General features: G+C 71.2%; 49 protein-coding genes, 1 tRNA gene and 1 pseudogene (1 of these 51 running past the window's edge). 22 read left to right on the forward strand and 29 right to left on the reverse strand.

Translation table 11 applies throughout. From position 1 onward, the window contains the following. The 7 genes from H293_RS0126595 to rsmI form a co-directional block, all read right to left on the reverse strand. Positions 1-1440, reverse strand: partial view of an ABC-F family ATP-binding cassette domain-containing protein gene (locus tag H293_RS0126595; protein WP_020120883.1) — the 5' portion only. Its footprint begins 363 nt before the window's first position; 1440 of the gene's 1803 nt are visible here — the first part of the coding sequence; it begins with the start codon at positions 1438-1440; its stop codon lies beyond the left edge, outside the window. Between the two features lie 49 nt (positions 1441-1489). Then, positions 1490-2389 (reverse strand): 4-(cytidine 5'-diphospho)-2-C-methyl-D-erythritol kinase, encoded by a 900-nt coding sequence (locus H293_RS0126600; RefSeq protein ID WP_020120884.1) that lies wholly within the window; start codon positions 2387-2389, stop codon positions 1490-1492. Further along, positions 2386-3291, reverse strand: coding sequence for a 16S rRNA (adenine(1518)-N(6)/adenine(1519)-N(6))-dimethyltransferase RsmA (rsmA, locus tag H293_RS50045; RefSeq protein WP_020120885.1), 906 nt, complete (start codon positions 3289-3291; stop codon positions 2386-2388). The genes H293_RS0126600 and rsmA overlap by 4 nt, the downstream gene beginning before the upstream one ends. 45 nt (positions 3292-3336) lie before the next feature. After that, positions 3337-4713: a resuscitation-promoting factor gene (locus H293_RS0126610; RefSeq protein WP_020120886.1), complete on the reverse strand. Its 1377-nt coding sequence runs from the start codon at positions 4711-4713 to the stop codon at positions 3337-3339. 100 nt (positions 4714-4813) lie between these two features. After that, positions 4814-5698, reverse strand: coding sequence for a TatD family hydrolase (locus H293_RS0126615; protein WP_020120887.1), 885 nt, complete (start codon positions 5696-5698; stop codon positions 4814-4816). 46 nt (positions 5699-5744) lie between these two features. Next, positions 5745-6143: a hypothetical protein gene (locus H293_RS0126620; RefSeq protein ID WP_020120888.1), complete on the reverse strand. Its 399-nt coding sequence runs from the start codon at positions 6141-6143 to the stop codon at positions 5745-5747. 246 nt (positions 6144-6389) lie between these two features. Then, positions 6390-7238 (reverse strand): 16S rRNA (cytidine(1402)-2'-O)-methyltransferase, encoded by an 849-nt coding sequence (gene rsmI / locus H293_RS0126625; protein ID WP_028808223.1) that lies wholly within the window; start codon positions 7236-7238, stop codon positions 6390-6392. An 86-nt stretch (positions 7239-7324) separates the two neighbouring features. Between rsmI and H293_RS0126630 the strand changes: the two genes are divergently transcribed. The 3 genes from H293_RS0126630 (at position 7325) to H293_RS0126640 (ending at position 12756) form a co-directional block, all read left to right on the forward strand. Beyond that, positions 7325-9064, forward strand: coding sequence for a dolichyl-phosphate-mannose--protein mannosyltransferase (locus tag H293_RS0126630; RefSeq protein WP_020120890.1), 1740 nt, complete (start codon positions 7325-7327; stop codon positions 9062-9064). 125 nt (positions 9065-9189) lie between these two features. Further along, positions 9190-10812 (forward strand): penicillin-binding transpeptidase domain-containing protein, encoded by a 1623-nt coding sequence (locus H293_RS0126635; protein WP_020120891.1) that lies wholly within the window; start codon positions 9190-9192, stop codon positions 10810-10812. A 273-nt stretch (positions 10813-11085) separates the two neighbouring features. After that, positions 11086-12756, forward strand: coding sequence for a penicillin-binding transpeptidase domain-containing protein (locus H293_RS0126640; RefSeq protein ID WP_020120892.1), 1671 nt, complete (start codon positions 11086-11088; stop codon positions 12754-12756). Here H293_RS0126640 and H293_RS0126645 read toward each other — a convergent pair. Continuing rightward, on the reverse strand, positions 12753-13100 hold the full coding sequence (locus H293_RS0126645; protein ID WP_028808224.1) for an SsgA family sporulation/cell division regulator: 348 nt from the start codon (positions 13098-13100) through the stop codon (positions 12753-12755). The genes H293_RS0126640 and H293_RS0126645 overlap by 4 nt on opposite strands. 168 nt (positions 13101-13268) lie before the next feature. Here H293_RS0126645 and H293_RS0126650 point away from each other — a divergent pair, with 168 nt between their 5' ends. The 6 genes from H293_RS0126650 to H293_RS0126675 all read left to right on the forward strand — a co-directional run bounded on the left by H293_RS0126650 (position 13269) and on the right by H293_RS0126675 (position 18048). Further along, positions 13269-14309: an energy-coupling factor ABC transporter permease gene (locus H293_RS0126650; protein ID WP_028808225.1), complete on the forward strand. Its 1041-nt coding sequence runs from the start codon at positions 13269-13271 to the stop codon at positions 14307-14309. A 1-nt stretch (position 14310) separates the two neighbouring features. Next, positions 14311-15072, forward strand: a complete 762-nt coding sequence (gene cbiQ, locus H293_RS0126655; RefSeq protein ID WP_020120895.1) for a cobalt ECF transporter T component CbiQ — start codon at positions 14311-14313, stop codon at positions 15070-15072. Beyond that, complete coding sequence (locus H293_RS0126660) at positions 15060-15818, forward strand: energy-coupling factor ABC transporter ATP-binding protein (RefSeq protein ID WP_199790199.1); 759 nt, start codon at positions 15060-15062, stop codon at positions 15816-15818. The genes cbiQ and H293_RS0126660 overlap by 13 nt, the downstream gene beginning before the upstream one ends. Next, positions 15815-16276 (forward strand): MarR family winged helix-turn-helix transcriptional regulator, encoded by a 462-nt coding sequence (locus H293_RS0126665; protein ID WP_020120897.1) that lies wholly within the window; start codon positions 15815-15817, stop codon positions 16274-16276. Before H293_RS0126660 ends, H293_RS0126665 begins: the two co-directional genes overlap by 4 nt. 131 nt (positions 16277-16407) lie before the next feature. After that, complete coding sequence (locus tag H293_RS0126670; protein ID WP_020120898.1) at positions 16408-16854, forward strand: organic hydroperoxide resistance protein; 447 nt, start codon at positions 16408-16410, stop codon at positions 16852-16854. A 33-nt stretch (positions 16855-16887) separates the two neighbouring features. Beyond that, the gene (locus H293_RS0126675) at positions 16888-18048 is read left to right on the forward strand and encodes a serine hydrolase domain-containing protein (RefSeq protein WP_020120899.1); all 1161 of its coding nucleotides are present in this window, start codon (positions 16888-16890) and stop codon (positions 18046-18048) included. 13 nt (positions 18049-18061) lie between these two features. Here H293_RS0126675 and H293_RS0126680 read toward each other — a convergent pair whose 3' ends face one another. The 6 genes from H293_RS0126680 to H293_RS0126705 all read right to left on the reverse strand — a co-directional run bounded on the left by H293_RS0126680 (position 18062) and on the right by H293_RS0126705 (position 24963). Next, positions 18062-18337, reverse strand: a complete 276-nt coding sequence (locus H293_RS0126680; RefSeq protein ID WP_020120900.1) for a DUF1876 domain-containing protein — start codon at positions 18335-18337, stop codon at positions 18062-18064. 62 nt (positions 18338-18399) lie between these two features. Then, positions 18400-21138 (reverse strand): bifunctional YncE family protein/alkaline phosphatase family protein, encoded by a 2739-nt coding sequence (locus H293_RS0126685; RefSeq protein WP_028808226.1) that lies wholly within the window; start codon positions 21136-21138, stop codon positions 18400-18402. Positions 21139-21142: 4 nt separating this feature from the next. Further along, positions 21143-22498 carry an ABC transporter permease gene (locus H293_RS0126690; RefSeq protein ID WP_020120902.1) on the reverse strand — a complete coding sequence of 452 codons (1356 nt, stop codon included), beginning with the start codon at positions 22496-22498 and terminating at the stop codon, positions 21143-21145. Beyond that, positions 22495-23436 carry an ABC transporter ATP-binding protein gene (locus H293_RS0126695; protein ID WP_020120903.1) on the reverse strand — a complete coding sequence of 314 codons (942 nt, stop codon included), beginning with the start codon at positions 23434-23436 and terminating at the stop codon, positions 22495-22497. The genes H293_RS0126690 and H293_RS0126695 overlap by 4 nt, the downstream gene beginning before the upstream one ends. Positions 23437-23611: 175 nt before the next feature. Further along, complete coding sequence (locus H293_RS0126700) at positions 23612-24457, reverse strand: DMT family transporter (RefSeq protein WP_020120904.1); 846 nt, start codon at positions 24455-24457, stop codon at positions 23612-23614. Further along, entirely contained in the window at positions 24454-24963 is a 510-nt protein-coding gene (locus H293_RS0126705) for a YbaK/EbsC family protein (RefSeq protein ID WP_020120905.1), read from the reverse strand. The genes H293_RS0126700 and H293_RS0126705 overlap by 4 nt, the downstream gene beginning before the upstream one ends. Before the next feature lie 101 nt (positions 24964-25064). Here H293_RS0126705 and H293_RS52880 point away from each other — a divergent pair. Beyond that, positions 25065-25694: pseudogene (locus tag H293_RS52880) on the forward strand (GNAT family N-acetyltransferase). A gap of 168 nt (positions 25695-25862) precedes the next feature. Here H293_RS52880 and H293_RS0126715 read toward each other — a convergent pair. Continuing rightward, positions 25863-26468: a TetR/AcrR family transcriptional regulator gene (locus H293_RS0126715; RefSeq protein WP_020120908.1), complete on the reverse strand. Its 606-nt coding sequence runs from the start codon at positions 26466-26468 to the stop codon at positions 25863-25865. A gap of 195 nt (positions 26469-26663) precedes the next feature. Between H293_RS0126715 and H293_RS0126720 the strand changes: the two genes are divergently transcribed. Continuing rightward, on the forward strand, positions 26664-29915 hold the full coding sequence (locus H293_RS0126720; RefSeq protein WP_020120909.1) for a S41 family peptidase: 3252 nt from the start codon (positions 26664-26666) through the stop codon (positions 29913-29915). A gap of 105 nt (positions 29916-30020) precedes the next feature. Here H293_RS0126720 and H293_RS0126725 read toward each other — a convergent pair whose 3' ends face one another. The 4 genes from H293_RS0126725 to H293_RS0126740 all read right to left on the reverse strand — a co-directional run bounded on the left by H293_RS0126725 (position 30021) and on the right by H293_RS0126740 (position 33625). Further along, positions 30021-30224, reverse strand: a complete 204-nt coding sequence (locus tag H293_RS0126725; RefSeq protein ID WP_020120910.1) for a hypothetical protein — start codon at positions 30222-30224, stop codon at positions 30021-30023. Positions 30225-30312: 88 nt separating this feature from the next. Beyond that, the gene (locus H293_RS0126730; protein WP_020120911.1) at positions 30313-31197 is read right to left on the reverse strand and encodes an SDR family oxidoreductase; all 885 of its coding nucleotides are present in this window, start codon (positions 31195-31197) and stop codon (positions 30313-30315) included. Then, the gene (locus H293_RS0126735) at positions 31194-32111 is read right to left on the reverse strand and encodes an alpha/beta fold hydrolase (RefSeq protein ID WP_020120912.1); all 918 of its coding nucleotides are present in this window, start codon (positions 32109-32111) and stop codon (positions 31194-31196) included. Before H293_RS0126735 ends, H293_RS0126730 begins: the two co-directional genes overlap by 4 nt. After that, positions 32108-33625, reverse strand: a complete 1518-nt coding sequence (locus tag H293_RS0126740; protein ID WP_020120913.1) for a flavin-containing monooxygenase — start codon at positions 33623-33625, stop codon at positions 32108-32110. The genes H293_RS0126735 and H293_RS0126740 overlap by 4 nt, the downstream gene beginning before the upstream one ends. A gap of 158 nt (positions 33626-33783) precedes the next feature. Between H293_RS0126740 and H293_RS0126745 the strand changes: the two genes are divergently transcribed. Continuing rightward, positions 33784-34404, forward strand: coding sequence for a MerR family transcriptional regulator (locus H293_RS0126745; RefSeq protein WP_020120914.1), 621 nt, complete (start codon positions 33784-33786; stop codon positions 34402-34404). A gap of 21 nt (positions 34405-34425) precedes the next feature. On the opposite strand, the gene H293_RS0126750 is transcribed toward H293_RS0126745, so the two are convergent. Next, positions 34426-35229, reverse strand: a complete 804-nt coding sequence (locus H293_RS0126750) for an exodeoxyribonuclease III (RefSeq protein WP_028808227.1) — start codon at positions 35227-35229, stop codon at positions 34426-34428. Between the two features lie 29 nt (positions 35230-35258). Between H293_RS0126750 and H293_RS0126755 the strand changes: the two genes are divergently transcribed. Then, on the forward strand, positions 35259-35735 hold the full coding sequence (locus H293_RS0126755; RefSeq protein WP_020120916.1) for a GNAT family N-acetyltransferase: 477 nt from the start codon (positions 35259-35261) through the stop codon (positions 35733-35735). 60 nt (positions 35736-35795) lie between these two features. Here the strand turns inward: H293_RS0126755 and H293_RS0126760 are convergent. From H293_RS0126760 to galU, 7 genes are all read right to left on the reverse strand, one after another. Further along, positions 35796-35869: transfer RNA gene (locus tag H293_RS0126760), tRNA-Ala, on the reverse strand. Between the two features lie 101 nt (positions 35870-35970). Next, positions 35971-37233, reverse strand: a complete 1263-nt coding sequence (sepX, locus tag H293_RS0126765; RefSeq protein ID WP_020120917.1) for a divisome protein SepX/GlpR — start codon at positions 37231-37233, stop codon at positions 35971-35973. 206 nt (positions 37234-37439) lie between these two features. Continuing rightward, positions 37440-38078, reverse strand: coding sequence for a GNAT family N-acetyltransferase (locus H293_RS0126770; RefSeq protein ID WP_007382660.1), 639 nt, complete (start codon positions 38076-38078; stop codon positions 37440-37442). Beyond that, positions 38075-38581 (reverse strand): MogA/MoaB family molybdenum cofactor biosynthesis protein, encoded by a 507-nt coding sequence (locus H293_RS0126775; protein ID WP_020120919.1) that lies wholly within the window; start codon positions 38579-38581, stop codon positions 38075-38077. Before H293_RS0126775 ends, H293_RS0126770 begins: the two co-directional genes overlap by 4 nt. Then, complete coding sequence (gene moaC, locus H293_RS0126780) at positions 38578-39057, reverse strand: cyclic pyranopterin monophosphate synthase MoaC (protein WP_020120920.1); 480 nt, start codon at positions 39055-39057, stop codon at positions 38578-38580. Before moaC ends, H293_RS0126775 begins: the two co-directional genes overlap by 4 nt. A gap of 62 nt (positions 39058-39119) precedes the next feature. After that, on the reverse strand, positions 39120-40442 hold the full coding sequence (glp, locus tag H293_RS0126785) for a molybdotransferase-like divisome protein Glp (protein ID WP_020120921.1): 1323 nt from the start codon (positions 40440-40442) through the stop codon (positions 39120-39122). Positions 40443-40446: 4 nt separating this feature from the next. Beyond that, entirely contained in the window at positions 40447-41349 is a 903-nt protein-coding gene (gene galU, locus H293_RS0126790) for a UTP--glucose-1-phosphate uridylyltransferase GalU (RefSeq protein ID WP_020120922.1), read from the reverse strand. 92 nt (positions 41350-41441) lie between these two features. On the opposite strand from galU, the gene H293_RS0126795 reads away from it, so the two are divergent. Then, positions 41442-42068 (forward strand): 5-formyltetrahydrofolate cyclo-ligase, encoded by a 627-nt coding sequence (locus H293_RS0126795; RefSeq protein ID WP_028808228.1) that lies wholly within the window; start codon positions 41442-41444, stop codon positions 42066-42068. A 41-nt stretch (positions 42069-42109) separates the two neighbouring features. Here the strand turns inward: H293_RS0126795 and H293_RS0126800 are convergent, their stop codons facing one another. Continuing rightward, entirely contained in the window at positions 42110-44926 is a 2817-nt protein-coding gene (locus H293_RS0126800; protein ID WP_020120924.1) for a penicillin acylase family protein, read from the reverse strand. A 263-nt stretch (positions 44927-45189) separates the two neighbouring features. Between H293_RS0126800 and H293_RS0126805 the strand changes: the two genes are divergently transcribed. From H293_RS0126805 to mscL, 6 genes are all read left to right on the forward strand, one after another. Next, on the forward strand, positions 45190-46725 hold the full coding sequence (locus H293_RS0126805; RefSeq protein ID WP_028808229.1) for a potassium/proton antiporter: 1536 nt from the start codon (positions 45190-45192) through the stop codon (positions 46723-46725). 198 nt (positions 46726-46923) lie between these two features. Further along, positions 46924-48192, forward strand: a complete 1269-nt coding sequence (locus H293_RS0126810; protein ID WP_020120926.1) for an MFS transporter — start codon at positions 46924-46926, stop codon at positions 48190-48192. A 67-nt stretch (positions 48193-48259) separates the two neighbouring features. Continuing rightward, positions 48260-48580, forward strand: coding sequence for an FmdB family zinc ribbon protein (locus tag H293_RS0126815; protein WP_020120927.1), 321 nt, complete (start codon positions 48260-48262; stop codon positions 48578-48580). Between the two features lie 99 nt (positions 48581-48679). Further along, positions 48680-49513, forward strand: a complete 834-nt coding sequence (locus H293_RS0126820) for an S-methyl-5'-thioadenosine phosphorylase (RefSeq protein WP_028808230.1) — start codon at positions 48680-48682, stop codon at positions 49511-49513. Between the two features lie 196 nt (positions 49514-49709). Next, positions 49710-50258 (forward strand): RcpC/CpaB family pilus assembly protein, encoded by a 549-nt coding sequence (locus H293_RS0126825; RefSeq protein ID WP_028808231.1) that lies wholly within the window; start codon positions 49710-49712, stop codon positions 50256-50258. A gap of 138 nt (positions 50259-50396) precedes the next feature. Further along, a complete protein-coding gene (gene mscL / locus H293_RS0126830) occupies positions 50397-50870 on the forward strand; it encodes a large conductance mechanosensitive channel protein MscL (RefSeq protein ID WP_020120930.1) in 474 nt (157 codons plus the stop codon). A gap of 7 nt (positions 50871-50877) precedes the next feature. Here the strand turns inward: mscL and H293_RS0126835 are convergent, their stop codons facing one another. Further along, a complete protein-coding gene (locus H293_RS0126835; RefSeq protein ID WP_020120931.1) occupies positions 50878-51060 on the reverse strand; it encodes a hypothetical protein in 183 nt (60 codons plus the stop codon). A gap of 137 nt (positions 51061-51197) precedes the next feature. Here H293_RS0126835 and H293_RS0126840 point away from each other — a divergent pair, with 137 nt between their 5' ends. After that, positions 51198-52418, forward strand: a complete 1221-nt coding sequence (locus H293_RS0126840; protein WP_020120932.1) for a low temperature requirement protein A — start codon at positions 51198-51200, stop codon at positions 52416-52418. An 83-nt stretch (positions 52419-52501) separates the two neighbouring features. After that, a partial coding sequence (locus H293_RS0126845) for a P1 family peptidase (protein WP_033415704.1) occupies positions 52502-53483 on the forward strand: 982 nt, incomplete at its 3' end.

Consider the following 53483-nt stretch of genomic DNA (forward strand, 5'->3'; position numbering starts at 1 on the left):
CCGCTCGAGGAAGAACCGGTCGTGGGAGATGACGACCATCGAGCCGGGCCACCCGTCGAGGACGTCCTCCAGCTGGGTCAGCGTCTCGATGTCCAGGTCGTTCGTCGGCTCGTCCAGGAACAGCACGTTCGGCTCGTCCATCAGCAGCCGCAGCAGCTGGAGCCGCCGCCGCTCACCGCCGGACAGATCCCCGACCGGCGTCCACTGCTTCTCCTTGTTGAAGCCAAAGGTCTCGCACAGTTGCCCGGCGGTCATCTCGCGCCCCTTGCCGAGGTCCACGCGCTCCCGTACCTGCTGGACGGCCTCCAGCACCCGCAGCGCGGGGTTGAGTTCGGCGACCTCCTGCGACAGGTAGGCGAGCTTGACGGTCCTGCCGACCACGACCCGCCCGGCCGCGGGCTGCTTCTCGCCCTCGGTCCGCGCGGACTCGGCCATGGCCCGCAGCAAGGACGTCTTCCCGGCGCCGTTGACCCCGACGAGACCGATCCGGTCGCCCGGGCCGAGCTGCCACGTCACGTGCTTGAGCAGGACCTTGGGCCCGGCCTGCACGGTGACGTCCTCCAGCTCGAAGACGGTCTTGCCCAGCCGCGAGGAGGCGAACTTCATCAGCTCGCTGCTGTCCCGCGGCGGCGGCACGTCCTTGATGAGCTCGTTGGCGGCCTCGACGCGGAAACGCGGCTTGGACGTACGGGCCGGAGCCCCCCGTCGCAGCCAGGCCAGCTCCTTGCGGACGAGGTTCTGCCGCTTGGTCTCCTCGGTGGCGGCGATCCGTTCGCGCTCGGCACGTGCGAAGACGTAGTCGGAGTAGCCGCCCTCGTACTCGAAGACATCGCCCTTCTGCACGTCCCACATGCGGGTGCAGACCTGGTCGAGGAACCACCGGTCGTGGGTGACGCAGACGAGCGCCGAGCGCCGCTCGCGCAGGTGCTTGGCCAGCCAGGAGATGCCCTCGACGTCGAGGTGGTTGGTGGGCTCGTCGAGGACGATCAGGTCCTGTTCCTCGATGAGCAGCTTGGCCAGGGCGATACGGCGGCGCTCGCCACCGGAGAGCGGCGCGATGACGGTGTCGAGGCCCTGCGGGAAGCCGGGCAGGTCGAGCCCGCCGAACAGTCCGGTCAGCACGTCGCGGATCTTGGCGTTGCCTGCCCACTCGTGGTCGGCCATGTCCCGGATGACCTCGTGCCGGACGGTGGCCGTGGGGTCCAGGGAGTCGTGCTGGGTGAGAACGCCCAGGCGCAGGCCGCCGGAGTGCGTGACGCGTCCGGTGTCGGCGTCCTCCAGCTTGGCGAGCATGCGGATCAAGGTGGTCTTGCCGTCGCCGTTGCGGCCCACGACGCCGATGCGATCGCCCTCGGAGACGCCGAGCGAGACACCGTCCAGCAGCGCACGGGTGCCGTACACCTTGCTGACGTTCTCGACATTGACCAGATTGACGGCCATTTCTCTCCTGCCCAGGGGGATCGATCGACCCTCCAGGGTAGTCCGACCGCTACGCCCCCATCACCGTCGCACCCGGCACGGGCCCCGACGCCGTGCGCACCGACCGGCACGTCCCCGAGGCCCGCAGTGCGTCCGCGATCTTCGCCGCCGACCCGGGATCGCGGGCGAGGAACGCCGTGGTCGGGCCCGAGCCCGAGACGAGCCCGGCGAGGGCGCCCGCGGCGCTGCCGGCCGCGAGGGTGTCGGCGAGTTCCGGGAAGAGCGAGAGGGCGGCGGGCTGGAGGTCGTTGGAGACGGCGGCGGCGAGCGCGTCCGGGTCGCCCTCGGCCAGCGCGTCGAGCAGTGCCTCGGAGGCGACGGGCTCGGGGACGTCGAGGCCCGCGGTGAGCCGGTCGAACTCCCGGAAGACGGCCGGCGTCGACAGCCCGCGCTCCGCCATCGCGAACACCCACGAGAAGGTGCCGCCGACGTCGAGGGGGCGCAGCTTCTCCCCGCGTCCGGTTCCGAGCGCGGCCCCGCCCACCAGGCTGAACGGCACGTCACTGCCCAACTCGGCGCAGATGTCGAGCAGTTCGGCACGGGAGGTGCCCGTCCCCCACAGCGCGTCGCAGGCCAGCAGCGCACCGGCGCCGTCCGCGCTGCCGCCCGCCATGCCGCCGGCGACGGGAATGTCCTTGGCGATGTGGAGATGGACGTCGGGCCGCAGACCGTGGCGCTTGGCGAGGGCGATCGCCGCCCGCGCGGCCAGGTTCGTACGGTCCAGGGGCACCTGGCCGACGTCCGGACCGGCGCAGCTGACCTGGAGCCCGTCGGCGGGTGTCACGGTCACCTCGTCGTGGAGGCCGACCGCGAGGAAGACGTTGGCCAGGTCGTGGAAGCCGTCGGGGCGGGCGGCGCCCACCGCGAGCTGGACGTTGACCTTGGCGGGGACGCGGACGGTGACGCTCACTGCTGAACCGGCTCCTTCGGGGGTTCGGGGGTCGTCCCCCGGGATGACGCAGCCTCGGCGATCCGCGCGAACTCCTCGACGGTGAGCGACTCGCCGCGGGCCTGGGGCGAGACCCCGGCCGCCACGAGGGCCGTCTCGGCGGCCGCGGCCGAGCCCGCCCACCCGGCGAGCGCGGCCCGCAGGGTCTTGCGGCGCTGGGCGAAGGCCGCGTCGACGACGGCGAACACCTCGCGCTTCGACGCGGTGGTCCTGATCGGCTCGGTCCTGCGGGTGAGCGCGACGAGCCCGCTGTCGACGTTCGGTGCGGGCCAGAAGACGTTGCGGCCGATCGAGCCGGCCCGCTTGACCTCGGCGTACCAGTTGGCCTTCACGGACGGGACGCCGTACACCTTCGAACCGGGGGGCGCGGCGAGCCGGTCGGCGACCTCCGCCTGGACCATGACGAGGGTGCGTTCGATGCTCGGGAAGGTGTCGAGCATGTGCAGCAGCACGGGGACGGCGACGTTGTACGGGAGGTTCGCGACGAGTGCGGTGGGCGCGGGGCCCGGCAGCTCGGTGACGTGCATGGCGTCGGAGTGCACGAGCGCGAACCGGTCCGCGCGGTCGGGCATGCGGGCCGCGACGGTGGCGGGCAGTGCTCCCGCGAGGACGTCGTCGATCTCGACGGCGACGACACGGTCGGCCGCCTCCAGCAGCGCGAGCGTGAGCGAGCCGAGCCCCGGGCCGACCTCGACGACCACGTCGTCGTCCCGGACGCCTGCGGTGCGCACGATCCGGCGGACCGTGTTCGCGTCGATCACGAAGTTCTGGCCGCGCTGTTTGGTGGGGCGTACGCCGAGGGCGGCCGCGAGTTCGCGGATGTCGGCGGGGCCGAGGAGGGTGTCTGGGGAGGGGCTGCTCACGTGGACAGCCTAGCCGCGGGCCGGTGGGGGGCCGGTCGCGGCCGCTCATCCGTGCAGACGGCCACCGCAGTGCGGCCAGGGGCTCGCCCCCCGCCGTACGTACAGCTTCTTCGCCCGGAACGTCTGCTCCGCCGCGGTCGCGTCCTGGGGGCGGCCGGAGCCCCCGAGGCCCTGCCAGGTCCTCGTGTCGAACTGGTAGAGGCCGCCGTACGTCCCCGAGGGGTCCACCGCGTTCGGGCGGCCGCCGGACTCGCAGTGCGCGAGTCCCTGCCAGTTCAGGTGGTCCGCGCCCTGCACGGAGGTGGGCCTCGGCTTCGTGCCCACTCTCACGATCTGGGTGCGGGGTTCGCGGACCGTCTCGACCCTGATCCGCCGCGGCCTCTGCCTGACCCCGTTGACGGTTCTGAGGGAGTACGTGACCCGTCGCACCCCCGGTGTCCCCGCCTGGTCCACGACCTCCGTGCCTTTGAAGAGGGAGGCGTCCTCGCTCCGCTCCTCCCGGAAGGGGATCTGCTCCTCGCGCACTTCCTTCGACGCGGTGATCCGCAGCACCGTGACGGTCTGCCCCTCGCGGGGAAAACTCCCCGGCGCTACCGAGGTGGTGTCCATCCCGCTCAGCGTGACCCCGGCCTCCTCGACGGCCTCGGCCACGGTCGCCGCGTTCGTCCGGATCGTCCGCGCCCGGCCGTCGGCCATGACCGTCACGGACCGCTCGGTCCGTACGTCCAGCGCGAGCCCTTCCCGCCCGATCGGCCGGGAGCGCGAGGTGGACACGTACGCGCCCTGCGCACGCACCCCGAGCTGTTCGAGGGCCCCGTCCACCGTCCGTGCCGTGGTCCACACCTCACGCCGGTGGCCGTCGAGCGTGAGCCGCAGGGGACGCCCGTACCGCACCGCGACCTCGTCCCCGCTGGCGAGCTGTTCGCCGGGGGCGGGCGCGACCACGTCGTGCGCCCCCACCGCGACTCCCTCCTCGGCGAGCAGTTCGGTCACGTCGTCGGCGAAGGTGTGCAGCGTCCTGGGCTTGCCGTCGACGGTGAGCTCGATCGCCTTGTCCTTGGCGACGAACGCGGTGGTACCGCCGGCGAGGAACGCGACGACCAGCGCCTGCGGAAGCAGCCGGCGCATCGCGCTGTCCGGCCGCTGCGCGTAGCGGGTCCTGCGCCGGCGGGCCGCCCGGCCGCCCACCGCGGCCTGGCGCGGGAGCGGTGCGTCCGGCATCTCGTAGGCGGGCCGGTAGGTGTCCTCGTAGGGCCGCGTGCGTGACATGTCCGGCACCCCGTACACCCCGTGGGCGAGCGTCTCGGTGGTGTCCGGATCCGTGGGCGGCACCTCGGGACCGCCGTACGCCGACGGTTCGTACGGCGCGGTCGGGCCGTACGCCTCGTAGGCCTCGTACGTCTCGTACTGCGAGTTGCTCACGACGACACGCTCCAGGGGTCCGGATCGGGCCCACAGAACCTAGCGGAGCGGTCGTCACTCTCCAAAGCGACGCGACTACCCGGAGTTACGTTCGAGCGGGTCAGTATCCGAAGGCGCGTGCGGTGTTGGCGGCGAGTGCCGTGGCCAACACGTCCTCGTCGATGCCGCGCACGGCGGCCATGGCGCGCACCGTGACCGGAATGAGATAGGGGGCGTTGGGCCGTCCGCGGTACGGCACCGGCGTCAGGAACGGCGCGTCGGTCTCCACGAGGAGGAGTTCGAGGGGCGCCACGGCCACGGCGTCCCGCAGGTTCTGGGCGTTCTTGAAGGTGACGTTGCCGGCGAAGGACATGAAGTATCCGGCGCCGGCGCAGATCTCCGCCATCTCGGCGTCGCCGGAGTAGCAGTGGAAGACGGTGCGCTCGGGGGCGCCCTCCTCCTTGAGCACGCGCAGGACGTCCGCGTGGGCGTCGCGGTCGTGGATGACGAGCGCCTTGCCGTGCCGCTTGGCCATCTCGATGTGGGCGCGGAAGGACGCCTCCTGCGCCTCCTTGCCCTCGGGCCCGGTGCGGAAGTGGTCGAGGCCGGTCTCGCCGACGCCCTTGACCTGCGGGAGTGCGGCCAGCCGGTCGATCTCCGCGAGCGCCTCGTCGAGGGCCCCGGTGCCGCCGGCCCGGCGGGCCCCCTGCCGGGACCAGCCGTCGGGGTCGCCGTGGACGATCCGGGGCGCCTCGTTGGGGTGCAGCGCGACGGTGGCGTGGACGGCGTCGTACCGGCCCGCCGTCTCGGCCGCCCACCGGGAGCCCCGTACGTCGCAGCCGACCTGGACGACCGTGGTCACCCCGACCGACGCGGCTTTCGCGAGCCCCTCCTCCACGGTCCCGTCCTGCATGTCCAGGTGGGTGTGGGAGTCGGCGACCGGTACCCGCAGGGGCTCCGGGAGCGGCGGGGCCGCGTTCTTCTCGCGGGGGCTGTTCGAAGGCATGCCCCGATCCTACGAAAGGGGCATGCCCACCCGGATGGCGGAGCGGTCAGCTCGCCTTGCGCTGGAAGACGTGCAGCAGGTCGGCCAGGTGCCAGTGGTGCTCCCCGCCCGGCCCCTGCGCGGTGTCCCCGGCCGCCGGTGCCTCCAGGGGTCCGGCAGGGGGCGTGCTGTGCTGACGGTGTGCCGCGTCACGGGCGGAGGCGACCCGGCCGGGCCGCATGATCCGTACGACGTGGTGGTCGCAGTTCGCGCACGCGGGCTTGGAGAGCGGCGAGGGCACGATCCGCCCGTCCACCATGTACTGCACGAACTCCCGGCCGTCGCCGTCGATGTGGTGCTCTATCTCGTACGACTGCTCCCACCCATGCCCGCAGCGCATACAGGCGAAGGAGTAGGACTCGTTGACGACGGCTGTCGCACCGGGGTGCCCTGCGATCTCGCTCATGCCAGCTCCTGTGTGTCCGCTGGTTCGAAGGACGGGTACGTCCCTCACCCCAGTGGACGCCTCCCGGGACACGATGGCGACAGGCCTGTCGACTGTTGGAGCCGATTTGGACCTTCCTTGCCAAAACGGCCCGTCCGGCCCCGCGGAGCTTTGCATTCCGAGACACCGCTTTGCCCGCACATGGGGCGCACGCTCAGAAGTCATGCGCCCTGCTCAGAGGGGGTGTGACCCACCTCATGGAGCACTTCACCCAGTGGCGTTCTTCGCGGCGACGACGGCATCGAAAACGACCCTCTTCGGGACCCCCGCCTCGACGGCCACCGCGGCGATCGCCTCCTTGCGCCGCTCCCCCGCCTCCTCCCGCACCCGCACCCTGCGCACCAGTTCCTCGTCGTCGATCTCCCCGGCCCCCTTCTCGGGCGCCCCCTCGACGACGACGGTGATCTCGCCCCGTACGCCGTCCGCGGCCCATTCGGCGAGCGCGCCGAGCTCCCCCCGCTTGACCTCCTCGTACGTCTTCGTCAGCTCCCGGCACACCGCCGCCCGCCGCTCCGCCCCGAACACCTCGGCCATGGCGGCGAGCGTGTCGTCGAGCCGGTGGGGAGCCTCGAAGTACACGAGGGTGCGCCGCTCGTCGGCGACCTCCCGCAGCCGGGAGAGCCGCTCGCCGCCCTTGCGGGGCAGGAAGCCCTCGAAGCAGAACCGGTCGACGGGCAGCCCGGACAGCGCGAGCGCGGTGAGCACCGCGGACGGTCCCGGTACGGCGGTGACCCGGACGTCCTTCTCCACGGCCGCGGCGACCAGCCGGTACCCGGGGTCGGACACCGACGGCATCCCGGCGTCGGTGACGAGCAGCACACGCGCGCCGCCGAGGAGTTCCTCGACGAGTTCGGGGGTGCGGGCGGCCTCGTTGCCCTCGAAGTACGACACGATCCGCCCCTTGGGCGTCACGCCGAGGCCCTGGGTGAGCCGCTTCAGCCGCCGGGTGTCCTCGGCCGCGACCACGTCGGCCCCGGCCAGTTCCGCCGCGAGCCGGGGCGGAGCGTCCGCGATGTCGCCAATGGGGGTGCCCGCCAGCACAAGGGTTCCAGTCACGTCCCCCATCCTCCCAGCCGCGCCCCGAACCGGACGCATCCGCCCATGCACGGGACTCACACAGCGCCGTTCCTTACGATGGCGCCGTGACCAGTACCGCGTCCTCCACGGACACCCGGCAGGACCAGGCCCCCCAGGACCGGCGGCCGTCGTGGCAGCAGAGGCTGCGCCGTTTCGGCTACACGGCCGAGGCCAGAAGCGACGTGCGCGAGCGCCTGGTGCCGTCCTTCGTCGTCCCCTCTCCGCGGATGTGGCAGGTCCTGGGCGTGCCCGGGGCGCTCGCCGAGCGGGTCACCCGCTGGTCGGGCTGGCTGGGACCGCTGCTGGTGACGCTGGTGGCGGGGCTGATGCGGTTCTGGAACCTGGGCAGCCCCAAGAAGGTGATATTCGACGAGACGTACTACGCCAAGGACGCGTGGGCGCTCGTCCACCGCGGCTTCGAGCTCAGCTGGGGCAAGAACGTCGACAGCCAGATCCTGTCCTCGAACGGGCACGTGGCACTGCCGGCGGACGCCGCCTATGTGGTGCATCCGCCGGTCGGCAAGTACGTCATCGGGCTCGGCGAGCTGATGTTCGGGTTCGACCCGTTCGGCTGGCGGTTCATGACGGCCCTGCTCGGCACGCTGTCGGTGCTGATCGTGTGCCGGGTGGGCCGCCGGATCTTCCGCTCCACCTTCCTCGGCTGTCTTGCGGGCGCGCTGATGACCGTGGACGGTCTGGCGTTCGTGATGGCGCGGACCGCGCTGCTCGACGGTGTGCTGATGTTCTTCGTGCTGGCCGCGTTCGGCTGTCTGGTCATCGACCGCGACCGGGCCCGGGAGAAACTCGCGGCCGCCCTGCCGGTCGACTCCTACGGTCTCGCGCGCCCCGACGCGCACATCGCGGACACCCTGCGCCTGGGGTGGCGCCCCTACCGGTGGCTGGCGGGCCTGCTCCTGGGCCTCGCCATGGGCACCAAGTGGAACGGCCTGTTCTTCCTGATCGCCTTCGGCATCATGACCGTCCTGTGGGATGTCGGCTCCCGCAAGGTCGCGGGCGCCCGGCACCCCTACGAGGCGGTCCTCAAGTACGACCTCGGCATCGCGTTCCTCGCCATGGTGCCGGTCGCGGTCGTCACCTACGTCACCTCGTGGATCGGCTGGATCCTCTCCCCCGCGGACGGCACCGGCGGCTACTACCGCAACTGGGCGGCGACCGACGGCAAGGGCGGCAGCTGGACGTTCCTGCCCGACTGGTGGCGCAGCCTGATCCACTACGAGCACGAGGTCTACAAGTTCAACGTCGGCCTGTCCTCGCCGCACACGTACATGTCCAACCCGTGGAGCTGGATCGTCGACGGCCGCCCGGTGTCGTACTTCTACGAGTCCCCCACGCCCGGCACCGACGGCTGCCCGGTCGACGCGGGCGGGAAGTGCGCGCGGGAGGTCCTGGCCATCGGCACGCCCCTGCTGTGGTGGGCGGCCTGCTTCGCGATCCTCTACGTCCTGTGGCGCTGGTTCTTCCGCCGCGACTGGCGCGCGGGCGCCATCGCCTGCGGTATCGCGGCCGGGTACCTGCCCTGGTTCAACTACCAGGAACGCACGATCTTCTTCTTCTACACGATCGTGTTCCTCCCCTTCCTCTGTCTCGCCGTCGCGATGCTCATCGGCGCCCTCATCGGCCCGCCACGCGCCTCCGACACCCGCCGGGTTGCGGGCGCCACGGCAGCGGGTGTCCTGGTCCTCCTGATCGCCTGGAACTTCATCTACTTCTGGCCGCTGTACACGGGGACGGCGATCCCCATCGACAACTGGCGGTCGCGGATGTGGCTGGACACGTGGGTCTAGCGGGCCATCATTCACGTATGTGATTGAGCACCCGCTTCGACGAATCGGGAAACTCCTGCCCCGGCCGTCACACCTCCCGCTTAGGCTGCCCACAACAACGGGGAAATCGGGGAGGGGGCCACACCATGGCCAAGGGGGTGAAGGTCGCTGTCGTCAGCACGGTGTTCGCCGTGATGGTCGGCGGGGCCGGGTACGGGGCGTACAACTTCGTGTCGGCGTTGAGCGACGACGGGAGCGGTGGGGTCGGGGACGCCAAGCGGAGCGGGCCGCCCACCGCCGACGAGATCAAGGAGACCTCCAAGGACTTCTTCGCCGCCTGGGAGAAGGGCAGCGCGGCGAGCGCGGCCGCGCTGACGAACAACAACACGGCGGCCGAGGCGCTGCTGGCGGCCTATGGGACGGACGCCCACATCGGCGACGTGCGCATCACGCCCGGCAGGGCGACCGGCGCGACCGTGCCGTACCGCGTGAAGGCAACGGTGTCGTACGACGGGAAGTCGAAGCCGCTCGCGTACAGCAGCAAGCTGACGGTCGTGCGCGGGGTGACCACCGGCAAGGCGCTCGTCGACTGGCAGCCCTCCGTGGTGTACCCGAAGCTCCAGCGGGACGACCGGCTCGTCACCGGCGAGTCCGCGAACCCGGCCATCGAGGCGGTGGACCGGGGCGGCAAGGTGCTGACCAAGGAGAAGTACCCGTCGCTTGGCCCGGTGCTGGACGCGCTGCGCGAGAAGTACGGGGACAAGGCCGGCGGCACCCCCGGTATCGAGCTGGTCATCAAGCACCCGGACCAGAGCCCCGACACCTCGCTGCTGACCCTCGCCGAGGGCAGGGCGGGCAAGCTGCGGACCACGATCAGCGGGAGCGCGCAGGCGGCCGCCGAGAAGGCGGTGAAGCTGTACGGCCAGTCGTCCGTCGTCGCCGTCAAGCCCAGCACCGGTGAGGTGCTGGCCGTGGCCAACAACCGCACGGACGCCTTCAACGCGGCCTTCGAGGGCACCAAGGCCCCCGGCTCCACCATGAAGATCATCACCGCCGCGATGCTCATCGACAACGGCGTGACCTCGATGAACGGCCCGGCGCCCTGCCCGGACAGCGCCGTGTGGCAGGGGCAGACCTTCAAGAACCTCACCGGCATGCAGCCCAACGAGGGCGCCTCGCTGGCCAACAGCTTCATGCGGTCCTGCAACACCGCCTTCATCAAGCTGATCGACGAGAAGCCGCTCACCGACGAGTCGCTGACGCAGGAGGCCCAGAACCGCTTCGGGATCGGCGAGGACTGGAAGACCGGCATCGTCTCCTTCGACGGCAAGGTGCCCGCCGTCAGCGGCCCGGACCGCGCGGCGAACGCGATCGGCCAGGGCCAGGTCCAGATGAACCCGCTGAACATGGCCTCGGTGACGGCCACCGCGATCACCGGCGCCTTCCACCAGCCCTACGTGGTCTCGCCCCAGCTCGACGACCGCGAACTGGCCACCGCGAAGGGGCTGCCGTACAACACCGCCTCCCAGCTGAAGCAGATGATGAAGCTGACCGCGACCCAGGGCACGGGGGCCAAGGCGATGGCCGGGCTCGGCGGGGACATCGGCGCGAAGACCGGTTCCGCGGAGGTCGACGGGCAGCAGGTGTCCAACAGCTGGTTCACCGGTTTCCGCAACGACATGGCCGCGGCGGCCATGACGGAGGAGGGCGGCCACGGCGGCGACGCGGCGGGCCCGATTGTCGCAGCTGTGCTACGAGCCGCAGGCTGACGTCACCCGTGCGGGAGAGGGACTCTAGTCTGTTGCAGTCGTTGAGGTGCATGAGGGCCGGACCCTGGCGTCACATTCCCGTCGTCCGCCCGAAGGGCGGGCCCGGCGGCGTCTGGTGCGTGTGATCGCAAGGCGCCGGGCCGCCCTCGTGGCGGAGCCACGTGGGCGGTTCGGCAACGCGGCGAGCGCGCGTGCCAGGCGCCGCCGGGCAGACGGGAATGTGACGCCAGGGTCCAGAGGGGACCCTGGAGCAGCGCGGAGGAAGCGTAAGTCGTGGGTAACAGAAGGCGCGTCGCCGAGCGACGGAAGACCAAGCCCGCCGTGGTCGGCGGGATGATCGCCGTGGTCGTCGGCGGCGCCGGCATCGGCGTCTACGCGCTGTACGGCGCCGGGGCCGCGGCCGACGAGCGGACGCAGAACACGTCCGCGTCCGCCGACCACAAGCCGAAGGTCAAGACCGGCCCGCTGTCGGCGACCGAGGTCACCACCACCGCGAACGCCTTCCTCACCTCCTGGCAGCAGGGCAGGGTGAGCACGGCGGCCGCCGCGACCAACGACACCAAGGCCGCCACCACCCTGCTCACCGGCTGGACCAAGGACGCCCACCTCACCGGCGCCACCCTCACCCCGGGCACCCCCGCCGGCGGCAAAGTGCCCTTCTCCGTCAAGGCGACGGTGTCGTACAAGGGCCTCAGCAAGCCGCTGACCTACGCCAGTTCACTCACCGTGGTCCGCAACACCACCACCGGGAAGCCCCAGGTCGACTGGACCGCCTCGCTCGTCCACCCGGATCTCAAGGACGGCGACACCCTCGTCACCGGCGAGTCCGGGACCCCGCCGATCAAGGCGGTCGACCGGGACGGCGGCGAGATCACCGAGGCGAAGTACCCGTCGCTGGGCACGGTCCTGGACGGCCTGCGGGAGAAGTACGGCAAGAAGGCCGGCGGCAAGGCGGGCATCGAGCTCAGGGTGATCCGCGGAAAGGGCTCCAAGTCCTCCGACAAGACGCTGGTGGAGCTCAGCAAGGGCACCCCCGGCACCGTGCGGACGACCCTGAGCCCGAGGCTCCAGGCGGCGGCCGAGGCGCAGGTCGCCAAGCAGGCGAAGTCCTCGGTGGTCGCCCTGCGCCCGTCGACCGGCGAGATCCTCGCGGTGGCGAACGCCGGTCACGGCTTCAACACCGCCTTCCAGGGCTCCCTCGCGCCGGGCTCCACGATGAAGGTCATCACCTCCTCGCTGCTGATCGAGAAGGACCTGGCGTCGCCGGACAAGGCGCACCCGTGCCCGAAGTACTTCACGTACGGCGGCTGGAAGTTCCAGAACGACGACAAGTTCGAGATCAAGGGCGGCACCTTCAAGGCGAGCTTCGCCCGCTCCTGCAACACCGCCTTCATCAGCCAGGCGGGCAAGCTGGACAACGACAGCCTGACCAAGCAGGCCCAGCAGGTCTTCGGTCTGTCCATGAACAACTGGGCGATCGGCGTCCCGTCCTTCGACGGCTCGGTGCCGGTGCAGAGCGCGGCCCAGAAGGCGGCCTCGCTCATCGGCCAGGGCGGGGTCCGGATGAACCCGCTGAACATGGCCTCGGTCTCCGCCACCGTCGAGTCCGGCGCCTTCAAGCAGCCCTACCTGGTCGCGCCGTCGGTCGACCACCGCACGCTGGCCACCGCCTCCCGCTCGATGTCCTCGGGCACGCTGTCGCAGCTGCGTGAGCTGATGGCGTACACGGCGGGCTACGGCACGGCGGCCGAGGCGATGTCCGGGGTGTACGGCAACGTCGGCGCCAAGACCGGCTCCGCGGAGGTCGACGGCCAGAAGAAGCCGAACGGCTGGTTCACCGCGTACCGGGGCGATCTCGCGGCGGCCGGCGTCGTCCAGGCGGGCGGCCATGGCGGCGACACGGCGGGCCCGATCGTGGCGACTCTGCTGAAGCTGGGCGGCTAACCCCGCACCGGGGCGGCAGCCATATACGTCCGGCGCAGGAACCTGAGCAGCGTCTTCTGCTCGAACTGCACCACCGACACGCCCTGCGGGGTGTGGAACTCGACCACGGCCTGCACCCGTCCGCAGGGCCAGACCCGGACTTCGCCGCTGCCGGCCGGGGCCCTGAGTCCCTGCTCCAGCAGCGCCCGCGAGAAGGTCCATTCGTGGGTGCCCGGCAGGCGGATCCGTACCGAGCGCGGGTCGGTCTCCGGGTCGTAGCGCAGGACCACCGGGACTGCCTCGTCCTCCGCGATGTCCACGTCCGAAACGATGTGGGCTCGTGCGTACTGTTCGACTACAGACATCGTGACGGCCCTCTCACGCTGCGTAACCTGTGCGGAAGCTGTGCATCCATTCTCTCCCCAGCGTCGCACATTTCCTGTGTTCCGCCCCCGGGACCGAAAGCCTGCGACTTGCTGTTCGTGGCCGGACTCTCTTGCAAAGGGTTCGCAACAAGCCACTATCATCGAACGGTGCATGTGCCTGACGGATTCATAGACGCCCCCATCTCGGCGGCGACCGGCGTGGTCGCCGCGACCGCCGTCGCGGTGAGCCTGCGCGGTGCCCGCCGTGAACTGGACGAGCGCACCGCGCCCTTGGCGGGCCTGGTCGCGGCGTTCATCTTCGCCGTGCAGATGCTGAACTTCCCCGTCGCCGCGGGGACCAGCGGACATCTGCTCGGCGGGGCACTGGCCGCGATCCTCGTGGGCCCCTACACCGGCGTCCTCTGCGTCTCGGTGGTCCTGCTCATGCAGGGCATCCTCTTCGCGGACGGCGGCCTGACCGCGCTCGGCGTGAACATCACCGACATGGCCGTCGTCACGACGGTCGTGGCGTACGCCGTGTTCCGAGGGCTGGTGAAGGTGCTCCCGCGCAGGCGCGGCTCGATCACCGCCGCCGCCTTCGTGGCCGCCGTGCTCTCCGTGCCCGCCGCGGCCGTCGCCTTCACCCTGATCTACGCCGTCGGCGGCACCACCGACGTCTCCATCGGCAAGGTCGCCACCGCGATGATCGGCGTCCACGTCCTCATCGGCATCGGCGAGGCGGCCATCACCGCGCTGACCGTCGGTGCCGTCGTCGCCGTACGCCCCGACCTGGTGTACGGCGCGCGGGGCCTGCGGCAGAAGCTCAAGCTGCGGGTCGACGGCGAGCTGGTCGACGTACCGGACACCGCGCCCGTCGCCGCCGCCCGTTCGCACCGCAAGGTGTGGATCACCGGCCTGGTGACCTCCCTGGTCCTCGCCGGGTTCGTCAGCTTCTACGCCTCCGCCAGCCCCGACGGTCTGGAGAAGGTCGCCGCGGACAAGGGCATCGACGCGAGGACCGAGAAGCACGCCACCTCGGACTCCCCGCTCGCCGACTACGGCGTGCGGGACGTCGAGAACGCCCGCCTGTCCGGGGGGCTGGCGGGCGTGATCGGCGTCGGTGTCACCGTCGTCGCCGGCAGCACGGTGTTCTGGGCGGTGCGCCGGCGCCGCAGCGCCGACACCACTCCCGTGAGCACGGGCGTCTGACATGGGCGCCGGACACGCGCACAGGCTCTACCGGCACGGGCACTCGGCGGTGCACGCCCTGCCGCCCCACACGAAACTCGCGGCGGCCTTCGGTTTCGTGGTGGTCGTCGTCTCGACCCCGCGCGAGGCGATGTGGGCGTTCGGCCTGTACGCCGTCCTCCTGGGCGTCGTCGCGTACGCCGCGCGCGTGCCGGCCGGTTTCCTGCTGAAGCGGCTGCTGATCGAGGTGCCGTTCGTGGCGTTCGCGGTGCTCATGCCGTTCGTCGCGGAGGGCGAGCGGGTCGAGGTGCTCGGCATGTCCCTGAGCGTGAGCGGTCTGTGGGGCGCGTGGAACGTCCTCGCCAAGGGCACGCTGGGAGTCGCCGCGTCGGTGCTGCTGGCGTCCACCACCGAACTGCGCTCGGTGCTGCTCGGGTTGCAACGGCTCAGGCTCCCGCCGCTCCTCGTCCAGATCGCGTCCTTCATGATCCGCTACGGCGATGTCATCACCGACGAGATGCGGCGGATGCGGATCGCGCGGGAGTCGCGGGGGTTCGAGGCGAGCGGCGTCCGGCACTGGGGCGTGCTCGCGAAGTCGGCCGGGGCGCTGTTCATCCGCTCCTACGAACGCGGCGAGCGGGTGCACCTGGCCATGGTCAGCCGCGGTTACGCCGGTTCGATGCCGGTGATCGACGAGGTGACCGCGTCCCGGGCGCAGTGGTCCTACGCTCTCGCGCTCCCCTTCGCCGCCCTTGTCGTCTGCGTGTTGGGATGGGCCCTGTGACAGCTTCCCTCGAAGTGACCGGACTGGCCTTCGCCTACCCCGACGGGCACCAGGCCCTGTTCGGCGTGGACTTCTCGATCGCGCGCGGCGAGCGGGTCGCGCTGCTCGGCCCGAACGGCGCCGGCAAGACGACCCTCGTGCTGCATCTCAACGGCATCCTGAGCGGCGGGGTGGGCACGGTGAAGGTCGCCGGGCTGCCCGTGGACCGGAAGCACATGGCCGAGGTCCGGCGCAGGGTCGGGATCGTCTTCCAGGACCCCGACGACCAGCTCTTCATGCCGACCGTACGCGAGGACGTGGCCTTCGGACCGGCGGCGGCCGGGCTGAAGGGGGAGGAGCTGGAGGCACGCGTGCGGACCGCTCTGGAGCGGGTCGGCATGGCGGACTTCGCCGGACGGCCCCCGCACCACCTGTCCTTCGGCCAGCGGCGCCGGGTGGCCGTCGCGACCGTGCTCGCCATGGAGCCGGAGATCCTCGTCCTGGACGAGCCCTCCTCCAACCTGGACCCGGCCTCGCGGCGCGAACTGGCCGACATCCTGCGCTCGCTGGACGTCACGGTCCTGATGGTCACGCACGACCTGCCCTACGCGCTGGAGCTCTGCCCGCGCTCGCTGATCCTGAGCGAGGGCACGATCGCCGCGGACGGGAGGACCGCCGAACTCCTCGCCGACGACGAGCTGATGCGCGCCCACCGGCTGGAGTTGCCCTTCGGATTCGATCCGCGGTCCGTGACAATGGGCGCGTGACGAACGAAGAGGACACCGGATCACTGCTGCTCGACGACCAGTTGTGCTTCGCGCTGTACGCCGCCCAGCGCGCGGTGACCGCCGCGTACCGGCCGCTCCTCGACGAGCTCGGGCTCACCTACCCGCAGTACCTCGTGCTGCTGGTGCTGTGGGAGCGCGGGGAGACCAGCGTCAAGGAGCTCGCGGGGGCGCTGCGGCTGGACTACGGCACGGTGTCGCCCTTGCTCAAACGGCTGGAGGCCGCGGGGCTCGTACGCCGGGAGCGCGCGGCGGCCGACGAGCGCTCGGTGCTCGTCGCGTGCACGGGACACGGGGAGGAACTCAGGGAGCGCGCGGCGCGCGTCCCCGCCGCGCTGCTCGCGGCGACGGATCTCGACGGCACGGAGGCCGCGCGGTTGCGCGAGGCACTGTGGCGGCTCGCGCACCGGGCGGACGCGGCGGCCGAGCGCCCCCGCTGACCGTCTGGCCTTCTGACCTTCTGACCTTCTGTTACCCGAAGTCACTACCCCCTGGTAACCCGGCACCGACCTACCGGCCGGTACCTTGTGCACGATGTACTTGTGCACACTTCTCCGGGGGGAGACCAGCCATGCCTGAGGAAACCGACGTCGACACCCGGCCGACGAAGATCATGTACGTGGCCGAGGCCACCGCCCACGGCGGCCGGGACGGCTTCGTCACCAGCCAGGACGGCCAGATCGAGCTGAAGGTCGCGATGCCGCCCGCGCTCGGCGGGGACGGCGAAGGCACCAACCCGGAGCAGCTGTTCGCCGCCGGTTACAGCTCCTGCTTCCACAACGCGCTCATCCTCGTCGGCAACCGCGAGGGCTACGACCTGACCGGTTCCACGGTCGCCGCGAAGGTCGGCATCGGCCCCAACAAGCACCGCGGCTACGGCCTCGCGGTCGCCCTGAGCGTCTCCCTGCCGGTCCTCGACGCGGGCCTCGCGGCGAAGCTGGTGGACGCGGCCCACGAGGTCTGCCCGTACTCCAACGCGACCCGCGGGAACATCGACGTGACGATTCTGCTTGGCTGAGACAGGCACCGAGCGGCAGCAGGAGGAATACGCGTGGACGTGAACGGCACAGTCGCCGAGTGCTTCGAGCCGGTCCGGGACGTGTTCGCGCGGAACTTCGAGGCGCTCGGGGACCGGGGCGCGGCGGTCGCCGTGTACCGGGACGGGCACAAGGTCGTCGACCTGTGGGCCGGCACCAGGGACATCGACGGCACCGAGCCCTGGCGGCACGGCACCGCGCAGGTCGTGCGCTCGGCGACCAAGGGCGTCGCCGCCGCCGTACCCCTGCTGCTGCACCAGCGCGGGGAGCTGGACCTGGACGCGCCGGTGGCCGAGTACTGGCCGGAGTTCAAGGTGCGCGGCAAGGAGCACGTGCTGGTCCGGCACGTGCTGAACCACCGGGCCGGGCTGCCGGTGATCGACCGGCCGCTCACCCCCGAGGAGGCCCTGGACCCGCTGAAGGGTCCCGAGGCGGTCGCCGCGCAGGCGCCCGTCTGGGAGCCCGGCACGGACCACGGGTACCACGCGCTGACGTACGGCTGGATGCTGGACGAGCTGGTGCGGCGGGTGACCGGGCTCGGCGCCGGCGAGTGGATCGCGCGGGAGATCGCCGGGCCGCTGCGCGCCGAGTTCTGGCTCGGGCTGCCGGCGGCGGAGGAGGCGGCCGGCCGGCCGGGACGGGTCGGCCGGGTCGAGGGGCCGGAGCCCGCCGGCGGCCTGCGCGCCCGCCCCAAGCGGTCCGTCACCGAGGCCTACGAGGATCCCGGCTCCCTCACCCGCCGCGCCTTCGCCGCGATCACGCCCTTCCCCGACCAGAACGCACCGGCGTACCGGGCAAGCGCCCTGCCCGCCACGAACGGGATCGCCACGGCCGACGGGCTGGCGCGCGTCTACGCGGCACTGATCGGTGCGGTGGACGGGGTGCGGCTCTTCGACCCGGCCACGGTCGCACTCGCCCGTGCCGAGGAGTCGGCGGGCCCGGACCGCGTGCTGGTCGTGAACACCCGGTTCGGCCTGGGCTACATGCTGCACGGCAGCGCCTCACCCCTCCTCGGCGCGGGCTCCTTCGGGCACCCCGGCCGCGGTGGCTCCCTCGGCTTCGCCGACCCGGAGACCGGCGTCGCCTTCGGCTATGTGACCAACGGCTTCCGCAAGACGGTCACGGCGGATCCGAGGGCGCAGGCGCTGGTCAGGGCGGTACGGGCGGCCCTGTAACGGCTGATACGGCTCACACGTTGATCGAGTGGGACCTTCGCCCGGACGCCTCGTCGATCTCGTCGTGCGCCTTGGTGAGCAACTGCATCGCGAGTTCGTTCAGCGCCCGGGCGGCGGCGACCTCCTCCCCCACCCTGGGCTGGTTGCTGTCGGTGTGGTGGCGGGTGGCGTGCCCGTGCGTGCGTACCTCGGTGCCGTCCGGCAGGCGGACCAGCGCCGCCGCCCGCGTGTGCTGGTCGTCCTCCTGGAACTCCAGCTCGATGTGCCATCCCACAGCGGTGTGTGTCATGACGATCGCCTCCGAAGCGTGTGTTTCCAGGGTGCTCCTCGGCGGGCGGCGGCGCACGGGGGTCAGCCGTCGGACTCCGCCGACGGCAGGTAGGCGCCGGGGACGGCGTTCGGCGTGTAGACCTTCTTGTCGCCGGGATACGGCTTGGTCCAGTCGTGCGTCTGGTACCAGGTGTAGCGGTTCATCTGCTCGGCGTTGGCGTAGTCCGGCACGGCGTGCGCGCCGGTCAGCCGCTGGTGCGAGGCCCAGGTCTGCCACTGCGCGGCGAGCTCCCGCTTCGCCTGCGGCACCGCCGCCGAGGTCGGCGCTGGCGCCGCGTCGGCGTCCTGGGCGGCCGGGGTGTCCGCGCCGCAGGAGGGCGTGGGGCTCACACCGAGGGTCAGCGAGGTGCGGTTGGGGACCGCCGTGAACGGGGTGGTGTCCGCCTTCGCGGTGAACGCCCCGTACATGGGCGTGGCCGCGCTGTCCTTCTGGTTCATCGGGTGGATCCCGAGGATCTGCTCGACCGTGCGGATCATCGTGATCTGCGTGTAGTAGTGGCTGTCGACGGTGCCGTGCTGGGCGTAGGGGCTGATGACCTGCACCGGGGCGCGGTGGCCGTCGACGTGGTCGAGGCCGTTCTGGGAGTCGTCCTCGACGACGAAGATCGCCGAGTCCTTCCAGTACTCGCTGTGGGAGATCTCGTCCACCATGCGGCCGACCGCGAGGTCGTTGTCGGCGACCTCGGCGGCGGCGTTGGCCGGGCCGCCGGTGTGGTCGTTGGAGAACCAGAACATGTTCAGGTTCGCCGGGCCGTTCCTCTCGAAGTCCTGCTTCCAGATCTGCTCTTTGTAGATGTCCGGGACGTCGAGGTCGAACATCGGGAAGCCCTGCACGGACACGTCGTTGAGCGAGGGAATCGCCGAGCCGGTCTTGATGGGGTACTGGGTCTGGGCCCCGGTCGCCGCCATGTTCTTGGTGTCGCAGTACAGGTTCTGCCAGCTGGCACCGGTCGGCTTGGACTCGGTCGACTGGAACTCGCCGAAGTCCTTGACCGACTTGCCGGCCGCCTGCGCGCCGGTCCAGATGAAGCCGGTCTTCTGGTGGCCGAGGACGTCGTTCTCGGTGTCGTAACTGCGCGTGTACTCACCGGCGGAGGACTCGGTGTACTCCGGGTTGTCCGACTGCATCAGCCAGTTGTGGCCCTCGGCGGAGTTGGTGCCGATGTCGTAGAAGTTGTCGTAGAGGCCGAACTGCTGGGCCAGGGCGTGCTGGTTGGGGGTGACGTTCGCGCCGAAGGTGGTGAGCGCCGGGTTGCCGTTGCCCTGCGGGAGGTCGCCGTAGACCTGGTCGTAGGTGCGGTTCTCCTTGACGAGCAGGAAGACGTGCTTGATCGTCGACGGGTCGCCGAGCCGGGCGGGGACCGGTAGGGCCTTGGCGTGGCTCGTGCCCTTGGCCGTGGTGACCGAGCCGGGTGTCCAGCCGTTCTGCTGGAAGACCTTGGCGGTCTGGGCCCTGATCACGAGGTCGCTCGGCAGCGTGAACTCGGTGAGGCTGGACGTGGTGTCGTGGGTGCCGTGGCCGGAGGCGGTGGTGGGGCGGCGGGCGTCTATGCCGCGGGTGTTGGAGACGACGACCTGCTTGCCGACGGTGGTGACCTCGGCGGGGAAGTAGTCGGTGGGGAGCAGACCGATGTAACTGGCCGGTTCCTGGGGGGATTTGTAGCGGTAGACGGCGACCGCGTTCGCGCGGCCCAGCGTCACCAGCAGCCGGCCGTCGTCGGTGAGGGTGACCGCGTCGGGCTCGTAGCCGACCTTCGCCTCGGGCCAGGGCTGGGTGGCGATGGTCTGGACGACCTTGTCCTTGCGGGTGTCGATGACCGAGACGCTGTTGTCGGCGGTGTTGGTGACGAACACCGCGCCCTTCTTCGCGTACACGGCGGTCGGGTGCAGACCGACGTCGAGGGAGCGGACCGCGGCGGACGGGTCCGCGGTGTCGATGACGCTCACCGTGCCGGTGGTGGCGGCACCGGTGTCCGGGTCGGCGGGAACCTGGGTGCCGTAGGAGTTCATGGTGGTCTCGCCGGCCCTGGCCGGACGGCCGCCCTCGTTGCTGACGTACAACCTGCCGCCGACCAGGGCGAGTCCGCGCGGGGCGTTGCCGACGGCCCAGGTCTGCTTGACGCTTCCGCTCGCCGCGTCGAGGGCGACCACCTTGTTCTGGCCGTTGACCGCCGCGTACACGGTGGAGCCGTCGGGCGAGAACACCGCAGCGCCCACAAGGGCCTGCCGGGAGCCGACGGCCGGGATCGGGACGGCCACCGGGTCGGCGAGGGTGCCGTCCGCGGTGACGGTGAACTTGGTGTAGCCGGTGGCCTGGCCGAGCCACAGCTGCTTGCCGTCGGGCGAGTAGGCGGGGCCCTCCTGGCCGACCGCGGCGCTGCTGATGCGCAGGTCGTCGGCCGCGTTGGCGCCGATCTTCTGCTTCACCTGACCGGTCGCCAGGTCCATGATCACCAACGCGGCGTCACCGTCGGCGACCGCGGCCGCGAGGTGGGTGCCGTCCGGGCTGACCGTGGACGACATGATCTTGCCGTCGTTGATGACGGTCCGGCCGCCGTACGGCTTGAGGTACTGGTCGCTGGAGATGACCTGGCCCCTGGCGGTGTCCTGCGCGACCTGCTGGGTGCCGAACTGGTAGGTGGAGGCGACCGCGGTGCCGGTGACGCCGAGGGCGACGGCGATGCCGGCCGTCACCAGCGTGCTCCGGCGGCTGAGGGCTCTGGCCTTCTCGCTGCTCCGGCGCCGACGTGTTACCTGCATGGGACTATCCCTTCGAGGTGGTGTCCAGCAGCTCGACGTCGCCGTCGAACTGCCACAGCGGGTTGGGCGCGTCCCCGGTGGAGGTCCGCACCAGGAAGTAGCCGTTCACTTCCTTCGGTCCGTCGCCGTCGGCGACGAACCGCCCGTCCGATCCGACGTCCAGCTGATAGACAGCCGTCCCCGCCACCGGTACGCCGGGCAGGTGCCAGGTCACGACACACCGCCAGTCATTGCCCGCCCCCTGTTGAGCGGCCTGGCCGTCGCTCTTGGTGCACGCCGCCGAGGTCCTGAGCTGTGCCTCGGTGACGGCGGGGCGGTGGAGTTGTTCGGTCTGCGAGCGGTAGAGATGGGCGAAGGTCGTGGCGAGGGAGCGCTGGACCTTGGCCTGGGTGATGCCCGTCGAGTCGGTCGCGACGGCGATCCCCGCGACGGTGAGAACGGTCAGCGCGGCCAGGGGCAGCACGCCCACGGTGAACGCGCGGCGCCCGGCTCCGTCGTAAGCCAGATTGGTGAAGTCCCGCCGGAGGAACAGCGAATGGGCCAGTACGGTCGCGAGCACGGCCCACGCCAGGCTGACGGCGACGCCGATCAGGAGCGGGGCGAGCCGGGCCGGGGCGGTGAACAGGCCGTTCCAGGAGATGAAGGCGTAGCCGGGCAGGGCGAGGCGTACGGCGACGGGCAGCGGCAGCATCTGGGCGACCTGCATGCCGAGCGCGACGAGCGGCGGCAGCAGCAGCCCCGTCGGGGACCGTCCGAGGGCGACCGACCCGAGCAGGCCGATGGCGGCGAGGGCCAGGGTCGGGGCGAGGGCGGCGACCCAGGCGAGCAGGACCCTCCCCGCGGCGTCGGAGGGGGTCAACAGGTGGCCGTCGAGGCCGACGAGCGGCTGGTTGCCGACGGAGGCGAGTCCGCCCACGGTGCTGGAGCAGGCCAGCCCGGCCACGAGCAGCAGGATGACCGTGAGACCGGCCAGCACCTTCGCCGCGAAGATCCGCCGCGGTGAGCGGACCGCCACCAGCAGGTGCCGCCAGGTGCCTAGCCGGTCCTCGGCGGCGAACATGTCACCGGCGACCACCGAGGTCAGCAGCGGAAGGGCCCAGGTGCCCGCGAAACCGAGCATCACCAGCGGTCCGGCCCACCCGGTGGCGTGCATCCAGCGGCCGAAGAGGGTGTCGGAGGGCAGCGTGCTCTGCCCGCTCACCCCGGCGACGAAGAGCCCCGGCGCGATCCAGCAGGCGAGGACGAGGAGGCGGATGCGCCACTGGGAGACCAGCTTGACCAGCTCGAAGCGGTAGCTGCGCGACACCGGGGCCGGCCCGGAGTGGACCGGGGTGGCGGCCGCGGCCGCGGTGGTGGTCATCGGCGTTCCTCCCGGTCCTCGGTCAGGGCCAGGAACGCGGCCTCCAAGGGCGAGACCACGGGCGCCAGTTCACGCACCGCGACGCCCGCCGTCACGAGCCGCGCCACCAGGTCGTCGAGGGCGGGGACCAGCGCGCGGACGACGAGCGGTCCGGAGTCCTGCCGGGTGCCGGCGTCGTCGACGATTTCGATCCCGTCCATGCCCTCGGCCAGCCGACGCGCGGCCCGCGGGTCGGACGTCCGCACCCGGTAGTCGAGTTCACGGCTCTCGGCGGCCAGTTTGCCGAGCGGGCCCGAGAACACGACCCGTCCCGTGGCCAGGATGGTGACCTCGGAACACAGCGCCTCCAGGTCGTCCATACGGTGGCTGGAGACCACGACACTCGTGCCGTCCGCGGCGAGCCGGTTCAGGACACCGTGCACCTGCCGTTTGCCCGCGGGGTCGAGCCCGTTGGACGGTTCGTCGAGCACGAGCAGCCGCGGCCGGGTCAGCAGGGCGGCGGCGAGGCCGAGCCGCTGGCGCATGCCGAGGGAGAAGCCGCGGGCCTTGTCGTCGGCGACGTCGGTGAGCCCGACCTGGTCGAGCACGTCGTCGATGCCGGCCGTACGTGCGTCGCGGCCCCGGAGTTCGGCCAGCGCGGCGAGGTTCTGCCGGGCGGTGAGCGAGGGGTAGAGACCGGGCCCGTCCACGAACCCGGCGACCCCGTCGGGAGCGGCGAACGCCCGCCCGACCTCGGTCCCCAGGACCTCCAGGCGGCCGGTGTCGGCGACGGCGAGGCCCAGCAGGAGCCCGAGCAGGGTCGTCTTGCCGGCGCCGTTCGGCCCGACCAGGCCGTGGATCTGGCCCCGCGTCACATCGAGGTCGACGCCGTCTAGCGCCACGACGTCACCGAAGCACTTGGTGATCCCGCGGGCCCGGACTGCGTGGAGTGTGTCCATGGTCCCCTTCTTCCGAAGTACGCAGGGACCCTAGGGACGGCACACACCCCCGCCACGGACGGCGGGCTGAACGCTCATGGAACGGACCGTCAAGACATGGGCAAGTAGGCAAACGAAGAGCCGACGTTGAGCCGCACTTGGGCAGACTCTGGGACAAACCCCCCGGGAGGGACGGCTAACCGGCGTGCAGCATCAGCCCGATACCCACCACGAGCAGCCCGGCCGCCGCGATCCTCGGCGCACCGAACCGTTCCTTGAAGAACACGGCGCCGATGGCCGCGCCGACGATGATCGAGGACTCGCGCAGGGCCGCGACCGGAGCGAGCTCCGCCCTGGTCTGGGCCCACAGGACGAGCCCGTACGCGGTGACGGAGAGGACGGCGCCGAGGAGGCCGACCCCGGCGAAGGGCCGCAGGACGGCGACGAACCGGCCGCGCCACCGGTGCAGGGCGTACGCCGGGATCACGATGCCCTGCACCGCCATCAGCCAGGCGATGTACCCGAGCGAGGAGCCGGAGGCGCGCACGCCGAGCCCGTCGACGACGGTGTACGCGGCGATGGTCAGGCCGGTCGCCAACGCCGCGCCGGTCGCCGGCCAGTTGGGCCGTCGGCCGCGCAGCCCCCACAGGGCGACACCGGTGAGTCCCGCGCAGGACAGGGCGATTCCGGCGGCGGCCCACCCGTCCGGCACCTCGTGCGCGAACAGGGCCGCCAGCACGGTCACGACCAGGGGCGCGGTGCCGCGCGCGATCGGATAGGCCTGCCCGAAGTCCCCGAGCCGGAAGGACTTCATCAGCAGCGCGTAGTAGGCGATGTGGATGCAGGCCGAGCCGAGCAGATACGGCCATGCCCGCGCCGCCGGCACCGCGGTGAACGGGGTCATCGCCAGCCCGATGAGCATCCCCCCGCCCGCGATCAGCGTGAACCCGACGAGCTTGTCGGTGATCTGGTGCGCGATGGCGTTCCAGCTGGCGTGCGTGACGGCGGCGAGCAGCACGGCCGCCGTGACGAGAGGCGTCACGCGCTGCGCTCGCGGACGTCCACGACGGTGGCACCGGCGTGGGCCACCAGGTCCTCGGGGGCGATGGGGAAGACGGCGTGCGGATTGCCGGCGGCGGCCCAGACGAGGTCATGGCCGAGCAGCGACCGGTCGGCCAGCACCCGGGTCCTCGTACGGTGCCCGAAGGGCGGCACGCCCCCGATGGCGTACCCGGTCGTCTCCCGTACGACATCGGCCTTGGCCCGGGTGACCTTGGCGGCGCCGAGCTCCCGCCGGACGAGTTCGAGGTCGACGCGGGACGCCCCGTCCATGAGCACCAGCACCGGAACCCCGTCCGCGGCGAAGATCAGCGACTTGCAGATCTGGCTCAGCTCGCAGCCGACGGCCGCTGCGGCCTCTTCGGCGGTACGGGTGGCGTCCGGGAAGCGGCGGACCCGCGCGGTGAGTTCATCGAGCCCGAGCGCGCGCAGGGCCTCGGCGAAACGGGGGTGGGCGGCCTGGGAGCCGTCGGTATCGGTGGTCGTCATGCAGGGCACGCTAGCGGTGGGTGTACGGGGCATGCGACCGGGTTGGCCGTGTTCCAAGGATCCCGGGGCCTCCGCCCCCTCCCGTCGTGCAGGATGCTGCGATGAGCCCGTCTCCCGCCGTACGCCCTTACCGCCCCGAGGACCGCGACGCCGTCGAGGACATCTGTGTCCGCACCGCCCACGCGGGCCGGGACAGCCGGCCGCACTACAAGGGCCCCGGTGTCTTCCCGGCCGCCTTCGCGGCGCCGTACGTGCACCTCGAACCGGAGCTGGCCTTCGTGCTGGACGACGGGGTGGGGCAGGCCGTGGGGTAGGTGCTGGGCACCGCCGACACGCCCCGGTTCGTGGCGGACTACCGCGCGAAGTGGCTGCCCCTGGTGGCCGACCGCTACCCGGAGCCCAGCCAGGCGCCGCGCAGCCCCGACGAGGAGATCGTCGCGCTGCTGCACCGCCCCGAGCGGATGCTCGTACCCGAAGTCGCCGACTACCCCGCCCACTTGCACATCGACCTGCTCCCCGACCGGCAGGGGCGCGGGTACGGGCGGGCGCTCATGGAGACCTTCCTGCGCGCCCTGCACGAGCGGGGTGTGGGCGCCGTGCACCTGTCCATGGTGAGCGCCAACAGGCCCGCGCGTGCCTTCTACGACCGTCTCGGCTTCCACGAGATCGCCGTACCCGATCCCGGGCCGGTCACCTATCTCGGCCGGTCCACGGCAGAAGCAGGCCGGTGAGGGCATCCCCCTCACCGGCCTGCTCCTCTCGCGCAGGGTGCGTCAGACGCGGACCAGCTCCCGGTCCTCGTCCGACTCCGCGTCGAAACGAAGCTCCTGCGGAGCAGGGCAGGGAGGGTCGGTTACGTCAAGTGGAGGGCTTGCTGGGGAGTGCTTGCTGGGGAGGGGTCAGGCGGTGGGAACGCCGAGCGCGGGGAGGACCACGGCGTCGATGTACGAAAGGAGGAACGCCTGGGTCGGCGGCAGCTCGTCGAGCATGGTCCGGGCGGCGAACCCGCCGATCATCATGTGCATCATGAACTCGATCGCCGGGTTGTCCTCGCGGACCTCGCCCCGGTCGATCGCCCGCTGCACCAGGCGGCGGAACTCCGCCGTCTCCGGCTCGATGAGATGTTCCCGGAACGCCCTCAGGAGGTCCGGGTTGCCGTGGATGGCCATGGCAAGACCCCGCATGAGCGCGGAGTTCTGCTCCATCGTGCAGTCGTCCGAGCGCATGGTGAGGGCGTGCAGGTCGCCCCTGAGGGACCCGGTGTCGATCTCGTCGAGACCCATACCGCCCGGCTTGGTGTGCCGCACCGCCCTCGCGACCAGCTCGGCCTTGCCGCCCCACTGGCGGTACAGCGTGGCCTTGCTGGAACGGGTGCGCGCGGCGACGGCGTCCATGGTGACGGCGTCGTAGCCGACCTCCCTGAGCAGTTCGAGCACGGCCTCGTACAGCTCGGCCTCACGCTCGGGGGTGATGCGGCTGCGACGCGCGGTCGAAACCTCGGTCATGTCACTCACCCTTTCCGCTCCGGAACTTGGAACGACACTGTTTCGTACGACACGAATGTAGCGCATTCTCCGTCGAAACGAAACGGTTTCGTTCGTGTGTGAGTCACCGGGTCGGCCACCCCGGCCCGTCACAGGTCACCGTCGGCTGATTTCTCATAAGTTGCTCCGGTCCATCCCCCGGAAAAGCATGGGGAGGTGAGCTATCTGCGCCTTCCGCATCTGAGCGGCGACCTGTTGTGCTTCGTCGCCGAGGACGACCTCTGGCTGGCCCCTCTCGACGGCCCCGGCCGCGCCTGGCGCCTGACCGTCGACCGCACCAAGGTCGGCCATCCGCGCTTCTCGCCCGACGGCCGCCACATCGCGTACACGAGCTGGCGCAGTCTCGTGCCCGAGATCCACCTGGTCGACGTGGACGGCGGACCGGGCCGCCGGCTCACGTACTGGGGCTCCGCGGACACCCAGGTCTGCGGCTGGTCCGCGCAGGGCACCATCCTCGCCGTCGCCTCCCACGGCGAGCCCTTCTCGTACTTCACCTGGGCCTACAAGATCCCCACCGACGGCTCCCCCGGCCGCAAGCTCCCCTGGGGCCCGGTCTCCGACATCCAGGTCGCCGACCGCAAGACCCTCCTGCTGACCGGCACCCCGCCGCACGAACCGGCCGCCTGGAAGCGCTACCGGGGCGGCGCCACGGGCCGGCTCTGGCTGCACGGCGAACGCCTGCTCCCCGACCTCGGCGGCCACCTCCACTCCCCCATGTTCGTCGGCGACCGGATCGCCTTCCTCTCCGACCACGAGGGCGTCGGCAACCTCTACTCCTGCGCCCACGACGGATCCGACCTGCGCCGCCACACCGACCACGACGCCTTCTACGCCCGGCACGCCTCCAGCGACGGCACCCGGGTGGTGTACCAGTGCGGGGGCGACCTGTGGATCGTCGACGACCTCTCGGCCGAGGCCCGCAAGCTCGACGTACGGCTGAGCGGTCCGCGCGCGGGACGCCGTCCGTACCAGGTGCCCGCCGCCCAGCACGTGGACGGCATCTCGGTCGACGAGACGGGCCGCGCGAGCGCCGTCGTCGTCCGCGGCAGCCTGTACTGGCTGACCCACCGGGACGGCCCCGCGCGCACGATCACGGACACCCCGGGGGTACGGGTCCGGCTCCCGGAGATGCTCGGTTCCGTCGGCCAGGTCGCGTATGTGACGGACGCGGAGGGCGAGGACGCGGTCGAGATCGCGTACCTGCCGCGGGCGACCGGTGACCGCGCGCCGCGACGGCTGGCCTCGGGCGAGCTGGGCCGGGTCCTGGAACTGGTCTCCGACCCGAGCGGCGAGCGCCTGGCCATCGCCTCGCACGACGGACGCCTCCTCCTCCTCGACGCCGGCGAGGACTCTGGGGGCACCTCCCGGACGGAGTCTGGGGGAGGCGAGGTCACCGAACTCATCCGCTCGGTCAACGGCCCGGTCCGCGACCTCGCCTTCGCCCCGGACGGCTCCTGGCTGACCTGGTCGCATCCGGGCATCGGCCGCTCCCTGCGCCAGATCAAGATGGCCCGTATCTCCCCGAAGGGAGGAGGGGACCGGTTGATCGTCGACGTCACCAACGGCCGCTTCGAGGACGAGAACCCGGTCTTCACGCGGGACGGCCGCTACCTGGCCTTCCTCTCCTGGCGGGGCTTCGACCCGGTGTACGACGTCCACACCGGCGACCTGTCCTTCCCGCTCGGCTGCCGGCCCTACCTGGTCCCCCTGTCCTCGGCGACCCCTTCCCCCTTCGCGCTGAACCCGGAGGGCCGCCCGGCCGCCGGAGGACTGGACCCGGTCGAGGACGAGAGCGGCGACGGCGGGGCCGTGACGGTCGAACTCGAAGGCCTGGAGAGCCGGGTCACCCCCTTCCCGGTCCCCGCCTCCAAGTACTCGGCGCTGCACCCGGTCGCCGGCGGCGGCCTGGTCTGGCTGCGCTGGCCGATCTCGGGCGCCCTCGGCGAGACCTTCGTCAACCCGGACGACACCTCCGAGCGCCCCACCCTCGAACACTTCGCCATCGGCAAGGCGAAGAAGACCGAACTCGTCGAGCACCTCGACTGGTTCGCGGTCAGCGGCGACGGCTCCCGGCTGGTCCTCGTCGACGAGGGCGACCTGCGCGCGACCCCCGCCACCGAGTCCGGTGACAGCGACTCGACCGTCTGGATCGACCTGCGCCGCATCCTCCACGAGGTCGCCCCTGCCGCCGAGTGGCGCCAGGCCTACGAGGAGGCGGGCCGGCTGATCCGGGCGTACTTCTGGGACCCGGGGATGTGCGGCATCGACTGGGACGCGGTCCTCGACCAGTACCGCCCGCTGCTCGAACGGGTCGCCTCCCCCGACGAGTTCGCCGACCTCCTGCGCGAGGTCCTCGGCGAACTGGGCACCTCCCACGCCTACGTCACCGCCGCCCGCCGCAACGAGGGGCCCCCGCACTACCAGCGCCGCCAGGGCCTGCTGGGCGCCAACTTCGAGCTCAGGGACGGCGGCTGGACGGTCCGGCGGATCCTGCCCGGCGACTCCTCGGACTCCAAGGCCCGCTCCCCGCTGGCCGGCACCGGCATCCGCGAGGGCGCGGTCCTCACCCACGTGGACGGCCGCCCGGTCGACGAGCTCGCGGGCCCCTATCCCCTGCTGGCGGCGGCGGGCGGTACCACCGTGGAGCTGACCTTCACCCCGGCGGAGGGCGAGGGCCGCTCCCGCCGGGTGGCGGTGGTCCCCCTTGTCGACGAGCGACCGCTCCGCTACCAGGACTGGGTGGCCAAACGCCGTGCCGTCGTACGGGAGTTGAGCGGTGGCCGCTGCGGCTATCTGCACATCCCCGACATGGGCGGCTCGGGCTGGGCCCAGTTCAACCGGGACCTGCGCATGGAGGTCTCCCGCCCCGCGCTCCTCGTCGACGTGCGCGGCAACGCGGGCGGCCACATCAGCGAGCTGGTCGTGGAGAAACTCACCCGCAAAATCCTCGGCTGGGACCTGACGAGAAACGCCCAGCCGGTGTCGTACGCCTCGAACGCCCCGCGCGGGCCGGTGGTGGCCCTGGCCGACGAGGCGACCTCCTCGGACGGCGACATGATCACGGCGGCGTTCAAACTGCTGAAGCTCGGCCCGGTGGTGGGCCAGCGCACCTGGGGCGGAGTGGTCGGCATGACCGGCCGCCACCAGCTCGGGGACGGCACGGTGATCACGGTTCCGATGAACGCGGCCTGGTTCGACGCGTACGGCTGGTCGATCGAGAACCAGGGCGTCACCCCGGACCTGGAGATCCTGCGCACCCCCCTGGACTGGGCGGAGGGCCGCCACGCCCAACTGGACGACGCGGTACAGCTCGCGCTGGACCTGCTGGAGACGAACCCTCCGGCGTCGCCGCCGGACTACCGGGACGTGCCGGACCGGTCGAGGCCGAAGTTGCCGCCAAGATCTTGAGAAGGGGCGCGGGGAACCGTGCGAGAAGCCACACCGGCCCGCACCCGACAACGCACAGGGTGCCCTCCCCAGAAACGAGAGGGCACCCTGCACTTCGAGCAGTGACTACATGTCGTAGTCGGGGTCGAGCCGCTCCTGCTCCTCGCGCTGGAGCCGCTCGGCCTCCTCGTCACGCATACGGTCGCGGTCCGGGCCCTGGCCCTGACCCTGACGACCGCGCTGGGCCTGCTCCCGGCCCTCCTGGGCCTTCTGCTTGGCCTGCTGCTGCCACTGCTCGGACTTGTCCTGGAACTGGTCCTTCATACCCATGTGGGTTCACTCCCGTGGGGGTGAGGGGAAGAGCCCCGGTCTGGGGCCTCGACCAGATTCACACGCCCGGACAAAGAACGCATTTCGATCAACTACGGTGCGTAGCGCGCGCTTCCTCATCTGCCGCCCCACCTGCACCGACGAGTCCCACCCGCATGCCCTCCAACCGCTGTCCGAACCGCCGCATCTCCCGCTGCCCGACGGTCCCGATGAGCCCTGGCAGGTACCCGCGCATCCCCTGCATCCCGCGCAGCCACCCCTGCCCGTACACATGGCTCGACCGCCGCTCGATCCCGGCCACGATCCGCTCGACGGCCGGCCCCAGCGGATAGGTCTTGTTCGCCGGCCACGGCAGCCGCTGCCTGAGCTCGCGCATGACCTCGTCCTGGTCGGCGCCCCGCACCATGTCCGTGTCGGTCCACGACAGATACCCGACCCCGACCCGCACGCCCCGGTGCCCGACCTCGGCCCGCAGACTGTGCGCGAACGCCTCCACACCGGACTTGGACGCGCAGTACGCGGTCATCATCGGCGCCGGGGTGATCGCGGCGAGGGAGGCGATCTGGAGCAGGTACCCGCGGCTCTCCATCAGCACCGGCAGGAACGCCCGTGCGGTGACGGCCGATCCGATGAGGTTGACCTCGATCACCCGCCGCCACGCCTCCGGATCGGAGTCTACGAAGGGCCCGCCGGTCGCGACCCCGGCGTTGGCGACCACGATGTCGACCTTCCCGAACCGCGCCTTGACCTCCTGCGCGACCCGGGCCATCGCCGCGTGGTCGGTGACGTCGGCGTACCAGTGGTCGCTGTCGCCGTGCAGCCGCCCGGAGAGCTCCTTGAGCGCGTCCGGCTCCAGGCCGACCAGCGCGACCTTCGCCCCGCGCGCCGACAGCTTGCGGGCGAGCAGCTCGCCCACGCCCCGCGCGGCCCCCGTGACGACCGCGACCTGTCCTTCGAGTCCGACCCTGCTCATGCGCCCTCCTTGACCTGGACGTACGTGGTTACGAGTTCCCGGATCCGCGCGCTGACCAGCTCGGGCGCCTCGACCGGTGTCATGTGGCCGAGGCCGGGCAGCTCGGTCACCCCGAGGCAGTTGGGCAGCGCGGCGGCCAACTGGTGTGCGTGCACGGGCGGGGTGAGCCGGTCGGCCGTACCGACGACGACGGCCGTCGGCACGGTGAGCCGCCGTACACCGTGATCCAGATCGAGCAGATCGAGGACCTGCGACCAGGCGTACCGCACCTTGCGCGGACAGGCGTGCACGATCCGCGCGCACACCTCCACCATGTGCGGGGCCGAACCGGGGCCCATCGTCCCGTACTTGAGGATGCGCAGGGCCAGCGGCGTGACCGGCCCGAGCGGCGCCCGCGCCCCGAGCACATGCCGGGTCAGCCAGGTGCGCAGCCGTCCGGCCCGGATCGGTACCACGGTCGACTCGGCGACCAGCCGCGACGAACCGGTGCTGCACAGCAGGACGGCGGCCGCGTGCGCGCGGAACGCGGGGCGCTCTGCGGCGGCCATGACGGTCATCCCACCCATGGAGTGACCGGCGATCACCGCCTTCTCACCCGGCCCGAGGGTCGCCTCCAGCACGGCTACGAGGTCGTCGGCGAGGCCGTCCGCACTGCACGCGGGACTTGCCGGACTGCGTCCGTGGCCGCGCTGGTCGTACGCGACGACCCGGTGGTCCACGGCGAGTTCACGGATCTGGGCGGCCCAGAAGGCGGTCGAACAGGTCCAGCCGTGGGCGAGGACGACAGGAGGCGCGCCCTCGGGCCCGTGCACCTCCACGTGCAGGCGGGCGCCGTCGGCGGAGAGCACGGTGAGTTCACGCGCCGGGACGGGCGGCGCGTACGGCCCGGAGACGACCGGGGTCGGTCGGCTCATACGGCGGCCTCCGTGCTCTCGTCCGTGACCGCGTTCGCCGGCGCGGAGGGCCGCAGTACCTCGTACTCGGCGAGGTCCACCCGCCGGGTCGCCCGCCGGAACTCGGTCGTCGTACCGGGCCAGATCGTGCTGTTGCGGCCGTTCGCGTCCAGGTACCAGCTGGTGCAGCCGCCGGTGTTCCACACTGTGCGCTTCATGCGCTCCTGCACCCGGTGGTTCCAGGCCGCCACGGCGGCGGGACGCGCGTCGAGGGCCGCACGTCCCCCGAGGACGTCGAGTTGCCGTACGAAGTCGGCGAGGTAGTTCAGCTGGGACTCGATCATGAGGATCATCGAGGAGTTCCCGAGGCCGGTGTTGGGCCCGATGACGGACATCCAGTTGGGGAAACCGGCCGCTGAGGCACCCCGCAGCGCCTCCATCCCGCCCTTCCACGCCTCGGCGAGCGTCCGCCCGTCCGCGCCGACGACCCGGTCGGCGATCGGCATGTCGGTGACGTGGAAACCCGTACCGAAGACGATCGCGTCGACCTGCGCCTCGGTACCGTCGGCGGCGACGAGTGTCGACCCCTCGACGCGGCTGAGCCCGCTCGCGACCACGTCCACGTTGGGCTGGGCGAGCGCCGGGTAGTACGTGCTGCTCAGCAGGATCCGCTTGCAGCCGATGCGGTAGTCGGGGGTGAGCTTGGCGCGCAGCGCCGGGTCCTTGATGGCGCGGGCCATGTTCCGCTTGGCCAACTGCTCCACGGCGCCGAGCTCGCCCGGGCGCTTGGTGAACGCCTGGACCTGCAACTCCCTGATGCCCCAGAGCAGTCCGCGCCTCACCTGGGCGGTGAAGGGCAGCAGGCGGTGCAGCCGGCGCTCGGCACCGCTGATCGCCCGGTCCATGCGGGGCATCACCCAGGGCGGGGTGCGCTGGAACAGGGTGACGTTGCGGGCGAGCGGCTGGATGGCCGGCACGATCTGGATGGCCGAGGCGCCCGTGCCCACCATGGCGACCCGCTTGCCGCGCAGGTCGTAGTCGTGGTCCCAGCGGGCGGAGTGGAAGACCTTGCCCGGGAAGGAGTCCAGCCCCGGGATGTCGGGGACCTTGGGATCGGACAGCGGCCCGGTGGCGGAGACGACGAGGTCGGCCGACAGCCGGCCGCTGGCGGTCTCGATGTCCCACCGCAGCTTCTCGCCGTCCCAGGTCATCCGCTTCACCTCGGAGTTGAGGCGGATGTGCGGGCGCAGCCGGAAGACGTCCGTCACGTGCTCCAGGTAGGCGCGGATGTGCTGCTGCCCGGAGAAGGTGCGCGGCCAGTCGGGATGGGGCGCGAAGGAGAACGAGTACAGATGGGACGGCACATCGCAGGCACATCCCGGATAGCTGTTGTCCCGCCAGGTACCGCCCACACTGTCGGCCCGCTCCAGCACGACGAAGTCGGTGACACCCTCCCGCCGCAGCCGTACGGCGGCCCCCAGCCCCCCGAACCCGGTTCCGACCACCGCCACCCGCACATGCTCGTGTTCGGCCATGCCGATGCCTTCCCTGCCCGACTCTGCCAGTGAACACTGGCGCAATGGGAGGTTAGAGCAGCTTCGTACCGATGGGTAGGGGTGGGGGGCAACAAGTTACCGGCAGTACGACATAGGGTGCGGGCGTGGCAGAAGACGGAGGACGACGCGAATACCGCATGGAGGAACTGGCCCGCCTGGCCGGCATCACCGTGCGCACCCTGCGCTTCTACCGCGAACGCAAGCTCATCCCGCCCCCGCGCCGCGAGGGCCGTATCGCCTGGTACGACGACCACCACCTGGCCCGTCTGCGCACGATCGCGACACTCCTGGAGCGCGGCCACACCCTCACCGGCATCGCGGAACTGGCGGAAGCCCTCGACCACGGCCGCGACGTCGCCGACGTCCTGGGTGTGACGCCTCCCACGGAGGAGGAGCCGGTCCGTCTCACCCCCGAGGAACTCGCCGCCCGCTTCGAAGGCGAGGTCACCCCCGAGAACCTCGCCGCCGCGATGGACCTCGGCTACCTCGGCACCGACGGCGACGAGATCGTCCACATCAGCCGCCGCCTCCTGGACGTCTCCTCCGAACTGGTCCGCGAGGGCATCCCGCTCGGAGAGGTCCTGGCGGCGGGCAAACGCGTCCGCGAGCACGTGGACGACCTGGCGGAGATGTTCGCCGAACTGGTCCTGCGCCACGCGACCGAGGACGACCTCCAGCGCCTGCGCCCGCTGGCCCGGAGCGTGGTGGAGGCGGAACTGTCACTGGCGCTGGACCGGCGGTTGCGGAAGCGGGACTAGAGGTCTGGTACCAGTCCGGGACTAAAGGTCGTAGACAACCGTCACGGGCGCGTGGTCCGACCAGCGCTCGGCGTGCGTGGCCGCGCGCTCCACGAACCCCTTGACCGCCTTGGCGGCGAGGCCCGGCGTGGAGAAGTGGTAGTCGATGCGCCAGCCTGTGTTGCGGTCGAAGGCCTGCCCCCGGTAGGACCACCACGAGTACGGCCCCTCCACATCCGGATGCAGCGACCGTACGACGTCGACGTACCCCCCGTCCTCGGCGTCGAGGACCCGGCTCAGCCAGGCACGCTCCTCCGGCAGGAAGCCTGAACTCTTCTGGTTGGCACGCCAGTTCTTGAGGTCGGCCTGCTGGTGGGCGATGTTCCAGTCGCCGCAGACAACGACTTCGCGACCGTCGGCGGCGGCGCGCTCGCGCAGTCCCTTCAGGTAGACGAGGAACTCGTCCATGAAGCGGACCTTCTCGTCCTGCCGCGCGGTACCGACCTCTCCGGAGGGCAGGTAGAGGGAGGCGACCGTCACACCCGGCAGGTCGGCCTCGACATAGCGCCCGCTGGTGTCGAACTCGGCCGACCCGAAGCCGATCCGGACGCGGTCCGGCTCACGGCGGGTGTAGAGGGAGACACCGGCCCGGCCCTTCGCGGCGGCTGGCGCGTGCACAACGTGCCAGCCCTCGGGAGCACGGACGCTCTCCGGCAGCTGCTGCGGCTCGGCGCGCACCTCCTGCAGGCAGAGCACGTCGGCGGAGGTGTCCGCGAGCCACTCCACGAAGCCCTTCTTCGCGGCGGCGCGCAGTCCGTTCACATTGGCGGAGGTCACAGTGAGCACCCCGGCACGATACCGGCACACTGGAGGGCATGATGATCCGCCGTGTCCCCTTCGACCACCCCGACGCCGTGAAGCTGAACGACCAGGTCCAGGCCGAGTACCAGGTCCGCTACGGCGACGGCGGCGACGCCACCGAGCTGGCCCCCTCGGACTTCGAGCACCCGCACGGCGTGTATCTGATCGCGTACGACGAAAGGGACAGCCCCGTCGCCACGGGCGGCTGGCGCGCCCAGGACACCAACGGCGAGGGCAACCTGGACGGCGACGCCGAGCTCAAGCGCATGTACGTGATCGAGCAGATGCGCGGCCGGGGTCTCGCCCGCCGCATGCTCACCGCCCTGGAGGACCACGCCCGCGCGGCCGGCCGCCGCCGCATGGTCCTGGAGACCGGCACCAAGCAGCCGGAGGCCATCGCCCTGTACACGTCCAGCGGCTACGAACCCTGCGTGAAGTTCGGCTACTACCGCCACTACGAGGACAGCCGCTGCTACGCGAAGGCGCTGTGAGAGGGCCGTACACATGACAGAAGACCCGCTCCTGAATCAGGAGCGGGTCTTCATGATGCGTGGACCTGAGGGGATTTGAACCCCTGGCCCCCTCGATGCGAACGAGGTGCGCTACCGGACTGCGCCACAGGCCCTTGCAACGAGTGAAACTCTAGCATCCCCGTCCGGGTGCTTGGAAATCCGTTCCGGGCTGGTCAGGGACGGGCTCTCACGAGGGTGGATCCCGTCCCGTGCGTCACTCGTTGGCCGCGCGCGGCCGGTCGCCTTCCTCGTACTGGTCGAAGAGCGGGGTGCGGCCGCGTTCGCGTGCCCGGCGGGCGGAGGCGGCGCGGCGGGCGTCGGTGCGTCCGTCCGCCGTGGGCTTGTCCTCCGCGTCGGCGGCCGGGTCCTCCGATCCCCCGTCCTCCGCGACAGGCACCGTCTCCTGGCCGGACTGCTCGGGGGCCACGGCGCTGGACCGGGCCGAACTCCACGCGTCCGGCGCGCCGAGGTCCACGTCCGAGGTGGCCCGCGGGGCGACCGGCGCGGTCACGTACGTCGGCAGCGGCACCGGGACCGGGTCCCAGCTGTCCCCGTGTCCCGGTCGGCGCTGCCGTTCGCGCTGCTGGTCGACCCACTCGGCGTGGTCGGTCTGCTCGACGAGGGCGCGTCGGTCGGCGGCGAGCGCGGAGAGCCCGGGATCGGTCTCCGCCCCTCGTCCCTCGTCCGGTTCGTCGGCGTCCACGCCGGTGCTCACGGACGCGCGCCGGCGCGGCTGGCGGGCCCGCTCGCGCAGGTGCTGAGCGGCGGCCTCGGCCCGGCGCCGGTCCATCTGGTAGGCGAAGCGGCGGCGTTCCTGGGAGCGCAGGTACGCGATGTACGCGCTGAGCATCACCGCGGGGACGCCCGGTGCCCACAGGAAGGCGAGTCCTCCGACGGCGGCGACGATCGCTCCGAGCGTGAAGGCGAGGAAGAGCATCACCGTGGTACGCCGTCGGCGCGCGAGTACCTTCGTGCGCCGGGCGCGCGCCGCGGCCGCTTCCGCGGCGGCCGTGCGCCGGGCGGCGGACGCGGGTGTCTGCTTCCGCGTCGGGGCGCCGCCGTGTTCGGGCGCCGACGCGTTCGCTTTCTCGCGCGCCGGGTCGCCGTGCCCTGCTTCCCGCTCGACTTCCCGCGCGTGCTCGCGCGTCACCTCCCGGCGTTCCGAAGCCGGAGGCTGGACCGTCGCCTGGGTCTGCGGACGGGTCGGAGGCATGGCGAAGGCCCGGACGTCCACCGACTCGGTGACGACATCCGGTTCGTCGGCGCCGTGCTCCCCCTCGTCGGTGGAGCGCGCGCGCAGGTCCTTGGCGTACCGACGCTCCATGCCCGCCCTTCCGGAGAGCAACCGGATGGCGGTGCTGAAGCGTTCCGTCGGACGGGCCTCGTTCAGCTCGTCCTGCCTACGGAGCCACATCGGCACCAAGTAGGCGGCCCAGGCCCCGACAATGACTGCGTAGATGAGGCCGCTGCTGCTCACGCCTCACACGGTAGAGGGGTTTGCGTGAGGCCATCTGCCAATTGCGCCGGTGTGTCGCACGATCTGGCTGATATTTCGAGCTTTTTTTGTGACCGATCCGATCAGCAGGCCGCCTCAGTCGCGAATTCAATGCCCTGAGACGGTCATGCACCGATCATTTTCGAACACTTATTCAATTTCTGTGTTTCCCGGGGTCCGCCGGACCGCTATGCGGGATTGTCGTGCGGCGTACTGCGGGAGCGTGCCCGCTGCCAGCGCCTGAGCAACCCTTCGGGCACCTCTTCCGCGGTGAGCGCGAACACGAGATGGTCCCGCCAGGCCCCGTCGATGTGGAGATAGCGCGGCCGCAGCCCCTCCTCGCGGAATCCGAGTTTCTCCACGACCCGTCGGCTGGGGACGTTCTCGGGCCGAATGCAGACCTCGATGCGGTGCAGACCAACGGTGCGGAAACAGTGGTCCACGACAAGCGCCACGGCGGTCGGCATCACCCCGCGCCCGGCCACCGACTGGTCCACCCAGTAACCGACGTGCCCCGAGCACATCGACCCCCAGGTGATCCCGGCGACCGTCAACTGCCCGACCAGCTGGCCCCGGTACTCGATGACGAACGGCAGCATCCGCCCCGCGTTCGCCTCGGACCTCAGGTGCCGGACCATCTGGCGGTAGGTCGGCCGGTGCGCGATCGGGCCGCTCGGGGTGGGCGGCGGGATGGTCGCCTCCCAGGGGCGCAGCCAGTCCCGGTTGCGCCGGTTCACCTCGCGCCAGACCCGCTGGTCGCGCATCTTTATCGGCCTCAGGACGACATCGCCGTCCGCCAGTACGGCGGGCCAGGACGGGCTGTTCAGCTCGCACCCCCACTGCCGGCGCCGGGTCTTTGGTGGTCGCCGCCGCGGATCTGGTCGACGGCGTGGATCAACAGGGACTCCAGGACGGCCAGTCCGTCCTTCACCCCGCCACTGGAACCCGGCAGGTTGACGATCAGCGTGTGTCCCGCCACCCCGGCCAGGCCCCGGGAGAGCGCGGCGGTCGGCACCTTCTCGCGTCCGAACGCCCGGATGGCCTCCGCGATGCCCGGGACCTCGTACTCGATCACCTCGCGGGTCGCCTCGGGGGTGCGGTCGGTGGGCGAGATGCCGGTGCCGCCGGTGGTGACGACGACGTCGTAGCCGGCGGCGACGCCCGCACGCAGGGCGTCGCGGACCGGGTCGCCGTCCGGGACGACCTGCGGTCCCTCGACGGTGAAGCCGAAACCGCCCAGTCCCTCGGCGATCAGCGGGCCGCCCTTGTCCTCGTAGACCCCGGCGGCGGCCCGGTTGGAGGCGGTGATCACAAGAGCGCGATACGTCATGTCCGGCTCCAGTCGCCCGACTTGCCGCCCGTCTTCTCCTCGACCCGTACGTCCGTGATGACCGCTCCCTTGTCGACCGCCTTGACCATGTCGATCACGGTGAGCGCGGCGACGGAGACCGCGGTGAGGGCTTCCATCTCGACGCCCGTGCGGTCCGTCGTCCTCACGGTGGCCAGGATCTCCACGGCGTCGTCCGCGACCGACAGATCCAGTGTCACACCGGACACCGACAACGGGTGGCACAGCGGAATCAGGTCGGGGGTGCGCTTGGCGCCCATGATGCCCGCGATCCGCGCGGTGGCCAGGGCGTCGCCCTTGGGGACGCCCTCCCCGCGCAGCAGCTCGATCACCCGGGGCGATACGAGGACGCGTCCACTCGCGCGCGCGGTGCGCGCGGTGACGTCCTTGCCGGAGACATCGACCATGCGGGCGGCCCCCGCTTCGTCGATGTGTGTCAGTCGGTCCTGCGTACTCATGGTTGTGCGGCGCTCCCGGTCCGGCCTGTTGTGCGCGACACGGTACCGCCAACCAGGGGTGCTCAGCCGAGCAGGACCACTTCGACCTCGGTACCGGGCTCGACGGACTCCACGTCCTCCGGTACGACGATCAGCGCGTCCGCCTGCGCGAGGGCGGCCACCAGGTGGGAGCCGGCGCCGCCGACCGGGCTGACCGAGCCGTCGGTGTACGTACCGCGCAGGAACTGCCGGCGGCCCTTGGGCGAGGTCAGCGCCTTCTTCGCGGTCAGGGTGGCCCTGGTCCGCGGCCGGTGGACGTCGTCGAGGCCCATGAGGGTGCGGATCGCGGGGCGGACGAACAGTTCGAAGGAGACGTACGACGACACCGGGTTGCCGGGCAGGGCGAGCAGCGGGGTGTGGTCGGGGCCGATGGTGCCGAAGCCCTGGGGCTTGCCGGGCTGCATGGCGAGCTTGCGGAAGTCGACGCCGCTGCCGGGCTCGTCCTCGTCACCGACGGAGGACAGGGCCTCCTTGACGACGTCGTACGCCCCGACGCTGACCCCGCCCGTGGTGACCACGAGGTCGGCGCGGACGAGCTGGTCCTCGATGGTGGAGCGCAGGGTCTCGGCGTCGTCGGCGACGGCGCCCACCCGGTAGGCGATGGCGCCGGCGTCCCGGGCGGCCGCGGTGAGGGCGAAGCTGTTGGAGTCGTAGATCTGGCCGGTGCCGAGGCTCTCATCGGGCTGGACGAGTTCGCTGCCGGTGGACATGACGACCACGCGCGGGCGCGGACGTACGCGGATGGTGCCGCGGCCGATGGCGGCGAGCAGGGCGATCTGCGGAGGGCCGAGGACGGTGCCGGCGTCCAGGGCGCGGTCGCCGGCCCGGACGTCGCTGCCCTGGGCGCGCACGTGCGCGCGTGCCTCGGCGGGCCGGTACACGTGAACGTGGCCCTCGGCGCCCTCGGGGGCGAGACTGCGGGCGCGCATTCCGCTGACCGGGCCCTCGCCGAGGCCTCCGTCGGTCCATTCGACGGGGACGACGGTCTCGGCGCCGGGCGGCAGCGGGGCGCCGGTCATGATGCGGGCGGCCTGCCCGGGGCCGACGTGCAGCAGCTCGGCCTGGCCTGCCGCCACGTCCCCGACGACGTCGAGGACGGCCGGGAACTCCTCGCTCGCGCCCGCCACGTCCGCGACCCGTACCGCGTACCCGTCCATGGAGCTGTTGTCGAACGGGGGCAGGGACACCGGGACCGTGACGTCCTCGACCAGGACGCAGCCCTGGGCGTCGAGCAGTTGCAGCTCGATGGGTTCGAGGGGCCGGACGGTCGCGAGGATGTCCTCCAGGTGTCCGTCCACCGACCAGAGGTGGTCCTGGTCGGCGGGGCGGGGCGCGGCGCTGCTCAAGTGCCTACATCTCCTCGGCTACGTAACTGCGAAGCCAGGTCCGGAAGTCCGGGCCCAGGTCTTCACGTTCGCATGCGAGTCTGACAATGGCACGCAGATAGTCGCCGCGGTCGCCGGTGTCATAGCGGCGGCCCTTGAAGACGACGCCGTGCACGGGGCCGCCGACCTTCTCGTCCTGTGCGAGCTGCTGGAGGGCGTCGGTGAGCTGGATCTCGTTGCCCCGGCCCGGCTCGGTCTTGCGGAGTACGTCGAAGATGCGCGGGTCGAGGACGTAGCGGCCGATGACCGCGTAGTTCGACGGGGCGTCGGCGGCGTCCGGCTTCTCGACGAGGCCGCTGACCCTGACGACGTCGCCGTCCTCGGTCTCCTCGACGACGGCACAGCCGTAGAGGTGGATCTGCTCGGGCGCGACCTCCATGAGCGCGATGACGCTGCCGCCGTGCTGCTCCTGGACCTCGATCATCCGCTTGAGCAGGGGATCGCGGGCGTCGATCAGGTCGTCACCGAGGAGGACGGCGAAGGGCTCGTGGCCCACGTGGGGGGCCGCGCACAGGACCGCGTGGCCGAGGCCGCGGGGGTCGCCCTGGCGCACGTAGTGCATGGTGGCGAGGTCGCTGGACTCCTGGACCTTGGCGAGCCGACTCGCATCGCCCTTCTTCTGGAGGGCGGACTCGAGCTCGTAGTTGCGGTCGAAGTGGTCCTCCAGGGGGCGCTTGTTGCGTCCCGTGATCATGAGGACGTCGTCGAGGCCCGCCGAGACGGCCTCCTCGACCACGTACTGGATCGCCGGCTTGTCGACCACCGGCAGCATCTCCTTGGGAGTGGCCTTGGTGGCCGGCAGGAAGCGGGTGCCGAGCCCTGCTGCCGGAATGACAGCCTTGCTGATCCGAGGGTGCGACTGAGTCATGTCCGCACCCTATCCGGTGCCTTTGCGTGGAATCTGGGGCTCCGGTTAATAAGCTCTTATATGAGCGTATTGAAAGGGTACGGGTGCAGACTTTGAGTCATGTCGGACGTCCCGCCGAGCCTGACAAGCGAACGTTGCGTCGAGCGTACCTGGCGGTGAGGAACAGGTTGACGGCCGATGACGTGCGGGAAGCCGCTTCCGCGCTGGCCGGCCGGGCCCTTGGGCTGCCCGAGCTGGCGCGTGCGCGCACGGTGGCGGCGTACGTCTCCGTGGGGAGCGAGCCCGGCACGCTCGCGCTCCTGGACGCGCTGCGCGAGCGGGGCGTGCGGGTCCTGCTCCCGGCGCTGCTGCCGGACAACGACCTGGACTGGGGCGCCTACACCGGCGAGGGCTCTCTCGCGCGCGTCCAACACGGCGGAAAGATGTCCCTCTTCGAGCCCTCCGGCGAGCGTCTGGGCCCGGACGCCGTGACCGGTGCCGACGTGGTGCTGCTGCCCGGCCTCGCGGTGGACGGGCGCGGGATGCGCCTGGGGCGCGGCGGGGGGTCGTACGACCGAGTGCTCGCGCGCCTGGAGCGCGCGGGCGCACGACCGGCGCTGGTGGTGCTCCTGTACGACTCCGAGGTCGTCGCGCATGTCCCGGAGGAGACCCACGACCGCCCGGTGCACGCGGTGGTGACGCCGGCGGGCGTGCGCCGCTTCCAGGACCCGGAATGGTGAAGGGCCCCTCCACGCGCGCGTGGAGGGGCCCTTCACCGGCCTTACGGCTTCAGCACCAGGCTGTCGGTCGTGCTCTTGTCGACGGCGTCGTCCGAGAAGGACCAGTCCAGCAGCTCGCCCTTGACCCACTTGCCGGTCTGGTCGGTGTAGTGCGCGCTGTAGGCGTGCCCGGAGGCGCCGGTGAGGTTGATCCACTTCGACTTGTCGAGGTCGCCGAGGTTGACCACCATGCGCATCGACGGGACCCAGACGACGCCGTAGCCGCCTGCGGCGTTCCAGCCGGTCGCGTTGACCGTCGCCTCGCCGCCGCTGAGCTTCCAGGGGCCGCGGTTGAGCATGTACTGGAGGAAGCCGGGGCCCTCGATGCCCAGCGTCTGGTTCTTCAGGAACAGGCGGTGCAGCCGGCCCCAGCTCCAGGTGTCGATGTCCTTGCCGAGCTTGGCGGTCAGCTCCCAGCGGGCGTCGATCATGGCGCGCTTGAAGAGCTCGTCGCGGTTGGTGGCCGCGGGGCGGTCACCGACGCCCTTGGGGGTCTTCCACCAGTCGCTGTTCTCGTCGTCCATGAGCTTGCGCACGACCTCGAACCAGCGGTCGCCGCCGTCGGGCTGCGCCTGGTCGGCGTCGCGCTGACCGCACTCGCGGACCTTGTCCGCCTCGTCCGCCGGCCCGATGGTGTTGACCGGGTTCACCCACAGGCACTGGCCCTTGACCCGCAGCTCCTTGGGCAGCTTGTTGCCGAAGGCGAGCTTGAGGATGTTGCGCCACACGGCGTTGAAGTAGGCGGCCGCGGCCGAGTCGGCGTCCTGGGTGTAGTCCCAGCCCTCCAGGAGCTCCTGCGCCTGACGGACGTCCTTGTCCTCGACGTCGATCTTCAGCAGCTTGGGCACCAGCAGCTTGGCGATCTCGCTGCTGTTGTCGAGCTGCATCTGGCGCATGTCGTCGGTGGAGATCTTTCCGCCGCCCTTGATCTTCTGCTCGATCAGGTCGGTGATGCGCTGGCTGCGGGTGCCGTAGCCCCAGTCCGTGGTGAGCGTGTAGGGGTACTTGTCCTTGTCGACCACGGCCTGGTTGGCGGTGACGATGTAGCCGCGCTCCGGGTTGTACTCGTAGGGCAGCTCGTCCTGCTCGATGTACTTGCCGGTCCAGGCGTACTTGGGGTCCCAGCCCGGGGCCGGGATGGCGCCGGTGTCGCCCTTGGCGCGGATCGGGATGCGGCCGGGCAGCGTATAGCCGATGTTCTCGGAGTCGGCGTACACGAGATTCTGCGAGGGCACGTCGAACAGGGCCGCCGCCTCGCGGAACTCGCTCCAGTCCGACGCCTTGTCCATCGCGAACACTGCGTCCATGGAGGTGCCGGGGTCGAGCGCGGTCCAGCGCAGGGCGACGCCGTAGCCGTCGCCGCGGTCGGGGGCCGCGTTGTCGACGGTGGCCTTCTTGCCGACCTTCACCAGTTCGTTGTAGCGGTCGGAGAGCAGCGGGCCGTTGTTCGTCTCACGGACGACGATCTTCTTGGACGTGCCGCCGGCGACCTTGATGGTCTCCTCGCGCGTGGTGAAGGGCTTGGTCGTGCCGTCGTAGAGGTAGCCGTCGCCGGAGAGCTTCTCCAGGTAGAGGTCGGTGACGTCGACCCCGGAGTTCGTCATGCCCCAGGCGATCTTCGCGTTGTGGCCGATGACCACGCCGGGCATGCCCGCGAAGGTGTAGCCGGAGACGTCGTACTGGCACTTGCTGGAGACGGTCCGGCAGTGCAGGCCCATCTGGTACCAGACGGACGGCAGCGCGGCGGAGAGGTGCGGGTCGTTGGCGAGCAGGGGCTTGCCGGTGATGGTGTGCGAGCCCGCGACGACCCAGGAGTTGGAGCCGATGCCCTGGCCGTTGACGCCGACGGCGGTGGGAACGTCGTCCAGGACGTTGTAGAGGCCCGAGAGCTGGCTCTGCAGGGCCGAGGCGGTCGAGGCCGACGTGCCCGTCGCGGTGCCGCTCGTGGACGTTCCGGTGCCGCTCGTGGAGGTGCCGGTGCCGCCGGAGGAGGTGCCGGTGCCGGACAGGCCGTTCTCCTGCGAGCTGCCGTTCTGCTCGAAGGTCTGGGTCAGTTCGTTGTACTGGCCCTCCTGCACGATCGCCTGGTTGCGGCTGTACGGGTACTCCGGGTACAGGTCGGCGATCTGCTTCGGGCCGAGGCGGCTGGTCATCAGGGCGCGGTCGATCTCGTCCTGCATGTTGCCGCGCAGGTCCCAGGCCATCGCCTTCAGCCACGCCACCGAGTCGACCGGGGTCCACTTCTCGGGCTTGTAGTCGTTCTTGAAGCCGAGCGCCGCGTACTCCAGGGAGATCGCCTCGCCGCTCTTGCCCTGCAGGTAGGCGTTGACTCCCTTGGCGTAGGCCTGGAGATACTTCTTGGTGGAGGCCGACAGCTTGGTGTCGTACTCCTTCTTCGCCACCCGGTCCCAGCCCAGCGTGCGCAGGAACTCGTCGTCGTCGACCTGGCCCTTGCCGAACATCTCCGACAGGCGCCCGGAGGTCATGTGCCGGCGTACGTCCATCTCGTAGAACCGGTCCTGCGCCTGGACGTAGCCCTGGGCCATGAACAGGTCCGCGTCGGAGGAGGCGTAGATCTGCGGGATGCCGTAATTGTCGCGCTTGACGTCCACGGGGCCCGACAGGCCCTCGAGTTCGATCGAGCCCTTGGTCTGCGGGAAGGAGGCGCGGACGGTGCTCACCGACCAGTACCCGCCGTAGGCGACAGCGCCGACGAGGGCCAGTACGAGCACGAGAACGATCAGGCGGGCTCTGCGCCCCTTCTTCCTGCCGGACTTGCCGGGCTGCTGACCCGATGAGGCGGTGGTGGTGGGGGGCATCGCTGTCCTTGCTGTCCTAACGCGAGCGGCAGGGCGGGCTGTGCTTTTGACGGGGAGCCTGTGACGCAGGCTCTGCGCGCTGGAGCAACCATAGGCGCAGGGCTCAGGCGGACTTGACGCGGAGTAGGGAACGAACGCGGACGAGCGTTCGATCTCGCCTCGCGGAGCGTCAAGAAATCGTCAAGAGTTAGGTAAGGTAACGAAGTACTTGGATGTGGAGCCTCACCGCTTCGTGTCCTATGTACGTGACTCACGCGCGCGTGATGCGGGTGAGCCAGGGAAGGGAACGGCCGCTGACTGTCCACCATCTCAACCAGCTCCTGCTCGTCTGCTCGCTCGTCCTGCTCGTCGCCGTGGCCGCGGTCCGGATCTCCTCGCGCAGCGGGCTCCCCAGCCTGCTCGTGTACCTGGGGATCGGCATCGCCATGGGCCAGGACGGCATCGGCGACATCCACTTCGACAACGCCGAGCTGACCCAGGTCATCGGGTACGCGGCCCTGGTCGTGATCCTGGCCGAGGGCGGGCTCGGCACGAAGTGGAAGGAGATCAAGCCGGCCCTGCCGGCCGCCACCGCGCTGGCGCTGGTCGGGGTCGCGGTGAGCGTCGGGGTCACGGCGACGGCCGCGCACTACCTGATCGGGCTGGAATGGCGCCAGGCGCTCATCATCGGCGCGGTCGTCTCCTCGACGGACGCGGCGGCGGTCTTCTCGGTGCTGCGCAAGATCCCCCTGCCCGCGCGCGTGACGGGCACGCTGGAGGCCGAGTCGGGCTTCAACGACGCCCCGGTGGTCATCCTGGTGGTCGCCTTCTCCCAGACCGGCCCGGTCGAGCACTGGTACACGCTGATCGCCGAGATAACCCTTGAACTGGCCATCGGCGCCGCCCTGGGCATCGCGGTGGGCTGGCTGGGCTCCTGGGGCCTCAGGCACGTCGCCCTGCCCGCCTCCGGCCTCTATCCGATCGCGGTCATGGCGATCGCCGTCACGGCGTACGCGGCGGGCGCGCTGGCGCACGGCAGTGGGTTCCTCGCCGTCTATCTGGCCTCCATGGTGATGGGCAACGCCAAACTGCCGCACTGGCCCGCCACCCGCGGTTTCGCCGACGGGCTCGGCTGGATCGCCCAGATCGGCATGTTCGTCCTGCTCGGCCTGCTGGTCACCCCGCACGAGCTGGGCGACGACGTCCTGCCCGGGCTCGTCATAGGGCTGGTGCTGACCATGGTGGCGCGGCCGCTGAGCGTCTTCCTGTGCCTGACGCCGTTCCGGGTGCCGTGGCAGGAGCAGGCGCTCATGTCCTGGGCCGGACTGCGGGGCGCCGTGCCCATCATCCTGGCGACGATCCCCATGGTGAGCGGCATCGAGGGCAGTCGCCGCGTCTTCAACATCGTCTTCGTCCTGGTCGTCGTCTACACCCTCGTCCAGGGTCCGACGCTGCCCTGGCTGGCGCGCAAGCTGCGCCTGGGCGGCGACTCCGACGCCGCCGACCTCGGCATCGAGTCGGCGCCCCTGGAGCGGCTGCGCGGGCACCTGCTGTCCGTCGCGATCCCTGAGGGGTCCCGGATGCACGGCGTCGAGGTCAACGAGCTGCGGCTGCCGGCCGGGGCCGCGGTCACCCTCGTCGTCCGCGATGGAAAATCGTTCGTTCCGCTGCCCACGACCGTGCTGCGGCGCGGGGACGAACTGCTCGTCGTCACCACCGACCCGGTCCGTGACGCCGCCGAGCGGCGGCTGCGCGCGGTGGGCCACGGCGGCAAGCTGGCCGACTGGCTGGGCACGGGCGGCGCCGACGGCGCACGTTAAGGGTGTGTTACGCGCCCCCTGTACGATGGGCGCTGACCCCTGATCGAACCAACTCTGCCTGACGCAGAGCTGGCGCGACCGTATGGCGGCCGAGACATCCCTGAGAGTGGTCTTCGGCATCTACCGCAGTCCGCGCAAGAGGACAGCTCTCGGCGCCCCCGCACAGGCGCGCTACCAGGCGGCAGAAAGGCACGGGCCGTGGCATCCACGGTCACCTCCTCCCGCCCGGGATACGGACAGCTGCTGCGCACCCGCGGCGCCTGGACGTTCCTGCTCCCCGGCTTCGCGGCACGCCAGCCGTTCGCGATGCTCACCCTCTCCCTCGTGCTGCTCGTGCAGCACACCACCGGCTCGTACGGCGCGGCGGGCTCCGTCGCGGCCGTCACCGGTGTCTCCATGGCGGTGTTCGCGCCCTACAGCGGCCGTCTCGCGGACCGCTTCGGGCAGCGCGCCGTGCTGATCCCCGGGGTCCTCGCGCACACCCTGGCGGGCCTGTCCCTGACGGCCCTCGCCCTCACCCACGCGCCCCTGTGGGCGCTGTTCGTCGCGGCCGTGCCCACCGGCGCCTCGGTGCCGCAGATCGGGCCCATGGTGCGCGCCCGCTGGGGCGTCAAGCTCCAGGACTCCCCCCTGATGACGACGGCGGCCGCCTTCGAGTCCGTCACGGACGAGCTGACCTTCGTCTTCGGCCCGCTGCTGGCCACCGCCCTGTGCACCGCCGTCCACCCCGCCGCGGGACTGCTGACGGAGGCGTCGCTGACGCTGCTGGGCGGTTTGCTGTTCGCCGCGCAGAAGAGCACCCAGCCGACGGTCGCCGCGGCCTGCGGGCACGCACGCGTGGAGCACACCTCGGCGCTGCGCGTCCCAGCAGTGCGCATCCTGATCGTGATCTTCCTGGGCATCGGTTCCGTCTTCGGCGGCATGCAGGTCTCCCTGGCCGCGTTCAGCGAGTCGATCGGCGAGCCCGGCCTGAACGGTGTCCTGTACGGCGTCTTCGCCGCGGGCAACATGCTCTCCGGCCTGGTCTGCGGGGCCATCGCCTGGAAGGCGGCCCCCCAGCGACGCCTGGTCGTCGGCTACGGCGCCCTCGCGCTGACGGCCTCCGGCTTGTGGGCCGCGCACTCGGTGCTCGTCCTGGCCGGCCTCGGCCTGCTGGTCGGCATATGCATCGCGCCCACCCTGATCACCGGCTACACCCTGGTCGAGAACCTGGTCCCGGCCGGCGCCCGCACCGAGGCCTTCACCTGGCTGACCGGAGCGGTGGCGCTCGGCCAGGCGGCCGCCGTCACGATCGCCGGGCAACTGGAGGACCGCTTCTGGGGCGGCGCCGGGTTCCTGGTGCCGATGGGCGGCACCCTGCTCGCCCTGGCGACCCTCGTGGCGCTGCGTTCCCGCCTCGCGACGCGGCCTCGCGGCCGGACCGTCGCGCGTGGCGTCGGTCACCGAGTGCCGGTGGCAGTGGACTGATTCTCAGGAATACGTCACTATGGACCATCGTTAGCACTCATTGAGTGAGAGTGCCAGGAGGAAGACAGTGCCCACCTATCAGTACCAGTGCACCGAGTGCGGCGAGGGCCTCGAGGCGGTGCAGAAGTTCACCGACGACGCTCTGACCGAGTGCCCCAACTGCCAGGGTCGCCTCAAGAAGGTGTTCTCCGCGGTCGGCATCGTCTTCAAGGGCTCCGGCTTCTACCGCAACGACAGCCGCGGCTCCTCGTCGAGCAGCTCGCCGGCGTCGTCGTCCTCGAAGCCGTCGACGTCCACCTCGTCGTCCGAGTCGAAGTCGTCCTCCTCGGACACGAAGTCGTCGAGCTCGGGCACCTCGTCCTCGTCCAGCAGCAGCTCCGCCGCGTAGGTCTCACTTCCGGAACCCTGTCGTCGTTAGGACGGCGGGGTTCTCGGTGTTTCCGGAGCCGGTCGCCGCGAGTTTTCGGGGCCGGATACTGTGCTGGTCATGGCGAACGCAGAGATCGGCGTAATCGGCGGTTCGGGCTTCTACTCGTTCCTGGAGGACGTGACCGAGGTCCAGGTGGACACCCCCTACGGCCCGCCCAGCGACTCCCTCTTCCTCGGCGAGGTCGCCGGCCGGCGGGTCGCGTTCCTGCCCCGGCACGGACGCGGCCACCATCTGCCGCCCCACCGGATCAACTACCGGGCCAATCTGTGGGCGCTCCGGTCGGTGGGGGCACGGCAGGTCCTCGGGCCGTGTGCCGTGGGCGGCCTGCGCGCCGAGTACGGCCCGGGCACGCTGCTCGTGCCGGACCAGCTGGTCGACCGCACGAAGTCCCGGTCGGGGACGTACTTCGACGGGCTGCCGCTGCCGGACGGCGCCGTGCCGAACGTCGTGCACGTGTCCCTGGCCGACCCCTACTGCCCCGTCGGGCGGGCGGCCGCGCTGAAGGCGGCCCGCGGGCGGGACTGGGAGGCGGTGGACGGCGGCACGCTGGTCGTGATCGAGGGGCCGCGCTTCTCGACCCGCGCCGAGTCGGTGTGGCACCAGGCGCAGGGCTGGTCGGTGGTGGGCATGACCGGCCACCCCGAGGCGGCCCTCGCCCGTGAACTGGAGCTCTGCTACACGTCGTTGACCCTGGTCACGGACCTCGACGCGGGTGCCGAGACCGGTGAGGGCGTCTCGCACGACGAGGTACTGCGAGTGTTCGCGGCGAACGTGGACCGGCTGCGGGGTGTCCTGTTCGACGCGGTGGCGGCGCTGCCTTCGGACGAGGAGCGGGACTGTCTGTGCGTGAACGCGCTGGGCGGGATGGATCCGGGGTTCGAACTGCCGTAACAGGGACGGAAGTTATCGACGGATTCTCGGCGGGTTCTTGACGGGTTCTCGACGCCGGCTCTCGTCGACGGAAGTTCTCGTTCCGGTGAGGGAGTTTTCCACAACCGGGCGGTAGTCCACCGGCCTCGGCGGGATGCGGCGCGAAGCCTCATCGTTGGCAGCGCAAGCCGATGTCTCGTCGCCGGTGGTGGTCCTCATGTCCTTCGCTCCGTCCCCCTCTCCCCTCGTTCCGTGCCCGCCCGGCACCGACGCTCCCCCGACCTGCGAGGTCCCGCACTTCGCCCCGGTGCGGGTGCGCGGCGGGCGTCAGCTGCGACGGTTCGTACGGCACCGGAGGCGTGCCGTGGCCCTCGGGCTCGCCGTCACCGCGGCCGCGCTGGTGGCGGCGGGCCCGGGGGGCGAGGACGGAGCACGGGGGCATCCGGCCACGGCGTCCGTGCGCGAGCACCGGGCCGTGCGGACGGTGTCGGCGCCGGTACGGATCGCCGACGCCGCGACGGTCCGGCTGCTGCGGCCCGGGGACCGGGTCGACGTCATCGCGGCCGAGGAGTCGGCACTGGGCGGGGACGCCCGGGTGGTCGCGCGCGGGGCGCGGGTGACGAAGGTGCCGGAGCCCCTGGACGGGGCGACCGAGGGCGGGGCGGCAGAGGGCGGGGCCCTGGTCGTTCTCTCGGTGCCGCGGTCGACGGCGGCACGCCTCGCGGGCGCGAGCGCGACGGCCCGGCTGGCGGTGACGTTGTGTTGAGCGGTGCGGCCTCTGTGTGGTGGAGGTTTGCGTCAAGTCGCCCTTTCGAGCTACCCCATTGGACAGGGTCACCTCGCGTTGACGTAGGTTGCGGAGCTGTTTGTTCCACAACCTGCGCGTGCGAGAAGAGGCCTCTGGGTGAGCGAGAAGAAGCCGAGCGTCTGGGAGGGCTTCAAGGCCTTCCTGATGCGCGGGAACGTCGTCGATCTGGCAGTCGCGGTGGTCATCGGCGCCGCCTTCACCAACATCGTCAACTCGGTGGTGAAGGGGATCATCAACCCGCTGGTCGGGGCCATCGGCACCAAGAACCTCGACAGCTACAGCTCGTGCCTCCGGGACCCCTGCAAGGTCACGGCGGACGGCACCGTGGTGAGCGGCATCCCGATCAGGTGGGGCTCCGTTCTCGGCGCCACGCTCACCTTCGTGATCACCGCGGCCGTCGTCTACTTCCTGATGGTCCTGCCGATGTCGAAGTACCTGGCGCGGATGGAGGCCCGCCGGAAGGCGAAGGAGGGCACGCACGAGATCATCGAGGTGACCGAGCTGGAGGTCCTCAAGGAGATCCGCGACGCCCTGGTCGCGCAGCGGGGCTCGGGGCACCGCGAACCGTAGCGGCGGCTCAGAGGTGGTGGGGCGGCTTCTCGTCGAGGAAGCGCTTCAGGTCGGCCGCGCTGTCGCTGTCGGTGCGCGGCCGGTCGCCCCAGCCACGGTCGGTGTCGTCCGCGGACTGCTGGTCCAGCGGATCGTCGAAGACCAGCGCGGGCTTCGGCTCGCGGGGCTCGGGGCGGGGGGCGCTACTCATGCACCCAGGGTACGGCTCTGCCGGGCGCGCACCGTGGGAGCGGCCACCCATCCCGGTCCCGGCCCGGCTTCCCGGTCCGCCGTCGCCGGTGACCGGTCCGCAAGCGTTTCCGATCGGTTTCTGCTGTGCTTGGCCCCATGACGTCCAGTCCGACGCGCAGTCCACTGCGCAGACTCACAGCCCGTGGCAGGGACGAGGCCCACAGGGTCGCCTCGCCGCTGGAGCTCTTCTTCGACCTGTGCTTCGTCGTGGCCATCGCCCAGGCGGGCGTGGGCCTGGTGCACGCGATCACCGAGGGGCACGCCGGCGAGGGGATCCTCAACTACGCGATGCTCTTCTTCGCCATCTGGTGGGCGTGGATGAACTTCACGTGGTTCGCCTCGGCGTACGACAACGACGACGCGCTCTACCGGGTCGTCACCCTGATCCAGATCGCCGGTGTCCTGGTGCTGGCGGCCGGGGTGTCCCGGGCGTTCGAGGACCACGAGTTCCTGGCCGTGTGGCTGGGCTATGTGATCATGCGGCTGGCGCTGATCGCGCAGTGGCTGCGGGTGGCGCGCTCGACGGAGGGCGCGGAGCGGACGATGGCCCTGCGGTACGTGTTCGGCGTGCTGCTGTGCCAGGTCGGCTGGCTGGGGCTGCTGCTCTTGCCGGAGGGCGGGCGGGCCTGGGTCTTCCTGGTGATGGCGGTGCTGGAGATGTGCGTGCCGCCCTTCGCCGAGAGGGACCATCCGACCTCGTGGCATCCGCACCACATCGCGGAGCGGTACGGGCTGTTCACGATCATCGTGCTCGGCGAGACCATCGCCGCCGCGACGGTCGCAGTGAAGACCGGCATCGACGAGCACGACGCGCTGGGCGAGCTGCTGCCGATCGCCGCGGGCGGACTGCTCATCATCTTCGCCGCCTGGTGGATCTACTTCGTGGTCCCCATCCACGGTCATCTGCGCTCCAACAAGCAGGCGTTCCTGTGGGGTTACGGCCACTACCTGGTGTTCGCCCCGGCCGCCGCGATCGGGGCGGGTCTGGAGGTGGCCGTGGAGCAGGCCGTCGGCAAGGCGCACATCTCGACCCTGGCCGCGTCGGCCGCGGTGACCCTGCCGACCTCGCTCTACCTGCTCACGGTCTGGCTCCTGCACTCGCGGTACTTCAAGGTGGGCATCGCCCAGCAACTGGTGCTGCCGGTCACGGCGTTGCTGGTGATCTGCTGCACCTTCCTGGGCGACTGGGCGGTGCTCGCGGCGGGCATCGTGGCGGCGCTGGCCGTGGTGACGGGGACGACTCTGACGTCGCGGACGGTGGCGCGAGAGCGTGGGGGGTCGGATCGGGAGCGTGGGGGGTCGGTTCGGGCGGGGTGATCGATCGCGTCATCGCATGCCGTGTGACCGTGTGACCGTGTGACTTCGGTGGGTCCAGGTGGTGCCTGGACGAAACTGGTCCCATGACAGTTGACGCTCTGACGGATGTGGCCGGTGTGCGCGTGGGGCATGCGACGCGCACCGGCGGCGGTTGGCTCACCGGCACCACCGTCGTGCTCGCCCCGGAGGGCGGGGCCGTCGCCGCGGTGGACGTGCGCGGCGGAGGTCCCGGCACCAAGGAGACCGACGCGCTCGACCCGCGCAACCTGGTGCAGAAGGTCGAGGCGATCGTGCTGACCGGGGGTAGCGCGTACGGGCTGGACGCGGCCTCCGGGGTGATGGACTGGCTGGAGGAGCGGGGGCGGGGCGTGCGGGTCGGGCCGGATCCCTCGCATGTCGTACCGGTCGTGCCCGCCGCCTGTGTCTTCGATCTCGGTCGGGGCGGCGACTTCCGGGCCCGGCCGGACGCGGCGACGGGGCGGGCCGCCGTCGAGGCCGCCGCGGCGAGTGCGGTGGGTTCGGCGGTGCCGGAAGGGTGTGTGGGGGCCGGGACAGGGGCCGTGGTCGGGGCGATGAAGGGTGGTGTGGGGACGGCGAGTGCCGTGCTGCCTTCGGGGATCACCGTGGCGGCGCTGGTGGTGGCCAACGCGGCGGGGGCGGTGACTGATCCGGAGACGGGGGTTCTGTACGGGGAGTTGTTCCAGGGGCGGGTGCGGTATCCGGAGGAGCGGGTGCATGGGGCCGCGTGCAGGCGGCTCGCCGAGACCGCGGCGAGGAACTCTGCGCCTCCGCTGAACACCACGCTCGCGGTGGTGGCCACCGATGCGGAGCTGTCGAAGGCCCAGGCCCAGAAGGTCGCGGGGACCGCGCACGACGGCATCGCGCGTGCCGTGCGGCCGGTGCATCTGCTGCACGACGGCGACACGGTGTTCGCTCTGGCCACGGGGGCGCGGGCGCTCGACGCCGGGGATCCGCTCGCGCTCAACTCCGTGCTCGCGGCGGGGGCGGATGTGGTGACTCGGGCGATCGTGCGGGCGGTGTGGGCGGCGAAGTCGGTGGAGGGGG

It is taken from the genome of Streptomyces canus 299MFChir4.1, from assembly GCF_000383615.1.
Lineage (GTDB): Bacteria > Actinomycetota > Actinomycetes > Streptomycetales > Streptomycetaceae > Streptomyces > Streptomyces canus_C.

Coding starts and splice junctions, on each gene's coding strand:
- H293_RS0126825 (WP_028808231.1), top strand. CDS start 49,710: ATGTCCTTCGCTCCGTCCCCCTCTCCCCTCGTTCCGTGCCCGCCCGGC.
- H293_RS0126775 (WP_020120919.1), bottom strand. CDS start 38,581: ATGACGTATCGCGCTCTTGTGATCACCGCCTCCAACCGGGCCGCCGCC.
- H293_RS0126635 (WP_020120891.1), top strand. CDS start 9,190: ATGGCCAAGGGGGTGAAGGTCGCTGTCGTCAGCACGGTGTTCGCCGTG.
- H293_RS0126840 (WP_020120932.1), top strand. CDS start 51,198: ATGACGTCCAGTCCGACGCGCAGTCCACTGCGCAGACTCACAGCCCGT.
- H293_RS0126615 (WP_020120887.1), bottom strand. CDS start 5,698: ATGCCTTCGAACAGCCCCCGCGAGAAGAACGCGGCCCCGCCGCTCCCG.
- H293_RS0126755 (WP_020120916.1), top strand. CDS start 35,259: ATGATGATCCGCCGTGTCCCCTTCGACCACCCCGACGCCGTGAAGCTG.
- H293_RS0126645 (WP_028808224.1), bottom strand. CDS start 13,100: ATGTCTGTAGTCGAACAGTACGCACGAGCCCACATCGTTTCGGACGTG.
- cbiQ (WP_020120895.1), top strand. CDS start 14,311: ATGGGCGCCGGACACGCGCACAGGCTCTACCGGCACGGGCACTCGGCG.
- H293_RS0126820 (WP_028808230.1), top strand. CDS start 48,680: ATGGCGAACGCAGAGATCGGCGTAATCGGCGGTTCGGGCTTCTACTCG.
- H293_RS0126670 (WP_020120898.1), top strand. CDS start 16,408: ATGCCTGAGGAAACCGACGTCGACACCCGGCCGACGAAGATCATGTAC.
- H293_RS0126620 (WP_020120888.1), bottom strand. CDS start 6,143: ATGAGCGAGATCGCAGGGCACCCCGGTGCGACAGCCGTCGTCAACGAG.
- H293_RS0126690 (WP_020120902.1), bottom strand. CDS start 22,498: ATGACCACCACCGCGGCCGCGGCCGCCACCCCGGTCCACTCCGGGCCG.
- H293_RS0126715 (WP_020120908.1), bottom strand. CDS start 26,468: ATGACCGAGGTTTCGACCGCGCGTCGCAGCCGCATCACCCCCGAGCGT.
- H293_RS0126735 (WP_020120912.1), bottom strand. CDS start 32,111: ATGAGCCGACCGACCCCGGTCGTCTCCGGGCCGTACGCGCCGCCCGTC.
- H293_RS0126695 (WP_020120903.1), bottom strand. CDS start 23,436: ATGGACACACTCCACGCAGTCCGGGCCCGCGGGATCACCAAGTGCTTC.
- H293_RS0126740 (WP_020120913.1), bottom strand. CDS start 33,625: ATGGCCGAACACGAGCATGTGCGGGTGGCGGTGGTCGGAACCGGGTTC.
- H293_RS0126685 (WP_028808226.1), bottom strand. CDS start 21,138: ATGCAGGTAACACGTCGGCGCCGGAGCAGCGAGAAGGCCAGAGCCCTC.
- H293_RS0126730 (WP_020120911.1), bottom strand. CDS start 31,197: ATGAGCAGGGTCGGACTCGAAGGACAGGTCGCGGTCGTCACGGGGGCC.
- galU (WP_020120922.1), bottom strand. CDS start 41,349: ATGACTCAGTCGCACCCTCGGATCAGCAAGGCTGTCATTCCGGCAGCA.
- H293_RS0126835 (WP_020120931.1), bottom strand. CDS start 51,060: ATGAGTAGCGCCCCCCGCCCCGAGCCCCGCGAGCCGAAGCCCGCGCTG.
- H293_RS0126705 (WP_020120905.1), bottom strand. CDS start 24,963: ATGACGACCACCGATACCGACGGCTCCCAGGCCGCCCACCCCCGTTTC.
- H293_RS0126660 (WP_199790199.1), top strand. CDS start 15,060: ATGGGCCCTGTGACAGCTTCCCTCGAAGTGACCGGACTGGCCTTCGCC.
- H293_RS0126725 (WP_020120910.1), bottom strand. CDS start 30,224: ATGGGTATGAAGGACCAGTTCCAGGACAAGTCCGAGCAGTGGCAGCAG.
- moaC (WP_020120920.1), bottom strand. CDS start 39,057: ATGAGTACGCAGGACCGACTGACACACATCGACGAAGCGGGGGCCGCC.
- H293_RS0126805 (WP_028808229.1), top strand. CDS start 45,190: ATGCGGGTGAGCCAGGGAAGGGAACGGCCGCTGACTGTCCACCATCTC.
- H293_RS0126680 (WP_020120900.1), bottom strand. CDS start 18,337: ATGACACACACCGCTGTGGGATGGCACATCGAGCTGGAGTTCCAGGAG.
- H293_RS0126800 (WP_020120924.1), bottom strand. CDS start 44,926: ATGCCCCCCACCACCACCGCCTCATCGGGTCAGCAGCCCGGCAAGTCC.
- H293_RS0126745 (WP_020120914.1), top strand. CDS start 33,784: ATGGAGGAACTGGCCCGCCTGGCCGGCATCACCGTGCGCACCCTGCGC.